This window comes from Bartonella sp. B41 (assembly GCF_053795765.1).
Genome location: NZ_CP200037.1, coordinates 955,001 through 1,012,671 on the forward strand (window position 1 = coordinate 955,001; position 57,671 = coordinate 1,012,671).

Consider the following 57,671-nt stretch of genomic DNA (forward strand, 5'->3'; position numbering starts at 1 on the left):
AAAAAAACCCTTAAACGAATTGATGCACAAATTATAGCCGCTCATAGTGCTTTAGATGATGCTCAGGCACAGAAAAATGCCGCCTCAGCCATAGCAACGAATGCACAACTTACCCTGCAACGCACTACAAAACTTAAAGCTAATCGCTACGCTTCCCAGTCCGATGTTGACAAAACTAAATCAGCTTACGAACAAGCCATAGCTAATGTCAATCGTGCTAATGCACAAATAGCCGCAGCACGTGCCAACATTCAAGTATTAGAAGCACAACGAAACGAAGTGGAAAGTCAAACTAAAATACTCGAACTCAACCGTAATAAAGCAAAGCGTGATCTTGATTCAACAGTCTTACATGCTCCATTTGATGGAATTATCGGAAATTTAACAGCAAAAACCGGAGATTTTGTTGTTAATGGCCAGCGTCTTGCTGCATTAGTTCCAATCCATACGCTGTACATCGAAGCAAATTATAAAGAAACTCAATTACAAAATATCCAAAATGGGCAAACAGCTTATATTTCCATAGATGCCTTTGAAGATGTTGTTTTAAAAGGTAAAGTACTTTCTGTTTCCCCTGCAACAGGATCTATTTTTTCTCTTTTACCACCACAAAACGCTACAGGGAACTTTACCAAAATTACCCAGCGTATTCCTATCCGAATTTCCATCCCTGAAGATGCACTAAAAAGTGGACAAATCAAAGCAGGAATGAGCGTTTTTGTAAAAATTGATACGCGTAAAAAATCAGACAATAAAGCTCTCTCAGAATAAAGGCGCTAATACCTACCATGAAAAGCCCAATAACTGCATCTGCCTATACCGAAGAACCCGTGGAGATGCGAAAAATTATTGCTTTCATTGCCATGGCTTTTGGCATGTTTATGGCTATTTTAGATATCCAAATCGTATCTTCATCTTTGGCTGAAATTCAATCAGGTCTATCAGCTAGTTCTGACGAAATTGCATGGGTTCAAACATCTTACCTCATTGCAGAAGTCATTATGCTACCTCTTTCAGGTTTTTTAGGACGTTTGCTTTCAACACGAATTTTTTTCAGCCTGTCAGCAGCTGGATTTACAGTAACATCTATCCTTTGTGCAACCGCAACGTCTATTGAGCAAATGATTGTGTATCGTACACTCCAAGGTTTCATCGGTGGAGGAATTATTCCGAGTGTCTTTGTCGCCGCTTATACACTTTTTCCACCTTCTAAACAATCTATTGTTGCACCTATCGTGGGACTAGTTGCAACGTTGGCTCCCACAATCGGACCAACATTTGGAGGCTATATTAGCCATGCATTATCATGGCACTGGCTCTTTCTTATAAATGCCCCTTTTGGAATTGTGATCTCAATTATAACTTGGAAATTAATTAATTTTGATAAACCTGATTATTCGCTGATAAATAAATTTGATTGGTTAGGTCTAATCTACATGGTGTTTTTTTTGGGATCTCTAGAATACATCTTAGAAGAAGGAGCACGTCATGACTGGTTCCATGATAATCGTATTTTTAACCTTTTCATCATAATGATACTATCTGCATGTCTATTTTTTTGGCGTGTTTTGACCATAAAAGAACCCATTGTTGATCTTTCTGCTTTTGCTAATAGCAACTTTTCAATTTCGGCCATTTTTTCTTTCACGCTTGGAATCGGGCTCTATGGCCTTACTTACCTCTATCCTGTCTACTTAAGCCAAATCCGCCATTATGATGCACTCATGATTGGAGAAACTCTGTTTATTTCAGGTTTAGCTATGTTTCTTACCGCTCCTATTGCTGGATTCCTTTCAGCACGAATTGATGCACGTTTTATGATCGCGATAGGACTCACTGGATTTGCCTGCGGAACGCATCTCTCCACAACTATTACAAGCGATTGGAGTTTTGCAGAACTGCTTTGGCCTCAAATTTTTCGTGGAGTTTCTGCCATGTTTTGTATAATTCCCATTAACAATATTGCTTTCAGATCATTATCACCAGAACAAATGAAAAATGCCTCTGGAATTTTTAATCTAACCCGTAATCTTGGTGGTGCCGTTGGCCTCGCCATTATAAGCACTCTTATAATGCAACGCACCGACTTTCATTATGATCGAATAGCTGAAACAATTCACTTTGGAAATAAACAAGCAACTGATTTTCTTTCAAATCTTACCATGCATTTCAATTCTTCTACCTCTGATCCACATTCTTTTGCCTTATTACAACTTTTCAACATGGTTCATGCGCAGGCAGCGGTCATGGCATTCAGCGACATCTTTTTTATATTAACTGTTATTTTCAGTATCTTAACTTGTTTGTCAATTTTTCTCAAAAAAATACCACCAAACATAAATCTTCCTCGCAAAAACTAAAAAATACATATACAACTATCACAATCACTTAAAATGCAATAAAATTATTTGCAATTTCAGTAAATTAACAAAGGTGGTATATTATTTAGCAGATAACAGAACTTAACATATAGAAATTATTGTTATCAAAAAAATATCAATAAATAGCCTCTTTAAGCCACTCTATGACGTTGAAAAGAATCCAAATTTTGGAACTTTCCACTCGGAACCAAAATTCCATAACATGATGAAAGATATCCATGAATCAGCTCCAACGCCTGAAAGCGATGTATCTCATAAGGGCCGGGCATTGCCAATTTTTTTGTCAGGCTACTAGAAAAACCAAAACGCTGATAAAATTCAGAATCACCAACAAGCAGAATAGCTCCATGTCCAAGTTCTTTTGCTGTTTCAATTGCATGTTTTACAAGAAATGTTCCAATACCCATACCAGAATATTCTTCTGAAACAGCCAAAGGACCTAAAAGCAAAGCACGCTGTATTCCATTTTTCCCTTTATGAAATTGGACATGCCAAAGACGCACACTACCAACAAGCTCACCAAGAGCATTTTTAACAACAAAAGAAAGCTCATCCGCAGGCAATCGACCACGACGCAAAATTTCTGATGATTTGCGCTTACGCCATCTCCCTAAAGATAAATCTAGCAAATGTTCTCGAGAAAGCTTATCTGCTTCTTGCTCAGATGTAAGGGTAAAAAATGCACCATCTTTTGTTTGAAAATCAATCGCTTTCATCTTATCACCTGCCCTATCAAACCCATGCTACCACAAAGACTCAAATTACATAAGACCTTAGAGGCTCAAAACCATTAAATGCAACAGATGCGTAAGTTGCCGTATAAGCACCAGTTCCATGAATTAATAGCTCATCTCCAACCGTCAAAGATAAAGGCAATAGGTAGGGTGTTCTCTCGTAAAGAACATCCGCAGAATCACACGTTGGCCCAGCCAAAATACAAGGCTCCATTGTTTTATCATCATAGGGTGTCTCGATAGGATAGCGTATAGCTTCATCCATAGTTTCTGTAAGACCGTTAAATTTTCCAACATCAAGATAAACCCACCGAACATTATCACTACTTGCTTTTTTGGATATAAGGACAACTTCTGTACGAATAACACCAGCATTCCCAACCATCCCACGACCTGGTTCAATGATTGTTTCAGGAATACGATTGCCAAAATACTTTTTCAATGAATCAAAAATAGCTGTACCATATGCTTGCGCCGTGGGAACATCCTTTAAATAACGCGTTGAAAAACCACCTCCCATATTAACCAATTTCAATAAAATTCCTTCTTGCTCCAAATTCCTAAAAACCATAGCTGCATCTGATAAAGCACGATCCCATGCACCAAAATCTGTCTGCTGAGATCCTACATGGAAAGAGATACCATAAGCTTGCAACCCCAATTGATGAGCTCGACGCAATACATCAACTGCCATGGCTGGAACACAACCAAACTTACGTGATAAAGGCCACTCAGCTCCTTTTCCATCCGTAAGAACTCGACAAAAAACGCGAGCTCCAGGAGCAGCACGAGCAACCTTTTCCACTTCTTCAATACAATCAACTGCATAAAGAGAAATACCAAACTCATATACACGAGCAATATCACGTTCTTTCTTAATAGTATTCCCAAAAGAAATACGATCAGGTGTTGCCCCTGCTTTTAAAGCCATTTCAACCTCCGCAACAGAAGCTGCATCAAAAGAAGACCCTAGAGAGACAAGCAAATTCAAAATTTCAGGTGCTGGATTTGCTTTTATTGCGTAAAAAATACGAGATTGTGGAAGAGATTTTTCGAAATTTAAATAATTTTCACGCACAACATCAAGATCAACAATCAAGCATGGACCTTCAGAACGATGTGTTGCCAGGAAATCGCGAATACGTTGCGTTGCCATTTGCAATTCTCCCTCGGGGAATAACTCCCCCACTCTAATGCCTAGACAATATGCTTGCCTATAGACAAAGGACAAAACACACATACAACAACAAATTTTACCTCAATCATTTCAATAATCAGGAAAATCAGTATCACATGCAATGAAAGAACAGCGCGAAAACCGCATTGCTCCGCTTTGTCTGCCTTTTTGATTGGAGTTGAGAAAACCACTTCCGCACTGAAGGCAATGAGGTGTGCCTCTATAGTTATCCCAGCACTTACTCAGCTGGAAGACACCAGAAAGGCCCGCACCGTCGTTGCTTCAAGATGTCCTCATTCTTTCGATCGGCCGTAAGAATGACTGGAGCGGTTAGTTCCAGGTACCGTACCGGTTAATCTCACCATTTGAGAACCAGCGGACACCCACAGGCACGTGCGACTTTGGGCAGGTTTGCATATAAGACCAATTTTTCTTTATTGCAATATTTTTTTTATACTACGGTAATTTTTTTTAAACTTTTCAGTATGGCACAATACAAAAACGTGTGAGAATAAAATTCCTCCACATGGTTAGACACTCTTAAATCTTCAAAAAGAAGAAAAGTGTGAAATCTTCAATTATTAAAATACTACTATCTTACTGTTCTTGATGAGAATCAAACGCACGTAATTTTAATAATTGAAACTGCCTATGACGTTCTCGAAAACGTTGCCGATCAATTTCACTCCGCACATTATAACAAGAATTACACGAAACACCTTCCTCGTAATGAGGCGATAATTTGCTTTCAGAATTAAGAGGAGCTCGACAAGCACGACATAATTCGCGACTACACTCCTCAAGACCGTGCCCAACAGAAACACGTTCATCAAAAACAAAGCACTCGCCCTGCCATAAACTTTCTTCTTTTGGAACAGTTTCTAAATATTTAAGAATGCCACCTTTTAAATGGTACACTTCCTCATAACCAAGTGAACGCACATAAGCCGTTGACTTTTCGCATCGAATACCACCTGTGCAAAACATAGCAATTTTCTTTTTCTTTTTCAAATCAGCTTCATGCTCCGCAATCCATGTAGGAAATTCACGAAACGTCTTAATACAAGGATCAACCGCCCCTTGAAAACTCCCAATTGCATATTCATAATCGTTACGTGTATCGATTAAAATAGTTTCTTCATCTTGAATAAGAGCATTCCAGTCTTCAGGATTCACATAAGTACCAACAACCTTCAGCGGATCAATACCTTCAACCCCCATTGTGACAATTTCTTTCTTCAACCGTACCTTCAAGCGATGAAAAGGCATTTTTGACGCCCAAGAATACTTAATTTCTGGCATTTGGAATACCGGAATAGCTGTAATAAAATTCACCAATGCCTCAACAGCAAAACAAGAACCAGCAACAGTCCCATTGATTCCTTCTCTTGCTAAAAGGAGGGTTCCTTTAATATCCTGCGCCTGACATAAATCCAGCAAAGGCTTCTGCAATTGACGATAATGCTTTAAATCTGCAAAACAATAAATAGCAACAACTTTAAATTTTTTTTCCATAGCCTTGCCATAACGCGCGTCGCACCTAATTTCAAGACCTATTCATTTTCTCATTTACTCTTTTCTGCGTTGTACCGAATAAAAATGCAGTTAAGGTAATTAAAGTAATAAAAACTTTAAAATCTATCTAAAATAAAAAAAATCCTAATAATGTCACAATAAGAAAATTGGTCGCACAGAAAAAATTCATCACAAATTCAACTAATTAAACAAATTAATCGCTTCGATAAAAGCCAACTATTTTCCCTTCTGTTATTCAGAATTATCACAATCAATGAATAAATTAACGCACTAAGTAAAAATAATTCGTACTTTAATTATTTAACAAAGCTTCTCAACAATCTTCATTCACCAACATATCCTGTTTTGAAGAAGCCTAGAAACTATAAAGCTCCAAAGGAACTGGACAGTTGGATATTATGAACCCATAGAGAAAATATCTTTCTCACCCCACGAAAGCACGTTCCACAACATAAGTAGCTGGTGCATTATTTGCGCCTTCAACAAGGCCAAAAGTCTCACACATTTTTGCGCAATCCTTCAGCATAGCCATGGAACCACAAATCATTACACGATCTTCTTCAGGATGAATTTTCGGTAAACCAGTCTTTTCAAAAAAAGTACCATTTTCCATAACATAAGTAATGCGACCCATATTTTCAGAAGGCTCTTGGGTAGTCATGGGATAAAATCTTAACTGTTTCGCGTACTCACCAATCAGCGGATCACTCTGTAGGGAAGAAACAATCTCTTTCGCATAGGTAAGTTCATTTAACTCACGAGTTGTTTGAATAAGCACAACTTCTGAAAATTTCTCATAAGTTTCAGGATCGCGGATAAGACTTGCAAAGGGAGCAACTCCTGTACCAGTTGAAAGAAGATAAATACGCTTTCCAGGCACAAGGGCATCAAGAACAAGTGTCCCTGTAGATTTTTTACGCATTAAAACTATATCACCAATTTTGATTCTCTGTAGGTGCTCAGTTAACAATCCACCTGAAACTTTGATGGAAAAAAATTCAAGTTGTTCATCCCAAAATGGACTTGCGATTGAGTAGGCGCGATAAACTGGCTTTTCTGCGTTTGGCAAACCAATCATAACAAACTCACCAGAACGAAAACGAAAATTATCTGGACGACTCAAACGAAACTTAAATAAATGATCCGTATAATGGCAAACTTCCTGAACAGTAAGAGCAAACACATTTTCAGGAATAGAAAAATTCGATACAATACTGCTTGTATTTAACTGAAGATGGGTAGAAGACATGCTCATAAAATCTTCCTCGTACCTTCAATGAACATTGAATTTCAAACTTGGAAAGAGATATAATACCTGCATAACAATCTACCAATCCTTTTCTCATAATGTAAACAAAAGATTAACATTTTGGCACAAAAATGAAAGCACCTCATATTATCAAAATTAAAAATCATTGTATAATAAATTAAGTTGAGTATCTCTTCAGCGTTAAACCACAACCAACAACATAAACAATAATCAATAGCGTATGTTCCCTACCATTCTACACTGCTCGTCAATTTTGCACGATTGATCAACGACAATTTTTCAAACGATAATGACAATCTTCCTCTTCTTCAAATCTTATTTCTTTACATAAAAAATATAAAGTAGAAGGAATAATATACTTTATTGTTACTAACTATAACATTTTTTTGATAGCGTCATTAAAAACGATATATCGTAAATTAGCCCTCATTTTTTAAACAGTCGCAAATGAGTAAAAAACTCATACGAAACCAATTGCCCGCAACGAATACACTTTCAACAACATAAATGGAGGACAGAATGGCTATGGATTGTATTCAAAATAAGCAGCCTACATCAAAAAATTGCATTCATCGAAAACAACTCAGTATAAATTATGCATAATTTTAATTTTAAAAATAATAAATAATATTTGCATATCATAAAAATCGTATATGCAAAACTAAAGAAAATTTCGTATCCTACAGACACAAATAGAATTTCAAAATGAACAAATTAATGAACGACAAAAAAAGCACATTACTTCCTTACACAGCTATAGCAACCATCGATGTGAGTGCAATTGTCTATAATTATAAAACTCTAGCGCGACATGTCTTCCCAACAGAATGTTCAGCAGTTGTAAAAGCAAATGCCTACGGACTTGGTATTGATAAAATTGCCCCTGCACTTTACCAAGCTGGTTGCCGCACGTTTTTTGTAGCTCAAATTGGAGAAGCACTTCAACTAAAAAATATGCTACCATCGAGTGCTACACTTGCTCTCCTAAACGGCATCCCACAAGCTGCGGAAGAATTTGTGGCTCAATCTGGTATTGTTCCTGTCCTTAATTCTTGGAACGCAATCAAAAGCTGGGAAAAACTTTGTCAAAAAAGTAATAAAAAATTTCCAGCAATCGTTCACATCGATACAAGCATGAACCGATTAGGACTTGACAAAAAAGAATTACAACAACTTATCAAACAACCATCTATTTTTAAAAAAGCGGAAATTAAATATATTATCAGTCACCTTGCTAACGGAGATAACGCCACACATTCGTCTAATTCTGCTCAATTAGATACACTGAAAACCATACTTACACAACTACCTGTATGTAAAGCCTCACTTGCCAATTCTGGAGGCATTTTCCTTGGTCAAGATTTTTATTTTGACCTCGTTCGTCCAGGTATTGCACTTTACGGTATTGATCCACACGGAAAAAATCAGACACCTCTCAAACCTGTTCTAAAACTTGAAGCACAAATCATCCAAAGCCGCCATGTTGATGCAGAAATACCTGTCGGTTACGGAGGAAGTTTTATCACACGTAAACCAAGCACCCTTATCACTATTTCCGTTGGTTATGCAGATGGTTTGCTGCGCTCTCTTTCTAATAAGGGTTCCGTTTATTTTAACGGACAAAAATTACCAATTGTTGGACGAATTTCTATGGATACAATCATTGCTGATGCCACCAACCTTACATGTAAAAAACCTAAAAGAGACGATTGGATAGAACTTATTGGAACACACCAAACCATCGAAAAAATATCTGCTGATGCCAACACAATTCCTCACGAAATTCTTGTTTCTCTGGGCTCTCGCTGTAAACGTGTTTATATTTGAAACTATCAAATAAATGGTTCAAAAAAACATACATTTTGTGTGGTTTTTTCTGTCAATATAAAAATAAACCTAATACACCTCTTCTAACGGTGGACAAGAACAAATGAGCATCCGATCTCCTGCAACATTATCAATGCGCGAAACAGGAGGCCAGTATTTACTTACCGGATCAATAGAACAATGAGGAAACGCTGCCTCCTGCCTTGAATAAGGTCGTGCCCAAGCATCATCTATAGTATCTGCAAGTGTATGCGGAGCATTCACTAATGGATTGTCTTCTTTTGGCCAAACACCCGCACCAACTTTTTGAGCTTCCTCTGCAATTGACAACAAAGCATCGCAAAAACGATCAATCTCTGCTTTTTGCTCTGATTCAGTTGGTTCAATCATTAAAGTTCCAGGAACAGGAAATGACATCGTCGGAGCATGAAATCCATAATCAATTAAACGTTTTGCAATGTCATCAACACTAATCCCATACCGCTCCTTTAAAACACGCGTATCCACAATACACTCATGTGCAACACGACCCTGTTTACCCCGATAAAGAATGGAGTAAGCCTGTGAAAGACGCGCAGCAACATAGTTAGCATTTAAAATTGCTATTTGTGTTGCATATTTCAAACCTTCAGCACCCATCATACGAATATACATCCACGTAATAACGAGAATGGATGCACTTCCATAAGGAGCTGCTGAAACAGCATGCGTTGTCCCATCTTGCTCATGACCAGGCAAAAATGGCTTTAAATGCTCAGCAACCCCAATTGGCCCAACACCAGGCCCTCCACCACCGTGGGGGATTGCAAATGTCTTATGAAGGTTCATATGACAAACATCTGCTCCAATATCCGCTGGACGAGCAAGCCCAACAAGTGCATTTAGGTTAGCTCCATCAAAATAAACTTGCCCTCCATTCTCATGGATAATAGAACAAATATCCTTAATGCTTTCCTCGTAAACACCATGAGTTGAAGGATAAGTAATCATTAAAGCAGCCAAGCGATCCCTATGCAACTGCGCTTTTGTTCTAAGATCATCAACATCAACATCACCATCACTTAAGCATTTCACCACAACAACATCCATACCTGCCATATGAGCCGAAGCCGGATTAGTTCCATGCGCCGACGCAGGAATAAGACAAAGCATACGTTGGTGCTCCCCACGTGATTGATAGTATCTACGAATCGCCAAAAGTCCAGCATACTCACCCTGAGCACCAGAGTTTGGTTGAAAAGAAATTTGCGCAAACCCTGTAATTTCACATAACCACGCATTTAACTGATCAATCATTTCCTGATAACCTATTGCATCCTCTTTGGAAACAAAGGGATGTATATTAGCCACCGTAGGCCAACTCACGGGCATCAATTCAGATGCCGCATTAAGCTTCATTGTACAAGAACCAAGTGGAATCATTGCCCGATCTAATGCTAGATCTTTATCCGATAAACGGCGTAAAAAGCGCATCATACTCGTCTCTGAAGAAACCATATTAAAAAATGGCTGTGAAAGGAAAGAATCCGTACGCCCTTTACCAAAAAGTCGCGAAGAAGCTTGATCAATTAATTGTGCACCAAAAAGCTGTGCCAAGGCGTGAGCATCTTCTTCTGTTGATAATTCATCAAAATTGATCACAATACGGTCATCATCGAAAACACGCACAAGGCGTCCACCCATTTTCGCTTGTTGAGCAAGCTCTCGCGCTCTTCCCTCAACAAAAACACTGATACAATCAAAAAAATACCTTCCTTCACAACGAAATCCAACTTCCTCTAAACCACCAACAAAACGACATGTTAAATGGTGAATCCGCTGAGCAATTTCCTGTAAGCCTTGTGGACCATGCCAAACAGCATAAGCTGTTGCCATATTTGCCAACAAAGCTTGTGCAGTACAAATGTTTGAAGTCGCTTTATCACGCCGAATATGCTGTTCACGTGTCTGCAATGCTAAACGAAAACCAATACGCCCCTTTGTATCAACCGATTGACCAACAATACGTCCTGGAATAAGGCGTGTTAAAGCATCACTTACAGCAAGATAGCCAGCATGAGGACCACCAAACCCCATCGGAACCCCATAACGCTGCATAGAACCAACAACAATATCAGCTCCCCATTTCGCTGGAGGCTCCATAAGAGTAAGCGCTAAAGGATCTGCAATAACAATCACCAGCACTCCTTTCTCTTTTGCAGACTTAATGATTTCAGTATAATCGTCAAAAAAACCTTTTGTATCTGGCCAAGATAAAACAATCGCAGCCGTATCGGAACAAATTTCACTATTTTCGCTAATGTAAATTCCTTGGGTTTCGGCACGTGTTTTGGCAACACTCAAAGTCTGTGGATGCAAAGAGCTTTGAACAGAAATTTTTGTTTTTTTCTCACGAGAAAAACGTACTGCCACTGAATTCGCTTCAGCCAAAGCTGTTGCCTCATCAAGAAGAGAAGCAGCAGCAACAGGCAAACCAGTTAGTTCACTAACTAATGTCTGAAAATAAAACAAAAGCTCTAAACGACCTTGACTGATCTCTGCTTGATAAGGCGTATAAGCAGTATACCAAGCTGGATTTTCGAAGAGATTCCGCAAAATAACAGGAGGAACACACGTGCCATGATAACCTTGTCCGATAAAGCTTTTACGCACATAATTTCGCTCCATCATCTTAGATAACTCTGCCAATGCTTGCCCTTCGCTGGCTCCTTTTGGTAAATCAAATACTTTCCCTGAACAAATAGACTGTGGAACAGCTTGTGAAATCAAGTCTTCAACTGAATCAAGAGACAAAACATTAAGCATTTTTTGTATTTCATCGGGACGGCTCCCAATATGCCGAGAAAAAAAACAACGTTCTTGCATAACACTCATCCAATTAGTGCCTTGTAAGCAGCCTCATCCAATAGCTCTTCAAGCTGCATCTCATCCTGCAACTTCATTTTCCACAGCCAACCTTCTTTTTCTGCTTTCTGATTCACCAATCCAGGATTGTTTGCCAACACATCATTCACCTCAACAACTTCACCAGTAATAGGAGAATAAACATCTGAGGCTGCTTTTACTGACTCTACAACAGCAGCAGAATCCCCCTTGGAAAGTTGGATTCCACTTTGCGGGAGATCAACAAAAACTAAATCACCCAACTGCTCTTGAGCGTAATTAGTAATACCAACAGTAACCACTTGTCCTTCAACGCTAAGCCATTCATGATCCTGCGTAAAATAAATTTTAGACATACAAATTATCCTTTAAAATAATGCTGTTCAACAAAAGGAAGTACATGGACAGACAGCGTAATCCTTTTGCCCCGCAATTTAGTGAATACTTCCGTTCCTTCATGTCTCCAACCAATAGGAACATAACCCATCGCTATAGGACCATCAAAAGAAGGACCAAAACCACCTGACGTTACTACCCCGATCTGGTTGTCTTTGTCATCTAAAAGCACCGCACCAGCACGAACAGGCTGTCGCGTTTGTGGTTTTAAACCAACACGACAGCGAGAAGGTCCTCTTTCAAGCGCTTCAAGGAAAGCTTTTGCCCCGTAAAATTGCGCTTTTTCTCGAACATTTTTAGGAACAGCCCACGCTAATGCAGCATCAATAGGCGTAGTATCAATTGTAATATCATTACCATGCAAACACAATCCTGCTTCCAATCGAAGGCTATCGCGCGCTGCAAGACCAATCCACTCAACACGAGCATCCTGCAGCAATTTTTCAGCCAATGAGTATGCTTGATCTTCCGGAAGAGCAATTTCAAAACCGTCTTCTCCCGTATAGCCAGAACGCGTTACAAACCAATCTTTTTCCGGTTCAAATCCTTGCATAAACAATAGCTCATTACCAGGCAATCCAGCATTACCAAGAACAGCTGCAGCTTCAGGACCTTGAAGAGCAAGCAATACCCTATCAAGGGCAATCACTTGACACTGAAAACCGATAGCACGTTTCTCAAGTTCAGCAAGATCATTTTGCGCATTCCCAGCATTAGCGACAAGCATAAAACGACACTCTGCTAAACGCGTAAGAATAAGATCGTCAATAATGCCTGCATTCTCATCAAGCAAATAGTTATACCGCGACCGACCATTCTCCAAAAAAACTGCATCAACAGGAAGAGCATATGATAAAAACTCAGCTGCTTCCCTACCCTCAATGGCAATCAATTTCATATGAGAAATATCAAAAAGACCCGCATGAGCACGCGTATGGAGATGCTCTTTTAAAACCCCAAGAGGATAAGTCAAAGGCATCTGCCAACCAGCAAAAGCACCAAACCTTGCTTCAGCGTTTTCATGCAATTTATGTAAAGGAAGTGTTCTAAGAGAAGACGTTTCAATTTTCTGTAATGTGCCCATAATATCTCCAAAGCCGCACAAACTCCCACACGCTGTGATCGTTTCTGCTCCCTCTTGTCACAAACCTGAGAGATTCGCTTAACACCCTTGGCGCAAAACCTCCCAACTTTCCAGATCTGCCTTCTTCCTCCTACCTGAAAGATTACGGACTACTTTCCCCTTTGGTAACAGGCACGAAAACTTGCAATCTGCACTCTCCCGCAAAAAAAATGAAAGAAATAAAAATTTCTTTCCAGCATGCCCCAGCTTATAAACCATCTTTTTCACACTGTCTATCAGCAAAATAACCGGAACACCCTATTTTAGACTTGCATGGGATGACTTAAAAACCTTATAATGTTTGACTCTCTTAAGAACACCATGCATAAATCGAATGATCACGCTTAATTTAAGAAAATGAAGAAATAATAAAAACTATGAACAAAAATATTGCTTGATAACAATGTAAAATTTCGTGGACTAAAAGTATAAAATTTCTTAAAATAAGAAAAATAAGAGGTGATTTCCTCCGAAGAGAAATTGGAAATAATCGTCAGATTTAACATCTTCTAACATTGAGTATTTGCGTTTAAGTAGGTGTAATTTAACGTGCAATCAGTTTGTTCTTTATTACAATAAAGCATCGTGTATTGCGATTTTTTACATACGAGATCTCACAAATAAAGGTTACAAAACACTCATGAAAGCTGGCAATATCCATTATAATTGTGAAAGTGATCTACCAAAGCAAATCGCCCTCTTTCCCCTAGAAGGTGCGCTCCTACTCCCAGGTGGTTTTTTGTCACTGAATATTTTTGAACCAGAAGCTCTAGAAATGGTTGAAGATGTCATGGTATCTAACCGTCTATTAGGAATCATTCAACCACTTCCGTCTAATACGGATTGTCTGTCCACACAACTGCACAGAATAGGCTGTATAGGTCGCATAACAAATTACAATGAGACAGGAAATGGGCGACTTTTTATTGTATTGCAAGGGGTCTGCCGTTTTACCTTAGAACAAGAATTAGCAAACACGAAGTCTTATCGTGTTGCTGTCATCCAACTCAACACAAAAGATCTTCAAGAACCGGATATTTCAGAAAGTATTAATCGAGACAATTTGTTAAGCATCGTTGAAAAATATCTTACTATCCATGAAATAGAGTATAACTGGAACAGTATCATCCAAACCCCTACTCCCATACTGGTAAATGCTTTTTCAGCACTTATCCCTTTTACTCCAGAAGAAAAGCAAGCTTTACTGGAAGCTCCAGATATCGGAAGCCGTGCACAAACCCTTCTTGCCTTAACCGAACGCTCACTTATGAAACAAACAGGAACACATTATCACCTGAATTAACAGCATTCAAAATATGAAAAATATGACGACAGATCCTAAAATGCTTGAATTGCTCATTTGCCCAATTACAAGGGGAACACTTTCTTTAAACAGAGAAACGCAAGAGTTAATTTCACTGAAAGCAAGGCTTGCTTATCCTATTCGTAGTGGCGTTCCTATTATGCTTGCCTCAGAAGCTCGCCCTTTACAGCACGATGAAAAAGAAAAATATAATCGCTGCAAAATTTAAATTTCTCAAAGCCAACAATTGACAGAGGATAAGCGATTCATTAGTTTGGAGCGCTGTTGAAAATCCGTTTATACAGTTTGGCATACACTATTTTATCTTTCTCAATTCTGAAGACTTAAAGGAGAACGGCGTATCAAAATAAACCCGTTTATAGTGGTCTAGACTGTAGTGGGCATAATAGAAGTTGGATTATTGAAACCAACAATATGATTACATATTCCTCAGCAAACTCATCCTCTCCTAGGTATGGCTCAGGAAAAAAGAAACGGAGAGGAGTAGGAGTGTGGAAAAATGAATTTTAAAGTTGCAGTTGTTGGCGCAACTGGAAGTGTTGGTCGTGAAATGCTAACAATTCTGGAAGAACGTAGCTTTCCCGCTCATGAAGTTATCCCATTAGCATCACGACGCTCATTAGGGCAGGAAGTGTCTTATGGTGATAAAACCTTAAAAGTAAAAGCACTTGATACATACGATTTTTCTGATACAGACCTGTGCCTCATGTCCGCGGGGGGAGCTATTTCTAAAGAATATGCCCCTAAAATTGGTGCTTCTGGTTGTATTGTAATAGATAACTCATCCACTTGGCGTTATGATACAAATATTCCTTTAATTGTACCCGAAGTAAATTCAAAAGCCATTAGTGAGTTTTCCAAACGAAATATTATAGCAAACCCAAATTGTTCGACAATTCAGCTTGTTTTAGCTTTAAAACCTCTCCATGAGGTAGCAATTATTAAACGCGTCGTTGTGTCTACATATCAATCGGTTTCTGGTGCTGGTAAAGAAGGGATGGATGAGTTATTTGAACAGTCAAGAGCAGTCTTTGTAGCAGATCCTATCGCATCAAAAAAGTTCACCAAACGCATCGCCTTTAATATCATTCCCCATATCGATGTTTTCATGGAAGATGGCTACACAAAAGAAGAATGGAAAATGGTAGCTGAAACAAAAAAAATTCTTGATCCAAAAATTAAATTAACAGCCACAGCTGTTCGAGTTCCTGTCTTTATTGGTCATGCTGAAGCTGTTCATGTTGAATTTGAAAAACCACTAAGTGCCAAGGACGCACAAGCCCTTTTTCGTAATGCATCTGGATGTCAGCTTATAGATAAGCGTGAAGATGGCGGCTATATAACTCCCTGTGAATGCACCGGAGAAGATAATGCCTTTATCAGCCGTGTTCGTGAAGATATCACAGTTGAAAATGGTTTAGCTTTCTGGGTTGTTGCTGATAATTTGAGGAAGGGAGCAGCATTGAACGCAGTTCAAATTGCCGAATTACTTATTTCTCATAATTTAATAACCCCTAAATCAAAAAACTGAACGATAGTGGCAGCGTAAAGTACAAAAGCACCTCATGCTGCCATTCTTCTTCTCTCTCACTACAAATAAAAGCGGATTTTTTTATTTTTATGGTGAAGGATATGTTATAACACGATAACGTGTCTCATTGCGTTCAGTATTTCTAAAATTGACATTCTCAGGAAACAAGGGATTATAAGCAGTGACATGCTTCACAGATATGCTATGTGCATTTGGTGATGGATTCAAAATTGTTCGTTCATCCCTTTTTTTTACACCTGTGGAATCAAGAATAATGTCTATTCTGCGCTGTTGTTGCATACGCTGCAGCTTTTTTTTAGGCACTGTAATCATTTTAAAATCGGAAGCAACTTGATCTATTCTTCTTTTACGTGTTTTCATCACAGGATTTTTCTTCATGTTCCCAAGTTCAACAGAAATTGTTGGAACATTATCGACATTCAAATAGCGCGCAGATACCCAACCATCTCTTCCACTATAGCGAAGTGAGCACCAATCTTTATCAGATAAACATCCATTAATTTGCACTTTTGCTCCAGTTGGAACAATTGTTATAACTCCATAAGTTTTATCTGGACCTGCACGTAAAATCGCATTCCCTAAGGCTATATGAGCAACCGTTCCAGCCAACACAGCAGACTCTGATATTCCAATCCCTATTCCCACAAAGGAAAATAAAATCATTGTAGCTGATAACAAATTCCTTTTAAACATTATCTCTTCTCCTCCCCATAGTATTAAGAGCAAAATATTCACCTTTGCAAAATTTTGCCATGTTGCATTAAAGTAGTGATCAATCAATCTCTTTTTAAAAACCAACCACATATCAAGAAAAATTACTTTACTTCATCCCCTACCACTTTATACGCACAACTCATTCTCTTGATTGCAATGTAATCCAACAAGACACAACACTTTTAAAGATGTGAAGATAATCACCTACTGGCTCAGCTAATCGTCACTTTTAAAAGCTTTGAAATTGCCATTTGTTCCATCCAAATTATGGAAATAATATTTTTTTGAATAAAAATGATTGAATGTTTTGCTACGCTCTTATATCTTCAGCATCCTCTGGATCGACACAAAGTATCTCAGGTACTCCTCGAAAAAATTCTTAAAAAAGAAAAAAGCAGACATGATACTAAAGAAATTATTCCAAAGTAATACCATCAAGCTACTGGTTTCTTTCTTTGTATTTTTTTTATTTTCCTCCTTTTCCATGGCAACAGATAAATCAAATATCAAACTTGGCGTTATGGAAGGAGAAGAAGCATCTATCTGGAAAGTTGCTGTTGAACAAGCAAAAAAGGATGGTTTAAATATTAAACTTATTTACTTTTCAGACTATACTTTGCCCAATGATGCAGTTCATGCAGGAGATATCGATGCAAATGCTTTTCAACATACGCCCTATCTCAATAATCAGAGAACACTGCATAATTATAAACTTTCAATTGCTGGATATACTTTTATCACCCCAATTGGAATCTATTCACACAAAATAAAAGACATAAACAATATTCCGAACAAAGCTAGTGTTGGTATCCCAAACGACCCATCCAATGGAGGAAGAGCTTTACTGCTTCTTCATTCTTTAGGTCTCATCAAGCTAAAAGATCCTCAGAATATTCTAGCGTCTCCGTTTGACGTTATTGAAAATCCTAAAAATCTGAAAATTCGAGAAATGGATGCAGGAATTTTAGGACGTGCAATTGATGATTTTGATATTGTAATTGTCAATACAAACTGGGCGCTAACAACAGGTTTAAATTTACAGAAAAATGCCATTGCATGGGAAAAAGCAGAAAATAATCCTTATAATAATGTTATTGTAGTACGTACAGATGATAAAGATAAACTGTGGGTAAAAAAATTAGTTGCTGCTTACAACAGTGAACCCGTTCGCATGAAAATTAAAGAAATTTTTGGCTCCGCAGCCAAAACATCTTGGTAGTCACAAATGAAAAATTCCGCTCTTATTTCTTTAAGAAACGTCAGCTGCCGTTTTAAAAAAAGAGCAGATACTCCAGCAATAGACCACTTATCTCTTGATATCCATGCGGGAGAAATTCTTGGCGTAATAGGTCGAAGTGGAGCCGGAAAATCCACACTTATACGCTGTTTAAATGGATTAAAGCACATTGATGAGGGTTCAATTTTTTTTGAAGGTGTGAATATTTCAAATTTATCAGAAGCAGAATGGGAGCCCTATCGTCAACGTATTGGTATGATATTCCAACATTTTAATCTTTTATCATCACAAAAGGTTATTGATAACATTGAATTACCACTTAAACTAGCTGGGATAGACAAAAAACAACGTCGTAAACGCGCCCTTGAATTGATTGAATTAGTAGGATTATGTGGACAAGAACAACATTATCCTGCGGAACTCTCAGGCGGACAAAAGCAGCGCGTAGGTATTGCACGCGCTCTAGCCGCTAATCCTAAAATACTGTTATCAGATGAAGCTACATCAGCCCTTGATCCTGAAACAACACAATCTATTCTGGAACTTCTTGCCGATATTAATAATCATCTAAATCTTACCATCGTTCTTATTACCCACGAAATGGAAGTTGTACGCGCTATCGCACACCGCATTGTTGTCCTCGATAAAGGCCGCATCGTAGAAGAAGGATGCGTGAAAGATATTTTTACATCACCGCAAGAGGAAACAACCATTTCTATGCTCAAACTTGTAACTCCACAACTTCCGAAAAAAATTACAAAAAAATTAAAACAATCAGGTCAAGAAGCCGTCATTGAGATCAATATTGCTGGTGCAATTACTCAACAACCCTTTCTGCATCTTCTTGAAGATGAAACGGGTTTGAGAGCACGCATTCTGCATGGTGGAATTGATACAGTCCAAGGTGAAACCATTGGGCGCCTTTTCCTGAGCCTTCCCAGACAAGATGAAGCGGCTTTAAAAAAAGCTATCGAATGGTTAACAGAAAAGGGTCAATATTGCGAGGTCTTAGGATATGTTTAATATTCTTTCTTATGAACTCGCTAAGGCCATTTTTGATACATTACTGATGACAATTAGCTCTTCTTTTATAGCACTTGTTGTCGGACTTCCACTCGGACTATTGCTCTACACAACTGCATATGAAGGACCTTTTGCATCACGAATTATCAATTATCCCCTGAGCATCATCACTGACAGCATTCGTGCCATCCCTTTTATCATTCTCGCATTTTATCTCTTACCTATTACCCGTATAGTCATAGGAAGCGGCGTAGGAATTTCTTCAGTAATTTTTGTGTTAACCATTTCAGCTATTCCATTTTACGCACGAATGGCAGAACTTTCTTTTAAAACAGTTGACAATAATCTAATTGAAGCTGTTCGTTCCATGGGAGCAAACCATTTTCAAATTATCAGATATGTTCTTATTCCCGAGGCATTACCGAGCTTAATAACGGGTTTTACAATCATGATCATTTCTCTTATAAGTGCAACTTCACTTGCTGGCTATCTTGGAGGAGGTGGTTTGGGAGATATGGCGATCCGCTACGGCTACCAGCGTTATAATACTTTTGTTATGACGATAGTGATCATCCTTTTGATCGTTCTCAACGTCACAGTGCAATGGACTTCCACCAAAATTGTGCAAAAATTTAATAAAACAAAATCTTAAGATAAATTAAGAATTAGATTTTGTTTCTTCAACCACAGCAATAATAAGCCACTGAGCAATGAGAGCTGGTTTTTTTAATTGCTCAATTTCTAACGTAGATCCATAATGAAAAATCACTCTGCCCAAAGAACGTATCTCAGCATTATGAAGGATAAAACGAGCACGTACTCGCGTCCCTGTTTTTACAGGACTCATAAATCGCACTTTGTCAAAGCCATAATTGATTCCCATTGTTATACCCTCAAGCTTTGGAAGAGCCTCATAAGCAAGCGTAGACAACAGGGATAAAGTTAAGAAACCGTGAGCAATAGTACCGCCAAAAGGTGTTTCTTTTGCTTTTTCCTCATCCACATGAATCCATTGATGATCATCTGTTGCATGTGCAAACTGGTTAATCATGTCCTGTGTAACAAGGCGCCACTGTGACAAACCTACTTCTTTCCCAATGAAGTTTGTTATATCCTGTATTGCTATTTTTCGCTGCATAACACCATTCCTGTTTTACATTTATAAAAACGCACGCGCCCTCTTGCTTTTATAAAACCCATTGATTAGAGCATCAACAATAAATGATTAATAATTTTAGAAGTAAATGCATCTTATAAATATGAATAGGAACGTACCTCATTGGTAACGTAATTTTCAAATAGGAAAAAATGATGGCAAGCAATGTAAACCTAACAGGTTTAGCGCACGATTTAAAACAGCGTGCAGAAATCAATAAACCAATCCGTATTGGACTTATCGGCTGCGGTGAAATGGGAACAGATTTACTGTCAAGCGTTGCACATATAGACGGCATAACAGTTGCAGCCGTTGCAACCCGAACACCATCCCGCGTCTTTGACGCTGCCACATTGGCCTATGGTGAAGATGGCCATGTGCGCAAAGTTGAAAATACACATGCCTTAACCCAAGCTATTGAAAAAAATTTAATTGCAGCTACAGATGATATTGATGTTGTTTTACACCATGAACAAATTGACATTATCGTTGACGCAACAGGCTACCCTGAAGTCGGCGCAGAGATTGGCTTTAAGACAATTGAAAACAACAAACATCTTGTCACAATGAATGTTGAAACAGATGTTACTATTGGTGCCTACCTAAAACATAAAGCAGAAAAACACGGTCTTATTTATACACTAGGAGCTGGAGATGAACCAAGCGCTTGCATGGAACTCATAGAATTTGTTTCAGCTCTTGGACACAAAATTATTGCAGCTGGTAAAGGAAAAAATAACTCTCTCATTTTTGATGCTACACCAGACTCTTATGAAGAAGAAGCATCGAAACGCAACATGAATGTCCGCATGTTAGTCGAATTTATTGATGGATCGAAAACAATGGTTGAAATGGCTGCAATCGCCAATGCAACAGGACTTCTTCCCGATTGCCCAGGAATGCACGGGCCACAAGCAGAACTCAAAGATTTAAGCAAAATACTTATCCCAGAACAGGATGGTGGTATTTTAAAAAAAAGTGGTGTTGTAGACTATTCAACAGGTCATGGAATCGCCCCTGGTGTTTTTGTAATTGCAGAAGTAACACACCCACGTTTACGCGAGCGTATGGAAGATTTAAAAATTGGTCAAGGACCCTATTTCACCTTTCACCGCCCTTACCATTTAACAGCAATGGAGGTACCACTAACCTGTGCACGTGTTATTCTTTATGGCCAAAAAGACATGGTACCACTTAATCATCCTGTGGCAGAAGTTTGTGCCGTAGCTAAGAAAAATTTACGTCCTGGCGATCAACTAGATTTTATAGGCTTGTACAGTTATCGTGCTTGGATCATGAACATAGCAGAAGCCCGCGCTCACCAAGCAATTCCTTGCGGTCTTTTGGAAAAAGCGACAGTAACAGCTGAAATTAAAAAAAATGAACTCATCACGTGGAATAATACTACTATTCGAGAAAACCAATGGATTGCACGACTTCGATCCGAGCAAGACCTTTTACTGAATTACCCTCCCTCTCCTGCTAATTAAAGAAATTTAATCTTTTCCTACAGTGATAGACTAAGGTTTCAATACAAACTCATCCGTTAAATACATAGATTAAAGTTTTCTTTGATAACAGTATCTCACTTTTTCAAATATCTTGTTATAAAATATAAAAATATACTTTTATAATAAGTAAATAAGGTAATTGACATATGTATGAAAAACAACTTCAACTAGATTAAATATAAAATTTATGAACCAGTTCAATATAAAAACAAAATAAAGAAAATATTCCTTAATTTTTACCAATACATATCAAGTGATCTTTCACGTTTACTTCAATAATGATAGCTAAAATTCCCCTCCATTTTAGCTAATATGAATCACTCAAGATATTTATTAAAAAATAATAAAAAACCAGCAAAACCTACCACAAAAACAAGTTAACTTATAAAAGCGTCAACAAATAAAGATGCAATGGATACCATAGTGCCAACTGGATTACCAGAAGCCAAAGAAACTAATAACGAAATTATGCCAAAACCACCCCAGATTGCCGAAAATAAAATTGATACTTTTTCAACTTTCCCAAAAGAAAATTCATCCTGTTCCCCAGTATCATAAATAACAGCCATATCTATTTTATTAATATCTGTATTGCCCTTTGCTATAATAGTATTCTCTCCATACTGAAATCGATCTTTTATAACGCCTGCATTACATTTTAAAGTACTTGCAAAACAAATAAAAAATACTGCAAAAGCATACAAATACGCATTATTCCTAAATATTTTAAACATATCTTTTGTTACTCCTATTTTTCTTCACTAAAAAAGTGAAAAAGCATTAACACATAATAAAGATACAATTTGATATAAATTAATTCATTACGTATTTAATGTAAAGACACAAAAAAGACATAATTTAAAAATCTTATACATATTTAATTTTTAAATTATTGAAAATACGATACGCTACCGTTAGAAAATTGAGAAGTTCTTCAGTTATATTTATTTCAATTAAATAAATTTAGATTATATCTCATCCATTATTAATACAAAATGTTCTTAACTATTCTTATTTGCATTTTTTATTCATATAAATTATGATTATTAAGATGCGGTTTTAAAATACTTAAACTACTCCGTATTTATTGACTTATCGGCTAAGGACAACAAACTTATGATGCAAAATAGACCGTCCCTTGCTATTTTGCCCCTAGGTGCATACGAGTACCACGGAGAACATCTCCCCCTTGAAACTGATTGGATTATTGCCGAAGCATTTGCAAAAGAACTTACTTTGCACGCAAAAGAGCAATTTCATATTACACTTTTACCTGTTGAAAAGGTTGGCTATTCAGTAGAACATATGGATACAGCTAACACAAAAACACTCACCTTTTTTGAAGCTACAGAACGGTGGATCAATATTGGAAAAAACTGTTTTGATAAAGGTATTAAACGTTTTCTTCTTCTCAATGCTCACGGAGGCAACTCACCTCTCATGAATATTGTCATTACGGAATTACGAAGACGATTTTCAATGCTTGCTGTAGCGACAAGCTGGACTCGTTTTGGCTTACCACAAGGTTTAATGAATCCATCCCAATATCATCTTGATATTCATGGAGGATTTATAGAAACTTCCTTAATGCTTTATTTAGCACCACAAAAAGTGCACATGAAAAAAGCAAGAAAATTTTATAATAAGCAAGCTGATATGATTGCTAACTATAAATATTTACGTGCTTATGGATCTCATATCTTTGGATGGATGATGCGTGATCTGAATTCGCATGGTGCAGTAGGAAATGCGAATGAAGCAACAGAACATGCAGGTAAAAAAATTTTTTCTCATGTTCTGTGTGGACTTCATGATTTACTTGATGACATTAAAAAATTTGATATAAATTCATTGCAATAAAAGAAGCAAGATCCGATATTTCTTATGACAATTCTCACAATCCCAGAACGCAAAAACAAAAACTGCTTTTCTTAAAGTGATTCAATGATACCAAATCGCTATTTCATAAGATCTGAAAATGAAAAAAGCCACAAGCTCTTATTCCTGCAGCTTTTTTAAAAGATTGACAAAATATAGCTAAACTAAAAATTATAGCGTAGTCCACCCAAAAAACTTGTTCCAGAAAAACCAGCCTTTGTTAGTTTGTGCTGATAAATAAGATCACCATAAAGGGCAAACTTTTTGGATAACTGAGCATTGAAACCTAATCCAGCTTCTAGGGAAGAACCAAAAGTACCCAATTGAAAAGCATGTTTAAAATGCACAAATTGCTTTTCCGCAAAATTGTTAGTAAGATACAGCTTGCCATACAAGGAAACGACGTGCGCTTCTTCAGTTCCAGCCAATGTCTTTGCTAAACGCCCACCAGTACGAACCGTCCATTGATCAGGACTTCCCATCTTAATATCAAATCCGTCAATGTCGCGTGCGTTATCAAACTGCAAACGCTGATAAACAACTTGAACATGCGGATCAAAAATAAGACCATCATATTTCGTTATTAGCTCTTCACCAATAGTCAACGAGACGTCTAAGGCCTTCCCTTTCAATGTAGCTGTCTTACCCCGAGCACGAGTAAGAACATCACCCTTAAAAAAACCATAAGAAAAAAGACCATCAACATAAAAGCCTGTTTTATATTGCATTCCCCCATAAGCTGTAATTGACCATTTATTAAACACACTTTCTTGACTATATTTAACATCCAAAGGTTGTAAAGAAAGCCTCTCGTAAGATCCTATAACCCCAAAAAAAGCAGTATTATACTCACTTTCTATTGTTTGTAGTGAAATACCTACATCTACAGCACTGTAATCAATGTCACCGCCATAACCATATTTTAGCGCAGAAAGATTTGAAGAATAACGGTAATTACCACCATAACCACGCAAAAACAGAGAAGAATTTTCATCGCTTTTCAAAAATTGACCAGAAGCAATTCGCAAAGTTTCTAACCGTTTACCTTGATGGTTAACACGCATCAAACCAGCCTGAAACAAAGAATTTGGTAAAAGAAGATAAGTTGGAACCTGAGGAACAACATCTTTAATTCCTGAATCGGGACGATGATCAGGACTTGGATCAGGCTTATGATCGGGGGATGGTGGTATTGGCTCAGGTTCTTTATCAGGACGGGGAGGTTTTGGAACAGAACCATCTATATGTCCACTTTCAAGACGGAAATCCCAAAATTCCCCTCTCCCGTCAACTAATCTCTGATCAGAACTTGCTTTTCCTAACTTAGAATTTGGACCGTAAGCATAAAGCTTATACTGATAAGGTGAGTTTCCTATTGCAACATAGCCATCTTCTAGCTGAAAAGAATTTTCAGCTGCGTTTCCAGAAACTTGAATAATTGAGATACCTTTATCATTACCACTATTTCCTGTAGATTCTCCTTGGCTTTCATCGACATTTCGTATACGAATCATAGTTTCTCCAGAAACATCACCATAAATCAAAACACGATCTGTTTTTTGATTATCAAGATTTCCTCCTGAATTTAAAAATGTGTTAAGATAGATCCGTGCCCCTTCCTGAACTTTATAAACTTCCCCTTCTCCCCTTCCAATGCGCAGTGTTTGGTAAATATAAGCAGGCGCAGATTTTAATTTTTTAAAATTAATAGAACTGTTCTCAAGACTCACTGCTGAAATGGATAAATCCTTCAGAGGATTAGACTCGTGCGACCTCCGCTGTTGCAAAATCCATGTTGAATTATCTATCAAATGGAATTTAGCATTGGAAGCTTCATCAACATGAACTCCCCCTTCAAGGGTAGAAGAAGAAGCTAGAACCAACAAGGAAGCACCATTTTTAGCTTCTAATAAAGAATGCCGCGAACTAAGGGTACTTTTTGACAAGGCAACAGAACCATTAGTACCACCAGAACCATAAATAGCTACACCACTCGGAACAGAAAATATTGTACTTTCTAAACTAACAGAATCAATTTTAGTAGGAGTTTTTTCTTCTCGTTTTTCCGAAGATTTCTCTCCTAAAAAATATATACCGTGAGATTTATCACCAGATATTGTAACAAAAGAAGACTTAATATCAATCTTAGCAAACTCAGGAATATCCGTTCCCAAATTCTCCTGTAATGGCATAAGTTGCGATAAAATTGAATTAGGATCATCCACCGTATTTCCTACCAATATGCCATGCAAATTGGTAGAATTAATAGTTCCCTTAAAAGAAATAGCTCCGTCTTTATCCAGAAAAAAAATCGCGTGATTTTTTGGATTTTCCGCAGCACCATTTCCGGTAATGATAACATCATCAAAAATTGCTTGCCCCCCTGATGCGACAGAAACCCCATGACTTTTTTTAAAATCAATGGATCCACCCTTCACCTCAATTTTTGCACGACTATGACTATAAAAGCTTTCCCTTCCACCATCAGTATTAAACTTCACACCATTCAAAACAACATGTGATAAATCTCCTATTGCCCGAACAGCGCTTCCACTTCTCCCAATAGACCCTTTATTTACTTTAATTTTTCCTTGATCCGCATGAAGAGCTGTTGATGCATCATTAAGATTTAAATTCGTCAGAGAAATCTCTCCGTTATCTGTTACAAGCACCCCATATCTAAAAACCGCTCTCACATGCTCACTAGAAATTGTGACATTATTTCCCGTAACTCTCGTAATTTTCTCTCCAATAGCTTTACCTGATCCCTGTACCGCTACAGCAACAATATCTTGAAAAGATGAATCTGTATTATTAGCAGTAATCCTATAAGACTGATTGTCAATCATGCTGCTTATGCACCTCCTGCATAAATAATACGTTCTGTACGACAATTTCGGCGGCTCTGGAGCAAAACCAACACTTGGTCCGTGACGGCCAACGACTCGATCCCCATCACTATTTAAGCTATCATATGTAATTTCATAGCCTCTACCATCTCTATTATAGTCTACAGGACCTATGAAAACATCACCAATGATAATATCATAGCCTTGAGGCCTTGCCCGCCTTCTACTGCGATTGCTATAATCTTCAAAACCAACATCACTAAAAACATAGTTGGTATTCCCCTCTTCCTGAAAACTCGCGCAAATTCCTGTACCATTTTGGATCAAAGAGAGAATGGCTGTTGTAAAAGTACATAAACGTATATGATTTTTAAACACTTTAATCATAGCTCTATCAAAACTTTCCTTCCCCTCTCGTTAAAAACCCAAAGCACCCACTTAAACATCCTCACACGCAAAGAAAAAGGACGCACTGACTGCTCATCTGATTGATATAATGAATTACCCAAACAAACTCGGTAAAAAGTCTATAAAGAACACAAATGGATACCTATAAGAGAATAATCATTAAATACAATCTATACGTGTATAGTACATTATGTATTATGTGTAAAGCAAAAATAAAAACAGCATGTGCAATTAAAATTGCAACATGCTTCTATAACCACTAAAAGCTTTTTAAGCAGCCAAAACAAACAACAAATTTATCAGACAATTAACATCAACAAATTTGAAGAAATTTGCTCTACGATAAGGGAAAATGATCCCATATCGGATATTTTACACACAAATTTAAAAAATGAAATATCGTTTATGGTCCTTTTTGTCAGAACAAAAATACAAAATACTACAAAAAAGGCAGCATAACATGCTGCCTTTATGTCAAAGTTTGTGTTGTATATTCTTTAAAATTGGTAGCGCAATCCACCAGAGAAAGTAGCACCGGAAAAACCAGCCTTATTGATCTTGTGTTGATACAAGAAATCACCATGAACTGTAAACTTCGGAAGCAATTTTACATTGACGCCTAACCCAGCTTCTAGAGAAGAACCCAAAGAACCTAACTTAAACTCATCTGAAAAACGAACCGACTGTTTTTTTCCTAAACTATGAGCAAAATGAAGCTTTCCATAAAATGCAACAGAACGCGCATCGTCAAATTCAACAGGAGATTTTGTCAAACGTCCACCAACACGCACTACCCACTGGTCAAGCTTGCCAAGTTCGACATCAATATTATCGATATCGCGTGTCTTATCAAACTGGAGATGTTGGTAAACAACTTGAATCTGCGGATCAAAAATAAGATTTTCATATCCTGTTGAAAGTGCCTTACCACCAGTCAACGAAACACTAAGAGGACGTCCTTTCAATGTTGCAGCTTTGCCCCGTACACGAGTAAGAACATCACCCTTTAAAACACCGTAGGATACAAGACCATCGGCATAAAAACCTGCATCATGCTGAAAACTACCATACGCTGTAACAGACCATTTATCGAATGTGCTTTCTTTGCTCTGATCAACATCAAGAGGTTGCAGAGAAAGCTTTCCATAAGAACCCATAACCCCAAAGGAAGTAGCACTATAATCACTTTCAATTGTGGTTAACAAAGCACCAGCCTCTACAGAATTATAACCGAGATCTCCTCCGAAACCATACTCAGCTGCAGACAAGTCTGAGGAATAACGATAATCACCACGATAGCCACGCAAAAATACAGCAGGATTTTCCTGAACTTCCAACATTCCACTAGAAGTGAACCGCATAGCCTCTAGCTGTTTGTTTTGATTATTAACATCCATCAAACCAGCGTGGAACGCTGCATTTGGTAAGAGTAAATAAGTCGGAACTTGTGGAACAACAGCCTTTATTATCCTATGAGGACGGATAGCAGACTCAGACGACGAAGACCCGCGACCAGAAGAATTACGCTTAGAAACAACAGATGTATATGCATCTTTGGTCACTTTAACATGCTTATTCTCTAAGCGAAAATTCCAGAAATTCTCACCATCCTGCATAAATTTCTGGCTGACATGATCTCCTTTTGAAGTTGCTTGTGGTCCATAAGAACGAAGAGTGTATTGATAAGGTGCTCCTGCTAGTGCAACATAACCACCATTCAACTGAAAGGAATCTTTTTCTGCATTTCCATAGACCTGAATGATAGAAACACTATGAGCAACTTTATCATCCCTGCTGATTCTTTCTGGGCTTAACGGGATAGCATTTACATTGACTATGGTTTTTCCAGAAACATTACCATGAATTAAAACTCTATCGGTCATTTGAGAATCATCTGATTCTCCTGCACCCAAACGCGCATTTAAAGTAATGAACACATTATTGCCAAGTGCCGTATAAACTTCACCATCACCCCTTCCTATGCGAAGAGTTTGATACTGATTATCAACAAGTGAAGACTCAAATGTAATACTGCTACTATCTCCAAGACTTATAGATGAGATACATGAATCCAGACACTCCACCCCTGAAGATGACCAACTTTTCTTACTCTTTTTTAGGATCCATTCTGCTCTATTGAGTAACTCAAAACGAGCACGAGAGTCTTCATCAATACGAACTCCACCTATCACCGTAGAATTATTAACAAAAACCAATAAATCGGAGCTATTTTCAGCTTTTAATAGCAAATCTCCCAAAAGAGTCGTTTTTCTTTCTAATGAAACATTCCCTCTGGAATTATCACCGTAGATAGCTATACTATCCGGAACTTTAAAGGAAGTTTCCTTCAATGAAACTGTTCCTACAGGAGAGATAGACCTTCCATCTTGTGTAAGCTGATATCCACGCTTAGCAATCCTCCTCGATTGAGAAGGATTTTCGCCTTCAACGCTCATATGTAATGAGTCTGAATTAGCCGATCCTAAAACTCTATTTTGATTTCTCCTATTTGTTCTTCTCCATCCTGCTTCATCGAAATATATACCATAAGCTTCGCTTCCTTCTACTGTAATATCCGAAAATTCGATATTAGCACGGTTAGCTTTATTAGCGGTAAAATTAATGTGAGCTGGATTAGAAGAAGAAGGGTTCTGAACATGTCTTGCTCTTCTAGAAGCAGATACCTCAACAGCATCTTTAATACCCATTAGCCAAATACCATTAGCATCCGTAACAACAGACCCGTGACCAAAATCAATAGATCCACCATTATTTACAAAGAAAGCAGCACGTCCACGATCCTTACCTCTCCGCCTGCTTGCTCCTTTTTGTTGACCGTCAACAACCGCACTTTTTGCAGTAATCTTTACGTTATCTAACATAACATTACCACCAAACTCAGACCGGACTCCAACCCCACTTGGAGATGATATAGATCCAGAGTGCATCTCCACGGTACCACCATCACTAACTAGACCAGCCATAGCCAAAGATCCATCTGTAACGATATCAGTATTCTTTAGATGAATAGACGAACCAGATCCTGCAAAAGCACCTACAGAACGGACATTAATCTTTCCATCAATCATCTTTATATTTCCACCGGCTTGAGCCTCAAGCCCAACCAACGCAGAACGAATAGATGATTTATTTTCTAAAATAAGTTCTCCACCTTGCGTTGCAAGTGCGGCCGCAGAACCTAAAGGGAGCAACGGAAATGAAGATAATAAATGAGACTCACCACCTCCTTCATTAGGAAGAACCCCACCAACTATCGTTACACTCTCTGCACGAACACTAGTACCACCCCCACTGGCATGAACAGGAGACTTATTGGAATCTCTTACCTCAAACAAACGTTCTCGTATTTCATGTACTTGACCATCCTGACACCAATAAGGTACGGATAATCTATCCTCACTACCGACGTCACACCTAAGAAAAGGATTCTCTCTCCCAGTACCCGCACTAGATGAAACTGCAAGCAAATTTGGATCCGTAGATACAACAGATAGAACGCGTGCAACAGGCTTGCGCTGCTTTATTGTTACATCTGTCCTAGATGCAGTAACCACAGACATGTCCTTTTTAGGCGCAATACTTCCACGCGCAATGGATGCACCTGAAGCAGGAAGAACAGGAGATACAACAGCAGACACCTCAGATCTTCCTGACAAAGAACTCATCTCATCAACCAGACCATCCTCTGTTTCAGCAACATCAGCATCTTCCTCATAATAATCTGCATAATCAACACCAAGAGGATACCCTTCCCCAATAGCATGATCCAGACCATCTACATCCAAATAAGGAGAATCATCCTCTCCTGAAGAAACAATAGTCGTACTAGATACTTCACCAAGACTATTTACTCTCGAGAGCTGAGGCACATTTCCCATCACAGATCCCACAACAACAGGAGAATTTTGAGAATCTGTGGTGACACCAGATGCAGGATCAAGCATAACACGACCGCTAGCTTGTTGAGAATTAACTGACGCAGATCTGTCGGAATTATTGCCATTCTCAAGCTCAAAATCCCTAGAACTAAGTCGTGAATAATTATTATTCTGCGGACTAGAGCCTAAACGAGAAGTTATCTTCAAAAGAGCATTATGCCATACATAAGGATCTGAAGATTCAACATAGGGAGTATATGCCCCTGCTACCTCAGGAGAAACACTCTTACTCTCTAAACGAAAATCCCAAAATTCCTTTGATTTTGTAAGCAACGTAGAATCAAAATATTCCGTCCTCGGAGGTGTTGTTGGACCGTATAAACGAAGAACATATTGATAAGGCTTTCCTCCTAACGTAACATACTCACCGTTCAACCTAAAAGAATCTCTCTCCACACTTCCATGAACTTGAATAATTGAAAAACTTCGAGCAACCTTTGAAGATGCATCTACTTCTCCTACAGCTTCTGATCGCACACCGTGTAAAATATCGTGCACATAAACATTAGTCTTTCCAGAAACATTACCATAAATCAAAAGCCTATCAGAAACTTGACTTTCTGCCGGATTCCCAACATCTGGATATGCATTAAGATGAATCCAAGAATTACCAGATGCCCTATAAACTTCTCCCTTTCCATTTCCAATACGGAGTGTCTGGTATAAACTGCTGTTAATATCGCTTCTTGAAGCAGACTCGGGTAATGTAGGTAAAAATTGAATAGTACTATCTTCAAGAACTACAGATGAAATGCATGCATCAAAGCATTTTTGGTTTTGAGTTTGCTGGCTTTTGCTCGTAGATTTTACTAAAGACCATAGCGATCCGTTTGATAAATAAAGTTTAGCAAGGGAATTACCACTGACACGCCCTCCCCCTCTAATTTCAGAAGAATCAACAAAAATTCCTAAAGTAGAATTACCCTCAGACCTAAACAACAAATCACCAACAAGAAACGAATTTCTTAAAACAACTGAACCACTTAAATCCTTAGAATAGATAGCTGTACCATCTGGAACAACAAAATTTGTATCATTTAACAAAACCATTTTCCCCCCTACAAATCTTTCCCTTCGAGAATCTCCTTTAGTAACCTCTGCACTTCTTGAAGAATTAAAATCTTCCTCAGCATAAAAACTTTGTGACCACCCATCAAAGTCTATACCGTAAGATTTATCGCCTTCTATTGTAATACCTGAATTTCTGATATTAACTAGACTTTCAACAGAAACGCTTCCTCCACTTTTGATCGAAGGATAAGGAATTTCTCTATCATCCTCATCTTTGATCCAAATACCCCTACTATCAGCAACGATAACACTGCCATTGAAGAAATCAATTTTCCCCTTCCCATTCACCTCAAAAACCGCTCCACGATTGGTAAGCCTGATCACAGATCCCCCAGATTCTTCAGGCGTCCTCCTAGTAATACTAACATTTTTTAAATCAGCTCTCCCTCCCGCAGACACAGAAACACCTACACTATCATCCGAAAAACTAACTGCCCCACCATCTACAACCATATCTCCACCCAAAGCCTGCAACCCAGCAACAGCAAACTCTCCCTCTAGACTAACCCTCGTATTATCTAAGTAAACATATGAATCATAATCAGCTACAGCGCCCATATAATGAGTATTAATGGCCCCACCAAACATTGCAATTCCCCCACCTCCTTGAGCCTTAAGACCCACACCAAAAGAACGAATAAAGGATCCTGATCTGATATCAACTCTCTGTGAATTACTTTTTGAAGAACTTGCAAAAAGAATCCTCGCATCACCATCAGCAACTACAGCACTCACAGGTCCTTCATCATCATCACTCCAGCCGATCGTATCATTATCAAAACCCGGACCAACAATATTTACACCATCTGCGTAAAGATACGTTTTTCCACTCTTCCCATTCATTCTCCAATCAAATGGTTTTTGCTTTTTTACAGAAGTTAAACCTGACGCAGGTAGTGGGATCATTGTTGTAGAATGCACTACAGTAGGGTGCTCTTCTACCCAAGATACAACAGGAGACAAGCTCTTCCCTTTTACATAAATAGCACGCCCATCTTTTTTACTTATATTAAAAGTCTTTCCTTCTATCCTACGTGCACTGCCGTCATTACAAAAAAAATCCCCACCAGTTTTGATAGCACACACAGTAGATTCCACAGCATTACTAGAATTCTCTGCTGATCCCATACAGACGTCCATCCCCTGCAAAAAGAAGAGAACACTCGTTGTAATGACACACAAATGCGTACGCTTTTTAAATATGTTAACCATATGTTTAAACTTTCCCAAAAAAATAAATCTTGCAAAATCGCCAAAATAAATAGAGAGTGATACAGTCGGTTTATAACATATGTTAAACAACTTTACAACATAATGTTGTTTATTAAAACATCATTATGTGCATAAAGGCCTAAGTTAGGTTTTTAAAATAAATACACCTCTCATAAATTTTGAGCTAAACTAATGAGTTAAATTAAAGGATGAAATAAATGATGAAAAAATATCTGAAATGGGCAGTCTCCATTCTGGTTGTTACAATAAGCTTTGCAACATTTGCATGGGCAAGTGTGAGTATTAACGCAAACGTGAATGTGAACGTTAATCACGTTTCAGGTACCACCTCTGTCCCAACCTCTCCCAAAAAAGTCGTTGTATTTGACCTCGCATCCCTTGACAATATGAATCGCCTCGGCATTGAAGCAGTTGCTGGCGTCCCAGAGGGGAAAAAACCCTCATACTTACAAAAATTTGATGATGCAAAATATGAAACTGTTGGTACACTTTTTGAACCAAATTATGAGAAAATTGCCACTATTCAACCTGATCTCATTATTATCTCTTCACGGACTCAAAGCAAATATAAGGATTTATCCAAAATCGCTCCAACTATTGATTTAACAGTAGGAAATCAAACCCCTTTTGAAGATATTGAACGTAATTTAACCATTTTAGGGAAAATTTTTGGCAAAGAAAAGGAAGCAGAAAAAGAAATTGCACAAATCAATGAAAATTTAGCAGAAGTTCGCAAAAACGCTAAAGGAAAAGGGAAAGGCCTTATTCTGATGACCTCTGGTGGGAAAATCAGTGCTTTTGGTCCAAAGTCACGATTTGATATTATCCATTCCAAATTTGGCATTATCCCCGCAACGGATAAATTAACTGTTGAAAAACATGGACAGATCATTTCTCCCGAATTCATCCTTGAAACCAACCCTGATTGGTTATTTGTCATTGACAGGGATGCAGCCATAGGAAGAGAAGGAGAATCTGCAGAACAAATACTCAATAACGAGCTTGTTCGACGCACTATAGCCGGGAAACAAAACCAAATCATTTACCTAAACTCTTGGAGCTGGTATCGAGCAGGAGGAAGTTTGACTGGACTTCACGAAGCAGCTCAACAACTCAATGAAGCGTTTACAAAAAATAAATAATTTCACAGAATAACTTGCTTTTTGTAAAAATAAAATTTACGAGTAGAGGTTGATTATAAAAACCTCTACTTTTTAACTTTCGTAGAAAATGATTCAACGTGAAAAATTACTGGATAGCCATAATAATTTTGACTTTGTTGTCTATTCTTAGTGTTTTTGTTGGTTATTCAGATGTAACACCTTTTAAGCTACTATCGGGTGATCCACGTGCGTGGCTTGTTTTGTGGCAAATACGCATCCCTCGTACGATTGCAATACTCTTGGTGGGTACAGTACTAGCACTTTCAGGCATGATTATGCAGTTGCTTACACGTAATCGTTTTGTCGAACCATCAACTTCTGGAACCGTTGAATCTGGATCTCTTGGCATTCTTTTTGTTATGATTTTTTATCCTGATATCCCTGTTTTAGGGAAAATGGTTATTGCTGCAATCTTTGCTCTGATGGGAACATTGCTCTTTATGTTTTTATTACGACAAATTCCACTAAAATCTGTTCTTATTGTGCCACTCACAGGAATTATGTTAGGATACATTCTTGGATCCTTAACCAATGCCATTGCTGACTATGAAATGCTTCTTCCTTCTCTTCAAGCCTATTTATTCGGCAGTTTTACTATGGTTCTTAAAGGAAAATACGAACTTTTATGGCTGTCTATTCCCCTATGTATTCTTGCGTATATAACCGCTGATCGTTTCACGGTAGCAGGTCTTGGAGAAGATTTAACCAACAATCTTGGGCTTAATTACCGTACCGTCATGTTCCTTGGCCTTTTTATTGTTGCATCAATTACTGCCGTTGTAGTTTGTACAGTTGGGAAAATTCCCTTCGTCGGACTAATTATTCCAAACATTGTTTCAAATTTCATAGGCGACAACATGCGCAACACTGCCCCTTGGGTAGCAATCAGTGGTGCGGGACTTGTATTAATTTGCGACCTCTTAGGAAGAATAATTCACAATTCTCTTGAAATACCTATAAGCACTATGATGGGAATTATTGGTAGTTTTATTTTTATCACACTTCTTTTGCACTGGAGAAAACAGTTTGGATAAAAAAAAAACAATTCTTGTACTAACGATCCTGATTATAACGGCATGCATTACAATAAGCCTTTATATGACATGGAATGTAAATATTTACACGTGGAGATTTCGCCTAATAAAACTTGTTTCTCTTCTTCTCGTGTCTTACGCAATAACTGTTTCTACTATTTTATTTCAAACAACTGTTAATAATCGCCTGCTAACTCCATCTATTATGGGACTCGACCAGCTTTACATTTTAATTAAAACCATCACAATTTATTTTCTTGGTTCTCTCTCTTTACCTTTTTTACCTGAAGCAGGACAGATGATTCTTGAAGCACTTGTCCTCATTGTCTTTTCAATAAGTCTTTTTCGCTGGCTATTCTCAGGAAATACAAAAGAACTTCATTTGACTCTGTTAATTGGTGTTGTTATGGGCGGATTTTTTTTCAGCTTACGCATGTTTATGCAATTGCAACTAAACCCAGATCAAATGATGAATTTAACAGACATTATGTTCGCAAATTTTAACAAATTTAACGCATCATTAATAAGCACCGCTGCAATTATTGTCTTTATTGTTAGTATGATTGGTTGGCGTTTACGAAACGTGCTTGATATTCTGGCTCTTGGACGCGAAACTGCCATCAATCTTGGAGTTAATTACCACAAAAGCGCTACAGCCATTCTTATTTTTATTTCTATTCTCGTGTCAGTTTCTACAGCACTTGTAGGACCAGTCACCTTTTTTGGATTACTAATTGCCAACCTTTCCTACGAACTTTCGCCTCAAGCGAAACACAGTATTGTTATTCCGATTGCGATATTATTAGCCATCATTTTCTTAATTGGTGGACAATTTATTCTAGAACAGATTTTTAACATGGCAGGACGTTTAAGCTTTATTATTGAATTCTGTGGTGGAACCGTCTTTCTAATTTTATTGATGAAGGGAAGATTAAAATGATTGAAATTAATCACCTTTCTAAATCTTATGGAACTAGAATAGTCATCGATAATTTGTGTCTCCATCTTCCAAAGGGAGGCATTATTTCTCTCATTGGGCCAAATGGTTCAGGAAAATCAACTCTTCTAATGACGATAAGGCGTTTATTACCATGTCATAAAAATACAATTAATATCGACGGTTTTGACATTTGTACAATGCCACATGACACCTTAGCACAAAAACTCTCACTTCTGCGCCAAGATAATCCTTTATCCGTTCGTCTTACAGTCCATGATCTAGTAAGTTTTGGACGCTATCCTTATTCAAAGGGTCGTTATAACAACGAAGATAAACAATTTATTAACAGTGCACTTCAATATCTTAACCTGCAAGATCTGAAACACCAATTTTTGGATAATCTTTCTGGAGGGCAGCGTCAGAGAGCTTTCATCGCAATGGTAATCTGTCAGAATACAGATTATTTGCTGTTAGACGAACCATTGAACAACCTTGATATAAAACATTCTGTTTCCATGATGAAACAGCTACGCCGCACAGCAGATGAACTAAAAAAAACCATTCTTATTGTCATGCATGACATCAATTTCGCGTCATCTTATTCAGATCTTATCGTTGCACTAAAAAATGGCAAAGCAGCTTATTGTGGAACCCCAAAAGAAATTATGAAGCCAAAAATTCTTAAAGATATTTACGATACAGATATCCAAATCAAAACGATTGATGGTATCCCAATCGCTTTTTATTATCAATAAATTTCTATAATCAACAACTACAATAACTTTTTTTGAGCTTGCGTGTGTAGTAAAATCTGCTAAAAGTAGCAAAATCTGCTCATTGGGGAATAGTTTAATGGTAGAACAGCGGACTCTGACTCCGTTAATCTTGGTTCGAATCCAGGTTCCCCAGCCAAACTTTAGATTTTACTACTAAGCAGTATAACGACTTACTTTGGCAATCACAATTCAAAATGGTATTACAATAGTTCTCAGGTTGCCATATCCAATCTAAAACACTAGAAAAGAAATATCCTAAAAAATATACACTTTTAGGATATTAAATTATCATTATTTGTATGACTATAATTAAATTCAATATGTTTATATTATGTCTAAAAAATTTTATGAAGTCAGTTTTTATGGTATATTTTTATAACAATTTCAAATCTTTTTATTGACATTTATAAAATTGACACAAAAGTACGTATATTTCGTTTTGAAGCTTTACAAAAATACATAATAGTGTAATACCCTCTAAGTCTCACGCTATTAAAAATGGGGCAATCTCTAGGAATAAATACATCAACATGAAGGGCATGCCTATGTATAAGAAAAATTTTTTATTGTGTGCAATTGCTGGATCTCTTGTTTTTTCACATTTTAACTCAGCTTGTGCAAGTACTGCCCTTGTTGACCACCCAAACATTAATCTTACCGAAGGAGAAAACGTCTTAGTAGGCAATGTTAGAATCCGCGACAGAATGTTTCCTGTTAGTGTAACTGGACCAAATTCCGTTCTTAAAATCATAAATGGAGATATCACCTCAGAAGGTGCTTTGTTGAATACAGCGAACGGTGCACAAATTAATGCTAAAAAAATTAATGCAAAGACAATAATAACAGGCCTACAAACTTCAAATAGTACGATAAATCTTGAAGATTCTATAATAACTGTCAAAGGTAACCATGAAAGCCATGGTATCGTTTTTCAAACAGGAAGAACAGAAACCCCCAGTGAAGCAACACTTATAAATACGAAACTTCTTGTTAGCGATGGCGTTGGTATTTTACCATTAGCGAGTGGAAATATAAGACTTAAAAATTCAAAAATTGTTGCTGACGTGTTGCTAAAAAATAAGGTACCTATAATCCCGACAATACCTGCCAATCCGGTTACCCTTATATTAACTGCCGATCGTTCAATTCTGGAAGGTAGGGTAAGAACGTTAGAAAACAACACAACGATTTTTAATTTGAAAAATAACAGTAAATGGTTTGTAAAGAGTAGCCAAAATGAAATAGATAACGATCTCGTATTATTTGGTTACTCTCTACTAGACATCAGTCAAAGGACACATTCTACTGTTTCTGTACTTAATCTTGAAAACAGTACCATTATTTTTAAAGAGCCAATAGAAAACCATTATCAAACACTAAGCGTAGGATCTGCACAACAAAGGAATAGTGGACAAAATACTGCAGAAATCTACAATGCGAAGGGCAATACGACAATCCATTTCAATGTTGAATGGAGCGACGGTCTAGAAAAAACAGAACAAAAAACTGATCGTCTTCTCATTCATGGTAACGTATCAGGAAATACAACAATCCACCTTAATAATCCTTTAAAAAGTGATAAACAAGAAGCGAATGATATTGCCCCCTCAAATGTGCGCGGTCTTTCACTCGTTCAAATCTCAGGAAAAGCAAATGAAGGCTCTTTCAAATTAGCAAATGGCTACGCCACAATGAGCGGTTTGCCTTATAAATATATTCTTAGTGCCTATGGACCAACATCAAAACGTGGTAAAGCAAATGTTGAGCAAAGTTTTTTAGAAGAAAATGATAGTTTTTGGGATTTCCGATTACAAAATGCCTATATCGATCCTGAAAAAAAGGTCAGAGCTCTTGTACCACAAATAGCAAGTTATTTGGTAATGCCTAATGTTATATTTTCCTCTGGATTCGCTGATGTTAATAACCAAAACATACTGTTAAGTAATATGCGAAACGCAGTATCTGAAACAGAGAACAGTAAAAAGAAAAACATTTCAGAAATTTTCTTCTCTTCCTACGGAAATATGGAAACATTATCTTCTAGTCGTAATGCAAAGCAATATGGATATGGTGCTGACATTAACTATACTGCATTACAAGCAGGTATTACATTAGCCACTCTAGAAGGCAAAAATGCTATCACAAATTTTGGTTTTTTGAGTACATATGGAAAGCTATCATTCATCCCATTGGGCATGGAAGACTCTAAGAAAAACGCATTTAACAAATGGTCAATTACCGCATATGGTAGTGTCCAATATAACGACAGTGTGTATATAAACACGCTACTCTCTTACGGAAGAGTAGACGGAAATATTACCACAGCAATCAAAAAGAATACTGCTAAATTAGAAAATGCAAAAACGCTTAGTATATCTGCCACCATTAGCAAAAAACTCGCAATCGATACAAATGGATTAGTGTTTGAACCAAAAGCACAATTTGTTTATCAGCGTTTGGCACTTGGAACTCTCTCAGATATAGATGGATTCAAGGTAGATATTGGAAATCCCTATCGAGTATTGTTAAATATTGGTGGACGCTTAACAAAAACTGTCAACAAGACTGAACAAGGTCGTGACATTTCCCTTTATGGAAAATTAAACATAACCAAAGCTTTTGGTGATAATAATGAAACAATAAAAATTGCTGACGCCTTCTATATTGATCAAATTGGAACTTCAATTGAAGGCGGTGCCGGTATTAGTGCATATTTATCTAAAAATATCACACTTTATGGCGATGTTAGTTACCAGCATAAACTTCAAAAATCCGGTATATCTGGAACAAATTTCTCTAGTGGAATTAGATATCGTTTTTAAAACTTTTTAATCAACTCGTTTGAAATTTATACAGTGTTTCCTATATGTCGTTTTGATCTTTAAAATAAAAACGTAATATACACAAAATATTACGAAATTTTTAAAGAGAAAAATAATAAGTGAGGGAGGGGAATGAATATTTAGGAACATATCTGTATGAAAAAGAGTCTCTTACTATGCACAATTTCTGGAAGCATATTGTGCTCCCAGTCTACTTTGTCTTATGCTTTGGATGCGGTAGCACCTGTAATTGAAAGATTAAACGTTAGAAACCTTCCTCCTTTGAAGCCTGCCACATATCCATCAATCATGGGCATCAACCTTGCTCCTATGAACTCTATATCTGGACATAATGAAGCTATAATAAGGCACAGAGGAACCGGTGAAGGATATAATCCTACAGAAATCATAGCTCCTCCTCCTTTAATGGAAATTTCTGTAGTACCGTTGCCTGCCGCCACGCATAGCAATCATCACGGTAGCCATACAGAACCCCCGATTGTAGAATCTTCACCTACGGAATTACCACCCTATTCCGCAAATTATCCAACAGAACCTCCACTTGAAGGATTAATACAGCCTCCCTATCCTCCAGGTTACCCACCACCTCCTCCATTGGAAGGATTGCCATACCCCCCCAATCCCAATCACCCACCATATCCTCCATTTGAGAGATTACCTCATTCCCCCCATTATCCTCTAGGTCACTTACCACATCCTCCATTGATGGAATTACCACAGCCCAACCATCATCCAGGTTCCCAACCACTTCCCCCGTTGGCGGAATTACCACAACCATCCTATCCTCCAAACCGCCAGGATGAAAATGCCATCTCTATGGAGCGTCCATCTGTAGAATCTACAGATAGAGAAACTGTACCCAGAAAACCTGATGCTACAGGCAATACAGAATTAAAACCCGGAAGACATCCAGATGCAGTTCTCAATTCAGAAATATCCCACTCTACCTCTGAAAGACCAAAACAAGAGAAACCCATACCAGAACGACCTATTGAACAGGATGGAGACATACAATCTGAAATCAGTGCAGAAAAAAATAAAACAACAGTCTTACATAATGCTAACGTACAAAGCGATTATGTCGCTGTAAATTCAAGAGGAGAAAATGCCACAATAGAAATAGTAGGAGGTACAATTCTTTCAAAATTTATCGGATTAAATGCGTCAGATGGCGGAAACATTGATGCTACAAGCATAAACATAACAGCTGCATCGACCGGTTTGCTAAGCGAAAATGGTACGATAAATCTTGAAGGTTCAACCATTAGAACTACGTATAACTTTGGTGCTCATGGTATTGCTCTCCGAGGCGTTCGCAATGCTCCTTCAAGGTACATTGAAGATGAAAAAAATGAGAATGCTACCCAAGAAGTAAAGATTGTTAATCATGTAACATTAACCAATACAAAAATTTTTTCTGAAAATGGTATTGGCATTGGTGTTTATGGAGCTGGAGCAAATAGTGAAGTTAATCTGATAAATTCAGAAGTACATTCTGACATTTTATCAAAAAATGAAAAGGACAACGGAGCCCCAGCACACATACTTACATTAACGGCAAAAAACTCTCTTTTGGAAGGCAGAGTAAGAGTATTAGAAGATAATAAAACAACCCTTATTTTAAATAATAATACAAAATGGTTATTAAAACAAAATAAAAATACAAGAAATAATGATAAAGATCCATCAGATTATAAACATTATGGAATTGATGCGAGATCATATTCTAATCTTTCTATCTTGAACCTTCAAGATAGCAGCATCGTGTTTGATAAGCCAACAGCAGGAAATTATCAAACACTGTACATAGGATCTAAACTACAACAAGGAGATAACCCCCAAAAAACTACAGTGGTTTATAATGCAACAGGTAAAGCACAAATTCATTTAAACTCTCAATGGAGCAGTAATTATCCAGTAACCGAACAAAAAACAGACCGCATTATTATTGATGGTGATGTCTCTGGAACCACTATAGTTCATATCAATCTCCTTGAAAATAGTAGAGAAATGACTAATAAAAGTCCTGTTGAGAAAGAATATGCTGTATCTTTCTCTCCAGAAACAGATGGAATTTCAATAATTCAAATCTCTGGACCAGCCAATAAAAACTCCTTCAAAATGGAGAAAGAATACTTTGTAATGGGCGGTTCACCTTATAGATACACTCTCACGGCCTATCAGCCAAAAATGTCTGATGCTAATCAAAACCTGTTTGGCAGGAAAGACAACAATTTTTGGGACTTCCGATTACAAAGATCCCCTCTTCCACAGGTTGCAAATTATTTGGTTATGCCAAATGCTGTATTTTCTGCTGGACTCGTTGATATAAACAATCAAAATATACTGTTAAGTAATATGCGAACAACAGTATTTGAATCAGAATATAACGAAAAACGAGGTATCTTCTTCTCCCCTTATGGAGAGAAAGCTAATTTATTTTCAAATCATAAACCTCGGCATCATGGCTATGATGCTAGTATGAATTATGCTGCTTTACAAGTAGGTGCACCATTAGCTGCATTAGAAGGAGAAGACACCACCACACATTTTGGTCTTTTAGGTTCATATGGAAAGCTCTCTTTCACTCCAAAAGATGTGAAAGATTCTGAAAAAACTCAACTCAGTAAATGGTCAGCGATAGCTTACGGTGACTTCCAGCATAAGAATGGTACATATCTAAATGCACTTCTTTCCTACGGATTGCTAAAAGGAAATATCACCACAGCTATCATAGGCACTGCAGCAGAATTAGATAATGCAAGGGCATTAAGTGCATCTGCCACCATTGGACAAAGATTAGCGACTAGTACCAAGGGGCTCACTTTTGAACCACAGATGCAACTTATTTATCAAAAATTGATGTTTGGAACCATTTCTGATGTTCAAAGCTTTGAAGTAAATGTAGGTAGTCTTCATCAATTATTGATACGTATCGGAGGACGTTTAATCCAAACGACAACTACAACCGAAGAAGATAACCGTATTTCATTTTATGGAAAATTAAATTTTCTAAAAGCTTTTGGGAATGGTGGAACAATAAAAATTGTTGACAATTTTCACATTGATAAAATCGGATCTTCGATTGAGGGTGGAATCGGCATTAATGCATATCTGTCTCAACATATTGCACTTCACGGTGATATTAGTTACCGGCATAAACTCCAAAAAGAAGGCGTATCTGGAACAAATTTTTCTGGGGGAATACACTATCTTTTTTAGAAAATGTCACTATCTGATCATATCTAAAGGCGGCATCTGTGCCGCTTTTTTTATTAGTTAAAGTTTATTTTTAGAAAAACCTATATAATAAAAATAAAAAGGAGACTCCTACATAGAGAAAGCCACCTCTTTACTCAAAAACAAAAGCAAGAACCCTTTACAGACTCAAGCAGGAGTAAAAAACCTACTCCTGAGATAAAACCCACACTACAATGAGCAGGTTTTTAATAACAACAAAATAATAGCCGTACACACTACAGTACTAAAATATTCAAAAATATCCAACAGCAATCTCAGAGTGCGCATCAACTGATAATCATTGCAATTACTTAGAACGCCCAATACCAATCAAAACTGGATCATAAATCTTATCAGTTTCTTTTAAAGAACTGGCTCCTTGCATATCATGAAAAAGATCATTAACTGCCACTAAGTGACTTTGAAGCAATTCACTATTACGGTGCAGTTTTTCTTGTAAATCAGACAATAAAGTCTTTACTTCATTCTCTATGTCTTGATTCATGTAGCGTTTCACATCGCTCATAGATTTATTCAAATCACGTAAGCCACGCGTCTTACATAAACTAACTTCTTCATAATCTGGAATACCGTTACTTTCTAGCATATTGCTCTCATAGTCGATCACTTGTGCCAATCCCTTAACAGCAGCAACAAATTTTTTCATCGCCCAATCACGATCAATGAGATCATTGCCAAGAACTGTTGCTTTTGGCGCAACACCACCATCACTATATTGTGCTACAGACATTTCATTTCCCCTTCAAAAACACTACATTTAATCTTGATCCTAAATAAAGATAATCAAGAGCCCTCCCTTCAATGCTGAGGCGATAAATTTAGTCTATTATGCAGATAATCATACAAATAGTAGTACAACGATCCATAACAACCAATACCCATCCAGCTCTTAATTCGTCATACAAAACTCCCATGCACACCTGCTCATAAATCATTATTGGCATGACAAAAGTTTCATAAAACGCTCTACCCCTCTCAAGTGATCCCCGCAAAATAGGCAATAAAAATCATAAATTTCCAAATTCATACTGCCTATTTTTAATAAAAATTTGCAGTCTGTAAAAATTCAAATTTCTAAAAGATTCTAGCATTTTTACCCTCCACAACGCTTGGTGTATATTCACCCAACAGTGCAGCAACTTAGCACCTTACAAGAACATACTAAATCAAACTTAAAAAGCCTGCTCTTCTAGCATGCCATACCCTGCACATGTACAATAATCTTGCATAAATACAAAATTTGTCAACAGAAGAACGTCATCTAAACAATTTCTAACTAATATAACAGATGAATTTTAGTAATAAAAACCCTATGTAACCCTCACAAATCTTCCTTTTTACACAAGAATGAGGTACAAAAAACATCCCTCCTATTCATACTTTATCAGATGATAAAAATCCTCTATGGATCAATCTGTATGAGATAGAAACTCACACTTTTTACTTTCTAAACATTCAATTTCTAAACATTCAAAAAGAATATTTGTTAGTTTTTCTTTGTCTGTGGTGCGAATCTGTTCTTTTCAGCTGCTGCCAACATTTCTTTTCTTCTGAAATAGATCGCCCGTCCACATCGTAAAGGCGATTGTCCTTGCATGAAAATGATTTGCTCATCTTGACGCATATCCTGAATAATCTCATGAGGCAAAATAAGTGCCCTTTGCTGATAGTTAATATTTTGAGAACTTTTCCCAAAAGACAAACCTTTAGGTTTGCTTATTCCAGTTACTTCAACGGTCATTTGACCACAGCGTTCCGACATATCCTTAGCTGTTTGTAAATCTTTAATAGCAGCATAACTCACAAATGAACAACTTTCAAACCATGATCTAGCTCCTGACTCTCCGAAATGGTTCACTAACTGACCATAAGATTGATAAAACAGCATCAAAGATGTGCCATATTTACGGCCACGATCGCGCGCCTCTTCCAAAACATTCATATAACCAAGAAGATCAACTTCATCTAACACAAACAAAACACGTTTTTTATAATTCCCATCGGCCATAACCATAGCATTTAAAAAAGCACCGATAATCACACGTCCAATCCCTGGATAACTATTTAAAATGCTTGCAGGTAGATTGAGAAAAACATCCATATTACCATTTGCAATATCCGAAGATGAGAAGTCGCTACCACAAACAAGATCGGCATAATTGGACAAAGAGAGCCACTGTGTATCTTTTGACGCAGTTGTGTAAACCCCAGAAAAAGTTTGATCTGCCATTTCCGTAAAAATACCAACCATTTCACGAATAAAAGGAGAGAATGAAGTTTCTTGAATATTGCGCAATTGTTCAATAATAACCGCTTCTGGTTGAGAAAGAATCTTGCGTAATGTTTTTAAATTACGCTCACTCTCTTCATATTCATCAGAAAATATGACATGTGCAAGAAGAGCAGACAAAAGATTATGTGCTTGTGTTGAAAAATATTCCGCGGAGGAATTATCTGATTTTTTATCTGTTAAAAGCAACTTAGCAAAACTAACAATATTAGCCTCACGTTGTGCACGCGGTACCTTGTCGTTTAACAACCAATCGATGACATTAAAATTTTTTGTCCATGCCGAATTTGGATCGAGAACAATAACATTTCTATTATCCATTTTCTCACGCGCAAATTTAACCATTGGCGCAACCTCCGTTGAAGGGTCAAGACAAACTACAGATCCCGAATATGTTAAACACGTCGGAACCACCGTACTTGTCGTTTTATACCCACCAGAACCAGCAAAAAAAATCATGTGGGTTGAACCAAAATCAAGATTAAAAGTTAGCAAAGGTGCTTTTCCACCTTTACCCCACGTTTCTTTATTACTTGGCACAAAAGAAATATTGCGCACACTATCTTGGTCAACACGATATCTTTCACCAACCACAATTTGACCATCTGGAGGAAAAATTTTCGCGGCATCTCTTAAATTCATCCATGATGCATTCCCAAAAACCCCTTTTTTTGCACGCTTCACATTACTAATCCGAGGAGAAGTTATAATGCCTTGAACAATTAAAAGAACAATTCCAGCAACTGTGCCAAAAACAACCATAGGATCCATAAATCTTAAAGCATATCCCCAAGTTATTCCGTTTTGACCAACATAAGGACTTAAACGTTTAATTTCATGACAAAAATAATAAAGAGCAACACCACCAAAAAAAACAGCTGAAACAAACGTTATCGCTTTTTGCAGATGTAATTTTTGCAGCATAGTATAAATAAACGCCGCAACAACAACTGAAATCAGAACCAACAATGGTTCTGCACGAAAATACCAATAGGCCTGACTTGTCGTTAACCCATTTGCCGCAAACAACAACAGATGCGGAACAAGGAATATTATTAAAGCACCAAAAACAATAGGAGCAAAAATAAACACCAACTGTATCTTTGTATATTTCATTATATTGTGACCTTCAGTTTTTCAGGATATGCTGTAAAAAAGCCATCTCTCTATGAGTGATTATGAAAATAATCCCCATACATAAATGTTAAAACGAGGATGCGCGTCCTAACCCTCTTTGGCTGACCATAGACATCTCTTTAGAACAAACAACTCTTATTGTTTGAGAAAACCTGTATGCTTCCTTGGCTTGCTGAACAATACCTATGACTTCCATTGCTTTCCCACCTGAAATGCCAATACTTTCAGCGAGCGTCTTATAATCGTTATCCTGTACAGCTTTCTTTTCTTCCAAAGATAAACGGTTGTTTAATTTTTGAACAAAACTGTTGAGCTCTTTCCGTATCTCAGGATAATGAAATAAAACGTCTTTCTGTTCTGCTGGTGGTAAAGAAAAGAGATCTCGTAAATCCTGACTTGGTAATTTTACAAATTGTGATTTGCGTTGTTGCTCTTTTTTATGCTCATTAAGGAACTCTGCTCTAACATGTGTTACAACACTTGCATAATTTGTGACGGCCGCGCTAAGCAACGAAATATTCGCTTCAGAATTGATGCGTGCTCGACTTTTTAAGAACAACAAATTGACTCCTGCCAAAGGAGAAATAGATGTTGGATATCGCTTAATTTGATTAGAAAATCGATCCCCAAAACTCGGCTCCATATCCATCATGTCCATCTTTTCATCTAACTTATTGGAATGACCAAAAACAATTTTTGATAGTTTGCAAACCTGTGCTCTACAAGTCTGAACACGAGCATCACCTCGAAGTAATTCAACAATTTCTTCCTTCATTAGAGGATTTATTTTTTCTGCTGGAATGAGAATATTTCTGAACTCTTGCAATGTTCGAGCAGTAAAGACAACACGCTCACCAATCTTGAAATTTTTTAACTGTTCTGGCGAAAGATGATCTGGACTGCCAACCACATAACCATGAAAAACATCAACCATAAAACTATCAGAACTAGCACCTTTATAAATACCGTTATAGGTTACTCCTCCCTCGACATCCATAACAAGATACCGATTAATATTATTCTGATTAGTAAGATTTCTTCTCATCTGATTTATAAATTTCCTTTCAATTAAAGAAGGGTTTTTTGTTAGATCTGAAATCTCAAAAACAAACGTTACACAAATCCAAAAACCATATTTCCTTGCCCCTACATAAACAAATGTCATGCATTTTTCTGATACAAACATTGAGCAATGAAGGGGCAAAGCATGCGTTTTTAGCTCGCCATAGCTAGCGCAACAGGACGACGACGAACCAGATCTTGAGAAAGACGATGTACTTCTTTGGCACAACAAATAATATTAGAAATTTCCTTTGCTTTCTCTCCTGATACACCAATGCTTGTAGCAAGTTGTTCATGATCACGGTTATTTACCGCTCTCTTTTCTTCTACCGATAAGCGAGAATTTAATGAAGTTATAAGAGAACCAAGTTCTTTCTGCATGCTAGGATTCTGAAGCAAAATCTCTTTCTGTTCTTCCTTTGATAAAGAAAAAAGATTTCTTAACTCTTGACTCGGCATTTTAACAGATTTCGATTTACGTTGTTGTGCTTCTTGATGCTCTTTATGGATCTCACCTTTAGACTGTCTTATAGCAGTCATATATTTTGAAAATGCAGCGCCAAGAAGATGGGCACTATTTTCAGCCTCAACACGCGACTGGCTTTTGACAAAAAAAACATCAATCCCTGCAAAAGAAGAAACAGATGTTGGATACCGCCCAATTTGACCAGAAAATCGATCGCCAAAACCTGGATCTATCAAAGCCTTTTCCAACTGTTTATTTAATTTATTCGGATTACCATAAACAATTCCTGATAACTTACAAACTTGTTCTTTAGTAAACTGAACACAAACATCTTCTCTAAGCATTGCAGCAACTTCTTCCTTTGCTAAAGGATTTACCTGTTCTGCTGGAATGAGAACACCACCATCATTAGCTTCCTGTTTCATATAATTTAAACTCCTTAAAATAATTTTTACTACTTCGGAAATACCCGAAAACAAACTTTTTAGAGGGCAAAATCGCCATCTCATATTATTCTTTAGCCAATAAATGCCCTGCATTTTTTAATGAAAGTGCAAATAACAAAAATGCAAGGCACTGCACTTTTTAGCTGACCATAATCACCGCTTTAGAGCGATGAATTTTATTAGCTCGCCATAGCTATCGTTTTGGGACGATGAGCCCTAGACTGAGCAATCCGAGAACCACCAGAAGGAACCCGCAGCACTGCATCAGAATGAGCCTTAACAGCTTCAGGAGAAACCTTAACGACACCAAGAGATGCCTTAACAGAACAAAGAGAGGCTTTAATGTCAGAAGAAGACCGACCTACGCTGGGGAAAGATTTAAGGACATCAGGGGAAGTGCTAACGGAGCGAACAGGAACCGGAGGAGGTGCACGATGAGGACCACCAGTAGAACGCGACGAAACCGGATGAACTGCACGGGGAGGAACCATGGCAACACGAGGAGGTGCAGCCTGTGGTGCCTCACGAAGCGGAGCCTTAACAGTACGAGGCGCAACCTTTGGTGCCTCACGAAGCGGAGCCTTAACAGTACGAGGTGCGGCCTGTGGTGCCTCACGAAGGGGGGCCTTGACAGTACGAGGTGCAGCCTGTAGTGCCTCACGAAGGGGATCCTTAACAGTGCGAGGTGCGGCCTGTGGTGCCTCACGAAGCGGAACCTTGACAGTACGAGGTGCGGCCTGTGGTGCCTCACGAAGGGGATCCTTAACAGTGCGAAGTACAACATGAGGAGTTTCACAAAGAGACTCCTGAGCAGATGGACGAGAAGGAACCGGAGGAGGCGCACGACGAGGTCTCACAACAGTTTCAGAAGAAACTCTCACCTCTTGACAAGCAGCCTGAGTAGCTTCCAAAGGCGCTCGAATCTCCTGCGGAGAAACTTCAGGCGCTTTAGCAGCAACTTTGACTATCTGAACAAGTGAACAAGCTTCCTGTGCTTTCTGAAACAAATTTACAATTTTCTCCGCTTTACTTCCTGATGTGCCAATACTTGCTGCGAGGCCTCGATAATCATTACGCTCTATCGCACTCTTTTCTCCTGCAGATAAACGAGATTGCAATTGAGACATGAAGCTAGCAAGTTCTTTCTGCAATGAAATAGAAGTAGATAATTTTTCTTCTTGTTTGTCTTTTGGAGAAGAAAGAAGAGCTTGCAAATCTTTGCTCGGCATTTTAACAACCTGTTCTTTGCGATACTGTTGTTCCTTATGCTCTAAAGTAATTGCTCCTTCAGCATGCCTTACAGCATTTGCATAGCCTGCGAGTGATAAACAAAGCGGCATAACACTTGCTTCAGCATCTATACGCGTCTGACTTTTCTTTGAAAAGAGCTGAACTCCTGCCAAAGAAGAAATAGATTGCGGATTTTTTAAAATTTGGTTAAAAAATTGCCCACTCAATTCTGGATCTTTATTAAGCGCACGCAACTTTTCATCCAATGTACTAGAATGACCATAAACAGTTTTTGAAAGCTCTCGAACCTTCTCTCTACTCGCCCTAACGCCTGCATCCTCTTGAAGCAGTTTAAGAATTTCTTCCTTCGTTAAAGGCTTTATTTTTTCCGATGGGATGAGTGTCTCTCTTACCTCTTGAGCTGTAGGAACGGTAAAGCTGATACACAAACCAGCTTTAAAACTTTTTAATTGTTCTGGTGTAAACCAATCTTCATCGCAAACAACATAACTACTTGCAAGCTCGACAACGACACTGCCAAGACCAGATCCTTTATATATGCCTTCATAAGTTCTACCTTCCCTTGCAGGAGAAACCGAATAGCTGCTGGGTCTAACATGAATTTTACTTTTTGTCTTTTTCATAGTATCTATAAATTCCTTTCAATTAAATCTGTATCGGATACTTCCGAAAACAGATGTTACACAGAGCTAAATTCTGTCTTACCTCGCCACAGCATCAACAAATGCTTACATTTTCCGGTACAAGCATTGGTTATGAAGAGGCGAGGCTTTGCATTTTTAGCCGACCATGGCCATTACTTTAGCCATTCATAGCCATCGCTTGAGAGCGATGAACTGGAGGTTTTGCAGCAATTTGTTGACGCATTTTAACTATTTTTGAATAGTCATGTGCGTCTGAAGCTTTTTGAACCATTTCTGTAATATCTCTTGCTTCCCGCCGTGATACGCCGAGACTTTTGGCCAATTTCTGATAGTTCGAATTATCTATTGCCTGCATATCTGATGATGATAAGCGAGAGCTTATTTTTTTACAAAAATTACCAACTTGATCCCGCATCATAGAGGAGGTAACCAAAATTTCTCTCTGGCATTTTACTGGTAAATTAAGAAAATCTACTACATCCTTACTCGGCATATGAACAGTCTGCCCTCGACGCTCTTGCATTTTTTGGTAATCTCTTAAAATTTCCTTCTCAACATGGTTTACGACACGTCCATAAATTACAAGCGCACTACAAAGAAAGGAAACATTATCTTCAGCATCAACGCGCCTTTGATTTTTGATGCAACATAGATCAATCCCTGCCAAAGAAGAAACAGATCGAGGAGATCTTGAAATCTGCTCAGCAAAACCGCTGCTTGAACTTGGATTGTTGAGGATCTCCTCCATCACACCATTCACCGCTTTGTGGTTTCCATAAACAATGCTTGCCAATTTATGAACTTGTTCAGTGGCCACCTGAACACGAACATCCTCCTGCAACATTGTAATCAATTCAGTTTTCGTGAGAGGATCAAATTTTCTGGGTGGAATCAAAACTTTTTTAAGCCCTTCATCCGATGGATATCTCAAAACGAAATCATCCCTAGGCTTTAACATTTTTAGCATTGCACGTGCAGGAATCTCTCCCTCACCAAAAGCATCAGCATCTCTAACATCGAATATATAACTATCAAAGCTATTTTGACTACTAACACCTTTATGAGACGTACTATCACTTGAAATTGTCGAGGAACCATAACCAGAAACTGTTGAATCTATAGAAGCACTCGAACTAATATCAGTATTTTTCATATCATTAAAAACTCCTTTTAAATCGTTGCTTTATCTGTATCGAATATCTCCAAAAACGGAGACTTATTTGACCAAGATTTTCATCTTGACCTACCGCTATATACGCAAACGCTATGTATTCCACAGCACAAGTGTAAATAATGAAAAGTCCAAATTTTGCCTTTTTAGCTAGCCATAGCCATCACATTGGAACGTTGCCGAGGTTTGGCAAGAACTGGGCTCTTCTCATGTTTTTCAATAAACTTTGCATAACTGCTTGCATCTACCGTTGCTTGAATTAGTTCAGAAATTTCCTTTGCTTCTCCTGCTGGCACACCAAGACTTGCAGCAAGTTTCCGATGATTATTCTCAGAAACCCATTTTCTTTCTCTTGATGATAAACGCCTCTGGCATTGTTGTGCAAAAGTATGAACCTCTCCCCGCATCTCCGGAGAACTAATCAAAACTTCTCTTTGCTCACCTACCGATAAAGCAAGAAGGTCACGCACTTTTCGATTTATCATTACACCAGTTCTTTCTTGAACTCCTTGACACTCTCTACGAATGTCCATTCCAACACGGACTAAAGTACGTGAATAATTTTCAACTGCATTCTGAAACAGCGGAATATGATTTTCAGCTTCAACGCGTGCATTACTTTTTAAGCAAAATAACTCAAAACCTGCCAAAGATGAAACAGACCTAGGATTTGATACGATTTGCTGACACAATTGCACACTCAATTGTGGATCTTTATTAATCGCCTCCAGCCTTCTTTTCCACGCACTAGAATTGCCATAAACAACTCTTGCACACCTATCAACGCGCTCTCTCTGCGCTTTTACATCAAGATCTTCTTGTACCATTTCGGCAACTTCTTCTTTCGCTAAAGGCGTATACCTCCTTGCTGGAATGAGAATTCGATCTGGCTCTTTAAATTCTGCAACTTCAACACTAAGACTCTCCTCAAAACTACTGCTTTCAGACAATCCGTCATAATCTGAAGTTGCCTCACCAACTACACCCGTATGCTGAATATTGGGTTTTATCTTTTTCATAGTATCTACAATTCCTTTCAATTAAATCTGTATCGGATGATTCCGAAAACAAAATATTTATACCCAAGACTTTAGTCTCACTTTGTGTCGCTATCCTTCTAAAATTTTAAGCATTTCAGGATGAAGCGTTATACCCCCCAACCACATATACGCCGGCGGCAAAATCCACTGCTTGAAAGTGCTTTTGCAATTCTTCCGACATAAAAAATGTAAAACGATCAATTGTTATTCTTTTCATACGTATTTCCTCTTAACTTTATTAACTATTTGTTTTAAAATTATTTTATGTCAAAACATCCCTCATCTAATTACCTCCAAAAACGTTTCGTTGCTTGAATGGATCATAATAAATTTCTGTGACCTTAAACTTTCCCTCAATGCGCTTACACTGAACAACAATATCAATCATTGAAATCAACAAACCACGAATATCATCACGCTCTAAATCACTCCCACCTTCACTTTCTTTGACCAAAAGAGTCATTTGCTCAAATGCAGCAAGAGATGTCGACGCATGAACTGTAGTAATTGAACCGGGATGACCTGAATTGACATTCCGTATATAATAAAAAGCAGTGCCATCTCGAAGCTCTTGCAAAAGAATACGATCAGGACGCATCCGTAAAGCAGATTCAAGAAGTTCTTTTGGCCCAACAGAAGCTAAACCTTGACCATCTTTCGAATAAATCATAGATACGTGATTTTGCTGTGGCACAATTAACTCTGGAGTATCTTCAATAGTGATAATACGTTCATCATCTGGGATTTTAGCAATCAGTGCCTTTGATAAAGTAGTTTTTCCAGAGCCTGTTTTTCCAGAAATAAGAATATTTTTTTGCAGCTTTACGGCTTGATTTAAAAAGGAAACAAAATCCCCATTGCAGTATGTCGTAACCAGATCGTGTTCAATGGTTTTTAATTCGTTAATACGAGATTGGTAATCATGCAATAGCGTAAATGACACCTGTTCACAGACTGAAAATAATCCTTTGTCAGCCAGATCTTCAAGTGAAAAATTAAATGATGATGGTTTGCGAATTGTCATACTGAACGCATCTTTTTTCACTGCTGGAGGAATGACAATTTGAATACGCTCATTATCTGGTAAGGTGGCAGATAATATAGGATTTTTATCAGATATATTCTGCTTAGAATAAGAAGCAACGACCTTAGCAATACCCATAAGCTCGCTAAAAGATAAATCCGGTGCTTCTACTGTTTTCCATCCATCAAGCCCTTCAATCATCACTTGATAAGGGCGATTAATGACGATTTCAAAAAGGCTGTCATCTTTCAAGAAATCCCTGATAGGCTTAAGTTTTGTTAAGATAATTGCGATGGTTTCATCGTTTATATTATGTAAAGCTTGATTCATTTCAGGGGTCCTCCAAAATTTTTATGAAAATTCCCTGAAATAGCTCGATTTAAAATACGTTTTTTGCTTTCAACCACCTTTAATCTATAAACATTGGAAAAATCTAAATCACGAGCAACAAAAACATTAACCATTTCACCTTGATTTTTATTCAATGTTGGTGGAATATGAAGATAATTTTCTACGAGAATATTTGCAATATTTTGCCCCGAAGAAGTAATTTCAGAATCTTTTGTTTCAGCTTCACCAGATAAACGACGACTAGCGTAACGTGTTCCAATTTTTACAATTGATAAAAACAGTGCAGAACTGATCCGTTCAAACCAATGATTGTCAATATCACCATCAACACCGGAACGCCCCAAAGAATCCGTTGCCGGTGATGCTAATGTTATAATGATCCCATTTGGAGTTTTAGCTCTCGTCCACAGCACAAAGAGACGATTTTGACCTTTTTTTAACCCAGCACGATATTCGCCAACGATTTGTGTGCCTTTATCAAGTAAAACAACGCGACCGTTATCTGATAAAATATCTCTGGCAACGATACAACTAACAAATCCCTGCTGATCACTACTAATCGCTGTTTCTAAAATACAAGGAATAAAAGCACCCATCGTCATGATATAATTTCTATTACCAAGTGCTGAAGCACGGATCCCCTCAAGAATTGTTGGCTTCAGGAGATGATTAAAGCGTTTTATTCCATCATCATCCCTATTTTCAGTTTTATTCAACTCAGCACCATCGTTATCGGCTCTCGCTTTTACTTGTCTTTGATTAGTAGCAGCATAAGCAAGCACAGGAGCACGTTGTGCTGCCTCTAAAAGTGAATTATCAGAACTTGATTGTCCTATTTGTGGTGTTGGTAACTCAACTTTTGGCAATAAAGACTTATCTTGTTCAACCAATTCGAGAGGTTCAGGTTTTGACCTTTGGGGTTGAAAAAATTCTGTTTGCTTAATTACTGTTTCTTTTGGGATCTCAATAAATTGTTTTTTTTCCTCCGGCAACATTGAATATACCAAATAGCAACAGACACATAAAAGAACGAAACCAGCAACTACTTTGCCCAGATTTAAATGAGCATTTTTTCTTTTACCATCTCTTATGGTATCACGATCATCGATGCTTATTTCATCCATTTCGTCAGTCATGGCGGCTTCCTATATTTACTTTACGTTGTACAGATGGTGATGTCGTACCAGTTTCAGGGTTAATTCCTTCAGGAACAAATCTTGTATTGAAGATGCACAGAACTTCACTGCCACGACGCAAAGTAAATTGCGCAGATATGGCATGAACAATAACTTTATTTCCCTGAATCGATTTTGGGACTAGCGATTCTTGGCCATCAGGCGATACAAGATAAATGGCAGGAATTTCAGCGTTACCTGAAAAAATAAATGTTGTTGTTTTTCCATTATCAAAAACAGAATTTGGTTCAATTAAAAGCGAACCTTGAGCCGTATATGCCCAATTACGTGGCCCAAAATTTTCATGGGCATCTAAAACATCATCAACAAAATCTTCCTCACGCTGCGCAGCCTTTTTTTCCTCAGCTAACTTTTTACGTAAAGCTTCATCTTCTGGATAGCGAAACTTCACAAGAAAATACGTATCACTGCCAGCTGAAACCTCACCTTCACGCACTTTTAATTCAAACTGATAAGACCGTTTTGTCCCATCTTGACGACTCGTTACAATTTGTAGATTGGTAATAGGCTGAACTTCGCGTGCTTTTAGAAAAACAAAATGACTAGCTGGTGCAACTTGCCAAGCAACAGAATTGCCAATACCTACATAAGTAACCTCTTCATCATCAGCAAATTCAATTTGAACTGAAGAGAGTATAGATCCAATAATTTTCGTAACATTATATGGATCATAATCGACAAATCTAATACGATTATCTTTTCGTGCACGAACAGGAGCTGTTTCTGCAAATAACGAGCTCATATAACAACTTATTTCGACAATAAATGCTAAAAAAATTATTCCCAAAAATCTGATCATTCCACCACCTCCGGATCAGATCTGTATTCCAATACTTGAAAACCAAGCGGGTTAACTAATCTATCTTCCGCTGAAATGCCCGCATTAACGTAAGAAAAACTTAAGATAGAAACCCAATGAGAAATATTTTCTTTGTCATTAAATGCCTTAACAGTTTTATAATAGCGTACTTGGATAAGATCCTTGCTTAAAAAGGAAATTGATTTGATTTTTACCGTAACAGTCATCTTTTGATAAGTATTTTGCGGGCTTTCTGGATTATGCCCTGAATACCATTTTGCAAAACGATTTTGTTCTTCTACTGAAGATAAAAGGGAGATTATGCGAAAATTATTTTCTACTTCTGATAATTGAAAGCTTTCACGCGCACGAACATATTTACTTGCAAAGTAGCGCGTTACCGCTTCATCATAATCATTTGGCACATCTTTTAATGCGCTAATGGTATCAACAATTCCTGTTGAATTATCGACGCGGATAACAAAAGGTTCTATCGTTTTTAAAGGCGTTAATGCAGCAACAGCCAAGGCCAGAGCAATTGTCATCAATCCAAAAAGAACCGTTAAAGCCATCGAAATTTTCATCCGCAACCGCATACCATGCATACGATCAATATCGAATGATCGCGCTTCTCTCACATATTGATCAAATGCATCACTTTTCACGTGCCGCCTCCATAGGTGACACTTCACGGTTTACTGAATTCAATAAAGCTGGATTAGATATAACATCAGGGTTTGCTTTTTCACTTTCCAGCATGTTAAGAATAATGGGCGCTGCTACAACCGATTTTACATTTTTTTCTCGGGAAATAACGTCACGACCATTCCAATTCCACTTGTCTTTATTCAAAACACGAGTGTTTCTACCATCACATCGCGGTGGTTTTTTTGTGCCACGAAGGGAGGAACAACCTGTAAAAACGATTGCAATGATTGCAACAACAGTGATTTTTAACTTCATCTTCTAAGCCCATATATAAAAAAAACAATATGTTAATTCTCTCATATTAAGCGCGCTCACAATGAAAATATTGCATCGCATTCTTTTGTGGACATGCTCAGCGCAAAAACAAAAACCACACCCCTTACTAAAAAGTATATGCCATTAAAATGGACCACGACGTTGACCTCCTCCCTTTGCCATTTTAGCTGCCTTAAATGCAGTACCTGCAGCACCAGAAATCTTTGACATTGCATTTTTTGTTGCACCTCCACCTGCTCTAACTCCACTGGAAAGCATAGAAAAAATCTGTCCTCCAGAAGAGGTTGCTGCAGTAAAGTATGGACCACCATTTGCAAGTGCAGTAGCAATGCCAGGAAGTGTGCGAAAAAGAATGGAACCAACAATGGAAACAACGACGACCGGCGGGAAAAGAAGATAAATTGATTCATAAGATTCAGTGAGAACATGCAGAATGATTTTGCACATAATCGTACCAAGCATCATCACCAAAACTTGCAAAACGGTGAAATTGACAAGCGTTGCGATCCATGCATCAGTAAATTTACGAGTTACATTGAACAAATACAAAC

The 57,671-nt window shown here is 37.8% G+C and carries 43 protein-coding genes and 1 tRNA gene (2 of these 44 running past the window's edge); 18 read left to right on the top strand and 26 right to left on the bottom strand.

Features of this window, described 5'->3' with window-relative positions; all coding sequences use genetic code 11:
• On the top strand, window positions 1-771 hold the 3' portion of the coding sequence (locus tag V4P54_RS04150) for an HlyD family secretion protein (RefSeq protein ID WP_455476786.1). Its footprint begins 330 nt before the window's first position; only the last 771 of its 1,101 coding nucleotides appear in the window; its start codon lies off the left edge, out of view; its stop codon occupies window positions 769-771.
• 17 nt (window positions 772-788) lie between these two features.
• On the top strand, window positions 789-2,360 hold the full coding sequence (locus tag V4P54_RS04155) for a DHA2 family efflux MFS transporter permease subunit (RefSeq protein WP_455476787.1): 1,572 nt from the start codon (window positions 789-791) through the stop codon (window positions 2,358-2,360).
• Between the two features lie 152 nt (window positions 2,361-2,512).
• Here V4P54_RS04155 and V4P54_RS04160 read toward each other — a convergent pair whose 3' ends face one another.
• The 4 genes from V4P54_RS04160 to V4P54_RS04175 all read right to left on the bottom strand — a co-directional run bounded on the left by V4P54_RS04160 (window position 2,513) and on the right by V4P54_RS04175 (window position 7,083).
• Entirely contained in the window at window positions 2,513-3,097 is a 585-nt protein-coding gene (locus V4P54_RS04160) for a GNAT family N-acetyltransferase (protein ID WP_455476788.1), read from the bottom strand.
• 40 nt (window positions 3,098-3,137) lie between these two features.
• Window positions 3,138-4,271 (bottom strand): type III PLP-dependent enzyme, encoded by a 1,134-nt coding sequence (locus tag V4P54_RS04165; protein WP_455476789.1) that lies wholly within the window; start codon window positions 4,269-4,271, stop codon window positions 3,138-3,140.
• 618 nt (window positions 4,272-4,889) lie between these two features.
• Window positions 4,890-5,807 (bottom strand): oxygen-dependent tRNA uridine(34) hydroxylase TrhO, encoded by a 918-nt coding sequence (trhO, locus tag V4P54_RS04170; protein WP_455476790.1) that lies wholly within the window; start codon window positions 5,805-5,807, stop codon window positions 4,890-4,892.
• 445 nt (window positions 5,808-6,252) lie between these two features.
• Window positions 6,253-7,083, bottom strand: coding sequence for a ferredoxin--NADP reductase (locus V4P54_RS04175; protein ID WP_455476791.1), 831 nt, complete (start codon window positions 7,081-7,083; stop codon window positions 6,253-6,255).
• A 720-nt stretch (window positions 7,084-7,803) separates the two neighbouring features.
• Between V4P54_RS04175 and alr the strand changes: the two genes are divergently transcribed.
• Window positions 7,804-8,925 carry an alanine racemase gene (gene alr, locus V4P54_RS04180; RefSeq protein WP_455476792.1) on the top strand — a complete coding sequence of 374 codons (1,122 nt, stop codon included), beginning with the start codon at window positions 7,804-7,806 and terminating at the stop codon, window positions 8,923-8,925.
• A 69-nt stretch (window positions 8,926-8,994) separates the two neighbouring features.
• On the opposite strand, the gene gcvP is transcribed toward alr, so the two are convergent.
• From gcvP to gcvT, 3 genes are read right to left on the bottom strand one after another with little or no spacing between them, the layout of a single operon-like run.
• Complete coding sequence (gcvP, locus tag V4P54_RS04185; protein WP_455477683.1) at window positions 8,995-11,790, bottom strand: aminomethyl-transferring glycine dehydrogenase; 2,796 nt, start codon at window positions 11,788-11,790, stop codon at window positions 8,995-8,997.
• A gap of 5 nt (window positions 11,791-11,795) precedes the next feature.
• Window positions 11,796-12,164, bottom strand: coding sequence for a glycine cleavage system protein GcvH (gcvH, locus tag V4P54_RS04190; protein ID WP_455476793.1), 369 nt, complete (start codon window positions 12,162-12,164; stop codon window positions 11,796-11,798).
• Window positions 12,165-12,169: 5 nt separating this feature from the next.
• Window positions 12,170-13,288, bottom strand: a complete 1,119-nt coding sequence (gene gcvT, locus V4P54_RS04195) for a glycine cleavage system aminomethyltransferase GcvT (RefSeq protein WP_455476794.1) — start codon at window positions 13,286-13,288, stop codon at window positions 12,170-12,172.
• A gap of 679 nt (window positions 13,289-13,967) precedes the next feature.
• Here gcvT and V4P54_RS04200 point away from each other — a divergent pair.
• The 3 genes from V4P54_RS04200 to V4P54_RS04210 all read left to right on the top strand — a co-directional run bounded on the left by V4P54_RS04200 (window position 13,968) and on the right by V4P54_RS04210 (window position 16,182).
• Window positions 13,968-14,630 carry an LON peptidase substrate-binding domain-containing protein gene (locus V4P54_RS04200; protein ID WP_455476795.1) on the top strand — a complete coding sequence of 221 codons (663 nt, stop codon included), beginning with the start codon at window positions 13,968-13,970 and terminating at the stop codon, window positions 14,628-14,630.
• Between the two features lie 13 nt (window positions 14,631-14,643).
• Window positions 14,644-14,859, top strand: coding sequence for a Trm112 family protein (locus V4P54_RS04205; RefSeq protein ID WP_455476796.1), 216 nt, complete (start codon window positions 14,644-14,646; stop codon window positions 14,857-14,859).
• A 291-nt stretch (window positions 14,860-15,150) separates the two neighbouring features.
• Window positions 15,151-16,182 carry an aspartate-semialdehyde dehydrogenase gene (locus V4P54_RS04210; protein ID WP_455476797.1) on the top strand — a complete coding sequence of 344 codons (1,032 nt, stop codon included), beginning with the start codon at window positions 15,151-15,153 and terminating at the stop codon, window positions 16,180-16,182.
• A gap of 87 nt (window positions 16,183-16,269) precedes the next feature.
• Here the strand turns inward: V4P54_RS04210 and V4P54_RS04215 are convergent, their stop codons facing one another.
• Window positions 16,270-16,896 (bottom strand): SH3 domain-containing protein, encoded by a 627-nt coding sequence (locus V4P54_RS04215; RefSeq protein ID WP_455476798.1) that lies wholly within the window; start codon window positions 16,894-16,896, stop codon window positions 16,270-16,272.
• Window positions 16,897-17,317: 421 nt separating this feature from the next.
• On the opposite strand from V4P54_RS04215, the gene V4P54_RS04220 reads away from it, so the two are divergent.
• From V4P54_RS04220 to V4P54_RS04230, 3 genes are read left to right on the top strand one after another with little or no spacing between them, the layout of a single operon-like run.
• Window positions 17,318-18,136 carry a MetQ/NlpA family ABC transporter substrate-binding protein gene (locus V4P54_RS04220; protein WP_455476799.1) on the top strand — a complete coding sequence of 273 codons (819 nt, stop codon included), beginning with the start codon at window positions 17,318-17,320 and terminating at the stop codon, window positions 18,134-18,136.
• A 6-nt stretch (window positions 18,137-18,142) separates the two neighbouring features.
• Window positions 18,143-19,177 carry a methionine ABC transporter ATP-binding protein gene (locus tag V4P54_RS04225; RefSeq protein ID WP_455476800.1) on the top strand — a complete coding sequence of 345 codons (1,035 nt, stop codon included), beginning with the start codon at window positions 18,143-18,145 and terminating at the stop codon, window positions 19,175-19,177.
• Window positions 19,170-19,829: a methionine ABC transporter permease gene (locus V4P54_RS04230; RefSeq protein ID WP_455476801.1), complete on the top strand. Its 660-nt coding sequence runs from the start codon at window positions 19,170-19,172 to the stop codon at window positions 19,827-19,829. Before V4P54_RS04225 ends, V4P54_RS04230 begins: the two co-directional genes overlap by 8 nt.
• Window positions 19,830-19,835: 6 nt before the next feature.
• Here V4P54_RS04230 and V4P54_RS04235 read toward each other — a convergent pair whose 3' ends face one another.
• The gene (locus V4P54_RS04235) at window positions 19,836-20,315 is read right to left on the bottom strand and encodes a MaoC family dehydratase (RefSeq protein WP_455476802.1); all 480 of its coding nucleotides are present in this window, start codon (window positions 20,313-20,315) and stop codon (window positions 19,836-19,838) included.
• 173 nt (window positions 20,316-20,488) lie between these two features.
• Between V4P54_RS04235 and V4P54_RS04240 the strand changes: the two genes are divergently transcribed.
• Window positions 20,489-21,823 carry an NAD(P)H-dependent oxidoreductase gene (locus V4P54_RS04240; RefSeq protein ID WP_455477684.1) on the top strand — a complete coding sequence of 445 codons (1,335 nt, stop codon included), beginning with the start codon at window positions 20,489-20,491 and terminating at the stop codon, window positions 21,821-21,823.
• A 398-nt stretch (window positions 21,824-22,221) separates the two neighbouring features.
• Here V4P54_RS04240 and V4P54_RS04245 read toward each other — a convergent pair whose 3' ends face one another.
• Window positions 22,222-22,578, bottom strand: coding sequence for a hypothetical protein (locus V4P54_RS04245; protein ID WP_455476803.1), 357 nt, complete (start codon window positions 22,576-22,578; stop codon window positions 22,222-22,224).
• Between the two features lie 382 nt (window positions 22,579-22,960).
• Here V4P54_RS04245 and V4P54_RS04250 point away from each other — a divergent pair, with 382 nt between their 5' ends.
• Window positions 22,961-23,704: a creatininase family protein gene (locus V4P54_RS04250; protein WP_455476804.1), complete on the top strand. Its 744-nt coding sequence runs from the start codon at window positions 22,961-22,963 to the stop codon at window positions 23,702-23,704.
• A 182-nt stretch (window positions 23,705-23,886) separates the two neighbouring features.
• Here the strand turns inward: V4P54_RS04250 and V4P54_RS04255 are convergent, their stop codons facing one another.
• Together V4P54_RS04255 and V4P54_RS04260 are read right to left on the bottom strand one after the other, a co-directional pair.
• On the bottom strand, window positions 23,887-26,958 hold the full coding sequence (locus V4P54_RS04255; protein WP_455476805.1) for an autotransporter family protein: 3,072 nt from the start codon (window positions 26,956-26,958) through the stop codon (window positions 23,887-23,889).
• A 518-nt stretch (window positions 26,959-27,476) separates the two neighbouring features.
• Window positions 27,477-33,221: an autotransporter outer membrane beta-barrel domain-containing protein gene (locus V4P54_RS04260; RefSeq protein ID WP_455476806.1), complete on the bottom strand. Its 5,745-nt coding sequence runs from the start codon at window positions 33,219-33,221 to the stop codon at window positions 27,477-27,479.
• 221 nt (window positions 33,222-33,442) lie between these two features.
• Here V4P54_RS04260 and V4P54_RS04265 point away from each other — a divergent pair, with 221 nt between their 5' ends.
• The 7 genes from V4P54_RS04265 (at window position 33,443) to V4P54_RS04295 (ending at window position 43,220) form a co-directional block, all read left to right on the top strand.
• Window positions 33,443-34,384 carry a siderophore ABC transporter substrate-binding protein gene (locus tag V4P54_RS04265; protein ID WP_455477685.1) on the top strand — a complete coding sequence of 314 codons (942 nt, stop codon included), beginning with the start codon at window positions 33,443-33,445 and terminating at the stop codon, window positions 34,382-34,384.
• Window positions 34,385-34,482: 98 nt separating this feature from the next.
• Window positions 34,483-35,439, top strand: a complete 957-nt coding sequence (locus V4P54_RS04270; RefSeq protein WP_455476807.1) for an ABC transporter permease — start codon at window positions 34,483-34,485, stop codon at window positions 35,437-35,439.
• Window positions 35,432-36,379, top strand: a complete 948-nt coding sequence (locus V4P54_RS04275) for an iron chelate uptake ABC transporter family permease subunit (RefSeq protein ID WP_455476808.1) — start codon at window positions 35,432-35,434, stop codon at window positions 36,377-36,379. The genes V4P54_RS04270 and V4P54_RS04275 overlap by 8 nt, the downstream gene beginning before the upstream one ends.
• On the top strand, window positions 36,376-37,134 hold the full coding sequence (locus V4P54_RS04280) for an iron ABC transporter ATP-binding protein (protein ID WP_455476809.1): 759 nt from the start codon (window positions 36,376-36,378) through the stop codon (window positions 37,132-37,134). The genes V4P54_RS04275 and V4P54_RS04280 overlap by 4 nt, the downstream gene beginning before the upstream one ends.
• Window positions 37,135-37,217: 83 nt before the next feature.
• A tRNA-Gln gene (locus tag V4P54_RS04285) sits at window positions 37,218-37,291 on the top strand.
• A 409-nt stretch (window positions 37,292-37,700) separates the two neighbouring features.
• Window positions 37,701-39,977 carry an autotransporter outer membrane beta-barrel domain-containing protein gene (locus tag V4P54_RS04290; protein ID WP_455476810.1) on the top strand — a complete coding sequence of 759 codons (2,277 nt, stop codon included), beginning with the start codon at window positions 37,701-37,703 and terminating at the stop codon, window positions 39,975-39,977.
• Between the two features lie 156 nt (window positions 39,978-40,133).
• On the top strand, window positions 40,134-43,220 hold the full coding sequence (locus V4P54_RS04295; RefSeq protein ID WP_455476811.1) for an autotransporter outer membrane beta-barrel domain-containing protein: 3,087 nt from the start codon (window positions 40,134-40,136) through the stop codon (window positions 43,218-43,220).
• 325 nt (window positions 43,221-43,545) lie between these two features.
• On the opposite strand, the gene V4P54_RS04300 is transcribed toward V4P54_RS04295, so the two are convergent.
• From V4P54_RS04300 to V4P54_RS04365, 14 genes are all read right to left on the bottom strand, one after another.
• Entirely contained in the window at window positions 43,546-43,989 is a 444-nt protein-coding gene (locus V4P54_RS04300) for a flagellar protein FlgN (protein ID WP_455476812.1), read from the bottom strand.
• A gap of 756 nt (window positions 43,990-44,745) precedes the next feature.
• Window positions 44,746-46,665, bottom strand: coding sequence for a Ti-type conjugative transfer system protein TraG (gene traG, locus V4P54_RS04305; protein WP_455476813.1), 1,920 nt, complete (start codon window positions 46,663-46,665; stop codon window positions 44,746-44,748).
• 88 nt (window positions 46,666-46,753) lie between these two features.
• On the bottom strand, window positions 46,754-47,851 hold the full coding sequence (locus V4P54_RS04310; RefSeq protein ID WP_455476814.1) for a BID domain-containing T4SS effector: 1,098 nt from the start codon (window positions 47,849-47,851) through the stop codon (window positions 46,754-46,756).
• 50 nt (window positions 47,852-47,901) lie between these two features.
• A complete protein-coding gene (locus V4P54_RS04315) occupies window positions 47,902-48,639 on the bottom strand; it encodes a BID domain-containing T4SS effector (protein ID WP_455476815.1) in 738 nt (245 codons plus the stop codon).
• A 200-nt stretch (window positions 48,640-48,839) separates the two neighbouring features.
• Window positions 48,840-50,534: a BID domain-containing T4SS effector gene (locus tag V4P54_RS04320; RefSeq protein WP_455476816.1), complete on the bottom strand. Its 1,695-nt coding sequence runs from the start codon at window positions 50,532-50,534 to the stop codon at window positions 48,840-48,842.
• Between the two features lie 178 nt (window positions 50,535-50,712).
• A complete protein-coding gene (locus V4P54_RS04325) occupies window positions 50,713-51,708 on the bottom strand; it encodes a BID domain-containing T4SS effector (RefSeq protein ID WP_455476817.1) in 996 nt (331 codons plus the stop codon).
• A gap of 164 nt (window positions 51,709-51,872) precedes the next feature.
• Entirely contained in the window at window positions 51,873-52,745 is an 873-nt protein-coding gene (locus V4P54_RS04330) for a BID domain-containing T4SS effector (RefSeq protein ID WP_455476818.1), read from the bottom strand.
• A gap of 115 nt (window positions 52,746-52,860) precedes the next feature.
• Window positions 52,861-52,983 (bottom strand): hypothetical protein, encoded by a 123-nt coding sequence (locus V4P54_RS04335; RefSeq protein ID WP_455476819.1) that lies wholly within the window; start codon window positions 52,981-52,983, stop codon window positions 52,861-52,863.
• A 66-nt stretch (window positions 52,984-53,049) separates the two neighbouring features.
• The gene (virB11, locus tag V4P54_RS04340; protein WP_455476820.1) at window positions 53,050-54,120 is read right to left on the bottom strand and encodes a P-type DNA transfer ATPase VirB11; all 1,071 of its coding nucleotides are present in this window, start codon (window positions 54,118-54,120) and stop codon (window positions 53,050-53,052) included.
• A complete protein-coding gene (gene virB10 / locus V4P54_RS04345; RefSeq protein WP_455476821.1) occupies window positions 54,117-55,277 on the bottom strand; it encodes a type IV secretion system protein VirB10 in 1,161 nt (386 codons plus the stop codon). The genes virB11 and virB10 overlap by 4 nt, the downstream gene beginning before the upstream one ends.
• On the bottom strand, window positions 55,270-56,136 hold the full coding sequence (gene virB9, locus V4P54_RS04350) for a P-type conjugative transfer protein VirB9 (protein WP_455476822.1): 867 nt from the start codon (window positions 56,134-56,136) through the stop codon (window positions 55,270-55,272). Before virB9 ends, virB10 begins: the two co-directional genes overlap by 8 nt.
• Window positions 56,133-56,801, bottom strand: coding sequence for a virB8 family protein (locus V4P54_RS04355; RefSeq protein WP_455476823.1), 669 nt, complete (start codon window positions 56,799-56,801; stop codon window positions 56,133-56,135). Before V4P54_RS04355 ends, virB9 begins: the two co-directional genes overlap by 4 nt.
• Window positions 56,791-57,099, bottom strand: a complete 309-nt coding sequence (locus V4P54_RS04360) for a type IV secretion system protein VirB7 (protein ID WP_455476824.1) — start codon at window positions 57,097-57,099, stop codon at window positions 56,791-56,793. The genes V4P54_RS04355 and V4P54_RS04360 overlap by 11 nt, the downstream gene beginning before the upstream one ends.
• Window positions 57,100-57,243: 144 nt before the next feature.
• Window positions 57,244-57,671 carry the final stretch of a type IV secretion system protein gene (locus V4P54_RS04365; protein ID WP_455477686.1) on the bottom strand. Its footprint extends 547 nt past the window's final position, so only the last 428 of its 975 coding nucleotides appear in the window; the start codon falls outside the window, past its right edge; the stop codon is at window positions 57,244-57,246.

What these genes read in the sequence shown, in the direction of transcription:
- V4P54_RS04155 (WP_455476787.1), top strand. Translation starts at nt 789, where the DNA reads ATGAAAAGCCCAATAACTGCATCTGCCTATACCGAAGAACCCGTGGAG.
- V4P54_RS04160 (WP_455476788.1), bottom strand. Translation starts at nt 3,097, where the DNA reads ATGAAAGCGATTGATTTTCAAACAAAAGATGGTGCATTTTTTACCCTT.
- V4P54_RS04165 (WP_455476789.1), bottom strand. Translation starts at nt 4,271, where the DNA reads ATGGCAACGCAACGTATTCGCGATTTCCTGGCAACACATCGTTCTGAA.
- trhO (WP_455476790.1), bottom strand. Translation starts at nt 5,807, where the DNA reads ATGGAAAAAAAATTTAAAGTTGTTGCTATTTATTGTTTTGCAGATTTA.
- V4P54_RS04175 (WP_455476791.1), bottom strand. Translation starts at nt 7,083, where the DNA reads ATGAGCATGTCTTCTACCCATCTTCAGTTAAATACAAGCAGTATTGTA.
- alr (WP_455476792.1), top strand. Translation starts at nt 7,804, where the DNA reads ATGAACAAATTAATGAACGACAAAAAAAGCACATTACTTCCTTACACA.
- gcvP (WP_455477683.1), bottom strand. Translation starts at nt 11,790, where the DNA reads ATGCAAGAACGTTGTTTTTTTTCTCGGCATATTGGGAGCCGTCCCGAT.
- gcvH (WP_455476793.1), bottom strand. Translation starts at nt 12,164, where the DNA reads ATGTCTAAAATTTATTTTACGCAGGATCATGAATGGCTTAGCGTTGAA.
- gcvT (WP_455476794.1), bottom strand. Translation starts at nt 13,288, where the DNA reads ATGGGCACATTACAGAAAATTGAAACGTCTTCTCTTAGAACACTTCCT.
- V4P54_RS04200 (WP_455476795.1), top strand. Translation starts at nt 13,968, where the DNA reads ATGAAAGCTGGCAATATCCATTATAATTGTGAAAGTGATCTACCAAAG.
- V4P54_RS04205 (WP_455476796.1), top strand. Translation starts at nt 14,644, where the DNA reads ATGAAAAATATGACGACAGATCCTAAAATGCTTGAATTGCTCATTTGC.
- V4P54_RS04210 (WP_455476797.1), top strand. Translation starts at nt 15,151, where the DNA reads ATGAATTTTAAAGTTGCAGTTGTTGGCGCAACTGGAAGTGTTGGTCGT.
- V4P54_RS04215 (WP_455476798.1), bottom strand. Translation starts at nt 16,896, where the DNA reads ATGTTTAAAAGGAATTTGTTATCAGCTACAATGATTTTATTTTCCTTT.
- V4P54_RS04220 (WP_455476799.1), top strand. Translation starts at nt 17,318, where the DNA reads ATGATACTAAAGAAATTATTCCAAAGTAATACCATCAAGCTACTGGTT.
- V4P54_RS04225 (WP_455476800.1), top strand. Translation starts at nt 18,143, where the DNA reads ATGAAAAATTCCGCTCTTATTTCTTTAAGAAACGTCAGCTGCCGTTTT.
- V4P54_RS04230 (WP_455476801.1), top strand. Translation starts at nt 19,170, where the DNA reads ATGTTTAATATTCTTTCTTATGAACTCGCTAAGGCCATTTTTGATACA.
- V4P54_RS04235 (WP_455476802.1), bottom strand. Translation starts at nt 20,315, where the DNA reads ATGCAGCGAAAAATAGCAATACAGGATATAACAAACTTCATTGGGAAA.
- V4P54_RS04240 (WP_455477684.1), top strand. Translation starts at nt 20,489, where the DNA reads ATGGCAAGCAATGTAAACCTAACAGGTTTAGCGCACGATTTAAAACAG.
- V4P54_RS04245 (WP_455476803.1), bottom strand. Translation starts at nt 22,578, where the DNA reads ATGTTTAAAATATTTAGGAATAATGCGTATTTGTATGCTTTTGCAGTA.
- V4P54_RS04250 (WP_455476804.1), top strand. Translation starts at nt 22,961, where the DNA reads ATGATGCAAAATAGACCGTCCCTTGCTATTTTGCCCCTAGGTGCATAC.
- V4P54_RS04255 (WP_455476805.1), bottom strand. Translation starts at nt 26,958, where the DNA reads ATGATTAAAGTGTTTAAAAATCATATACGTTTATGTACTTTTACAACA.
- V4P54_RS04260 (WP_455476806.1), bottom strand. Translation starts at nt 33,221, where the DNA reads ATGGTTAACATATTTAAAAAGCGTACGCATTTGTGTGTCATTACAACG.
- V4P54_RS04265 (WP_455477685.1), top strand. Translation starts at nt 33,443, where the DNA reads ATGAAAAAATATCTGAAATGGGCAGTCTCCATTCTGGTTGTTACAATA.
- V4P54_RS04280 (WP_455476809.1), top strand. Translation starts at nt 36,376, where the DNA reads ATGATTGAAATTAATCACCTTTCTAAATCTTATGGAACTAGAATAGTC.
- V4P54_RS04290 (WP_455476810.1), top strand. Translation starts at nt 37,701, where the DNA reads ATGTATAAGAAAAATTTTTTATTGTGTGCAATTGCTGGATCTCTTGTT.
- V4P54_RS04295 (WP_455476811.1), top strand. Translation starts at nt 40,134, where the DNA reads ATGAAAAAGAGTCTCTTACTATGCACAATTTCTGGAAGCATATTGTGC.
- V4P54_RS04300 (WP_455476812.1), bottom strand. Translation starts at nt 43,989, where the DNA reads ATGTCTGTAGCACAATATAGTGATGGTGGTGTTGCGCCAAAAGCAACA.
- traG (WP_455476813.1), bottom strand. Translation starts at nt 46,665, where the DNA reads ATGAAATATACAAAGATACAGTTGGTGTTTATTTTTGCTCCTATTGTT.
- V4P54_RS04310 (WP_455476814.1), bottom strand. Translation starts at nt 47,851, where the DNA reads ATGACATTTGTTTATGTAGGGGCAAGGAAATATGGTTTTTGGATTTGT.
- V4P54_RS04315 (WP_455476815.1), bottom strand. Translation starts at nt 48,639, where the DNA reads ATGAAACAGGAAGCTAATGATGGTGGTGTTCTCATTCCAGCAGAACAG.
- V4P54_RS04320 (WP_455476816.1), bottom strand. Translation starts at nt 50,534, where the DNA reads ATGAAAAAGACAAAAAGTAAAATTCATGTTAGACCCAGCAGCTATTCG.
- V4P54_RS04325 (WP_455476817.1), bottom strand. Translation starts at nt 51,708, where the DNA reads ATGAAAAATACTGATATTAGTTCGAGTGCTTCTATAGATTCAACAGTT.
- V4P54_RS04330 (WP_455476818.1), bottom strand. Translation starts at nt 52,745, where the DNA reads ATGAAAAAGATAAAACCCAATATTCAGCATACGGGTGTAGTTGGTGAG.
- V4P54_RS04335 (WP_455476819.1), bottom strand. Translation starts at nt 52,983, where the DNA reads ATGAAAAGAATAACAATTGATCGTTTTACATTTTTTATGTCGGAAGAA.
- virB11 (WP_455476820.1), bottom strand. Translation starts at nt 54,120, where the DNA reads ATGAATCAAGCTTTACATAATATAAACGATGAAACCATCGCAATTATC.
- virB10 (WP_455476821.1), bottom strand. Translation starts at nt 55,277, where the DNA reads ATGACTGACGAAATGGATGAAATAAGCATCGATGATCGTGATACCATA.
- virB9 (WP_455476822.1), bottom strand. Translation starts at nt 56,136, where the DNA reads ATGATCAGATTTTTGGGAATAATTTTTTTAGCATTTATTGTCGAAATA.
- V4P54_RS04360 (WP_455476824.1), bottom strand. Translation starts at nt 57,099, where the DNA reads ATGAAGTTAAAAATCACTGTTGTTGCAATCATTGCAATCGTTTTTACA.